This is a genomic window from Stenotrophomonas sp. YJH_SMC_106-19, assembly GCF_059368375.1.
Map to the genome: position 1 here is coordinate 1,544,114 of NZ_JCAFRQ010000001.1, position 55,922 is coordinate 1,600,035.

Genomic DNA, 55,922 nt, shown 5'->3' on the forward strand with positions numbered 1-55,922 from the left:
TCCTGGGCGAACTGGCGCGCGGCGGCCTGTTGGATACCACCGTGCCGACCGTGCACAGCCGCACCCTGGCCGATGCTCTCCAGCGCTGGGATGTGGCGGTCAGCAGCGAATCAAGCGTGCACGACTTCTTCCGTGCCGGCCCGGCCGGCATCCCCACCCAGGTGGCTTTCAGCCAGGCCACGCGCTGGCCCACGCTGGACGTGGACCGCGCCGAAGGCTGCATCCGCAGCGTCGCGCATGCCTACTCGGCAGAAGGCGGACTGGCCGTGCTGCGCGGCAATCTGGCCGAAGACGGTTGCGTGGTGAAGACCGCAGGCGTGGATGAATCCATCCACGTGTTCGAAGGCAGCGCGCGCGTGTTCGAGAGCCAGGACGCGGCCGTGGCCGGCATCCTCGCCGACGAAGTGAAGGCGGGCGACGTGGTGGTCATCCGCTACGAAGGCCCGAAAGGCGGTCCCGGCATGCAGGAAATGCTGTACCCCACCAGCTACCTGAAATCGAAGGGGCTGGGCAAGCAGTGCGCGCTGCTGACCGACGGGCGCTTCTCGGGCGGTACGTCCGGGTTGTCGATCGGGCATGCCTCGCCGGAGGCGGCAGCGGGCGGTGCGATCGGGCTGGTACGCGACGGCGACCGCATCCGCATTGATATTCCGGCGCGGCGGATTGATCTGCTGGTGGATGCGGCGACGTTGGATGCGCGCCGTGCCGAGCAGGATGCGTTGGGATGGAAGCCGCGTGAGGCGCGCCCGCGCAAGGTCACCAGCGCGTTGAAGGCCTACGCCCTGCTGGCCACCAGCGCCGACAAGGGCGCCGTACGCAACACCGCGCTGCTGGGCGATTAGGCGCCGCCGGACCGTGCGCGGCGGCATTCCCACCTGATCGGTCATTGCACCTGACACAAGCCGCGCTTCGCGCTCGCCGGGCATGGCCCGGCGCTACCTTCTGATCGTCAGCCGATCACACGCTTGAACGGCGGCAGCGCGGCGTTGCTCGGAGATCAGGTAGCGCCGGGCCATGCCCGGCGGCGTTCCGGTCGTCAGCCGATCACGCGCTTGAACGGCGGCAGCGCGTCGATGATGCGCTTGCCGTAACGGCGGGTCAGCAGCCGCGAATCGAGGATGACCACGCGCCCGGTATCGGTGGAGGTGCGGATCAGGCGGCCGGCGAACTGGGTCAGCGTGCGCAGCGCGTGTGGAATGGCGATCAGGTTGAACGCGTTGAGTCCACGCGCCTCGAACCACTCGCTCAGGGTAGCGGTCTGCGGATCGGTCGGCACCGCGAACGGTACCTGGGTGATCACCACCGTGGTGCAGGCTTCACCGGGCAGGTCGAGGCCCTCGCCGAACGAGTTCAGCCCGAACAGCACCGAGCCTTCGCCCGCCGCCACGCGCCGCAGGTGTTCGTCGATCAGCCGGGTCTTGGACATCTCGCCCTGTACCAGCACCTGCTTGCGGCGCGAAGCAGGCATCAGTCCGGCCACCTTCTCCATCTTCCAGCGCGAGGTGAACAACACCATCGAGCCCTTGGCCCAGTCCAGCTCCGTGTCGAGGTAGCGCGCCACCTCGCGGGGATGGCCTTCGCGGTCGTCGGGCGTGACCGGGAACTTCGGCACGATCAGCTCGGCCTGGTTCGGCAGGTCGAACGGCGAGGACAGCGAAACCATCTCGGCTTCCTCGGGAATGCCATTGTCGATCGCCAGCGACTGGAAATCGCCACCGCCGGTCAGCGTCGCCGAGGTCATCACCACCGAATCCACCTCGTCCCACAGCAGCTTGCGCAGCACATGCGCTGCCGAGACCGGTGAGCCATGCAGCACCAGATCGCCGTCGCGGGTGGCGGTGACCCAGCGCGCCATCGGCGGCGCACCGTCCTTGTCCTCGCGGCGCCAGGCCTGCCAGAGGTTGTACTGCTGCTCGATCATCTCCAGCGCCATGCCGAGGTTGCGCTGCAGGCGCTCACGCGCCGGGTCGTCCGGCTTGCCCTTGGCCACCTGCGCGGTGGCGGCATGCGCCCAGTTGTAGAGGCTGCGGGTATCGTCGGCCAGCGCTTCGATCGGCTCGCGCCACGCTTCCGGCAGGCGACCGTTGGCCGCGCGCCACATCGGTTCCTCGTCGGCCGGTGCCGGCATCCACACCGCTTCGACCTGGTCGCGGAATGCGCGCAGCTGCTTGGCCACGTTGCTGGCGACGTCGATGGCTTCGTTCGGCAGCAGGTTGCCGAGGCGGTCCTTGTCGACCGCGCGATACGCGCCGGCAATCAGGATCTGCAGGCGGCCGGTGCGTTTGGCCATCTCGTCCAGCGCCAGGCTGGCCGCGCCCTGGTCGATGGCGACGTTACCGATGTGATGGCCCTCGTCCAGCACCAGCAGCATCTCCGAGGGCGCGGCGATCAATGGCTGGCCATTGTCACTGTCGCCGATCGACAGCGCCGACAGCAGCAGCGCGTGATTGGTCACCACGATCTGCGCATCACGCACGGTGTTGCGCGAGCGCAGCACCGCGCACTGCGCCGAATACGCACAGCGCCGCCCGGCACAACCCGACGCCGGCGTGGTGATGCGGCTGCGCAGGCCGGGGCTGATGGTCTCCGGTGCGTTGTCAATGTCGCCATCCCAACTGCCACCGGTGAAGGCGTCGGTCAGGCGCTTGGCGATGTCCATCTCGATCGGCGCCAGCGGCCGGTCGAACAGGGGCGCGTCATCCTCGAACATGCCGCCCTGCGAGCCCTCGCCCTGGGCCTCGGCGGCATTGCGCGTGCACAGGTAGCGGGTGCGGCCCTTGGCCAGGGCCACGGTCGCTTCCAGTCCGGTGGCCTTGAGGAAGTTCGGGATGTCGCGCTCGACCAGCTGCGACTGCAGCGCCACGGTACCGGTACTGATCACCAGCTTCTTCTTGCTGGCCAGCGCGATCGGCACGCCGGCAGTCAGGTAGCCCAGGCTCTTGCCGACGCCGGTGGGCGCCTCGACCACGCCCACGCCACCGCTTTTCGACAACGCGCGCGACACCACGCCGATCATCTGGCTCTGCGAGCGGCGCGTGGAGAAGCCGGGAGTGTTGGCCTGCAGCGTCGTATAAGCCTTGCGGATCGCGTCCTTCAAGGGCTCATCGAGCGTGCGCGGAGCGGCGACGGTTTCGGTCACGCCGGGAACTACCGTGGCTGGATCAGGCCGGTCATTGTCGCATGGCCGGCGGCCGGGACCGAGGCGCGTGCGCTGAACAGGGTCAGCGGCGTCGGGCCTTGGCGGTCATGGGCTGGATGGCCGTACAGCGCCGGGGCAGATGCGGCGCTACCCGACCATCGACGGTCGCGCCGGGCCATGCCCGGCACGACCTTACCGGCCTACCACAGGCGGCCGCTGGCGCAGCAGGCGCACCAGCGCCCAGACCAGCAGCACCATGCCGATCGCTTCCACCATCGCCAGAGCGAAATGCAGCACGCCCAGGATGGCGCTCATGCTCGAAACCGCGCTGAAGTCACCGCTGCTGACCATCCACATCGGCAGGATGCCCGCTGCCATGCTGCCGAGGCTGGCCAGCAGCAACAGCAGCAGCCCGGCCAGCGCGCCGCTGCGGGTGGCATCGCGCGGCGCGCTCACCACCCACACCAGGCCCACGCACAGCGCGATCAGCACCGGCAGGCGCACGCCCACCATGCTCAGCACCGTCACCAGCAGGGTCATGTTGTCCATCGCTCAGTCCTCGCCGGCCAGCGCCAGGGCGCCCTGCCGCAGCTGCTGGTAGACCTCGTCGGTCTGCGGGCGCACACCATGCCACTGCAGGAAGCTCTCGGCGGCCTGCTCGACCAGCATGCCCAGGCCATCGACGGTATTGCGGCACTGCGCCGCACGCGCCCAGGCCAGGAACGCGATGGCCGCCTCGCCGTAGTTCAGGTCGACTGCGGTGGTCATCGAATTGACCAGCGACAGCGGCAGCTTGAACTCGACGTCGCGGTCACGGCCGGCAGAGGTGGCGTTGACGATCAGCTCGAAGTCACCCAGCTCGCGCAGGTCTTCCCAGTAGCGGCTGATGGCGCGGCCCGGCTCGCCCATCGCGTCGATCAGTTCATCGGCGCGTTCCGGCGTACGGTTGACCACCACCAGCTCGGTGATGCCGGCATCGAGCAGCGCCGGGGCGACGCTGCGGGCCGAGCCGCCGGCGCCGATCATCAGCACCCGGCGGCCGCGCAGGTCCAGGCCATGGCGGTCGGTCAGGTCGCGCACCAGGCCGATGCCGTCGGTGGTGTCACCATGCCAGCGCTCGCCCTTGCGCAGCAGCGTGTTGACCGAACCGGCGCGGCGCGCACGGGCCGTCAGCGTAGTGCAGACCGCAAACGCGGCTTCCTTGTGCGGCAGGGTGACGTTGGCACCGACACCACCTTCGGCGGCGAATGCTTCCAGGCCGGCGAGGAAGGCGTCGGGGGCAAGGTCGATCGTGCGGTAGTCGATGGCGATGCCTTCCTGGCGACCGAACGTCGCGTGGATCTGCGGCGACTTCGAGTGGGCGACGGGGTGTCCGAAGACGGCGTAACGGTCGGTCATGGATTCCTCAAGCTGGCTAGACTGATGCTCTTTCGTGCACGGACCCGGATGATGCGCATCACCCCGACCCTGCTGGTGCTTGCCGCCAGTCTACTCTCTGCCCCCGTGGCGATGGCGTTGAACGAGTACGGCATCGAAGGCATGGGCGTGGTCTCGACCCGTGCCGACGAGGCTCGCGGCACGATCAGTGCCGACGGCCAGCGCATCGTTTTCGCCCGCCGCGGCGAGGGCGGCTGGGGCCTGTGGCAGGCCCGCCTGATCGATGGCCGCTGGCAGCAGGCACAGGCCCTGGCAGTCGACGTCAGCGGTGAGGCCCGGGATCCCTACTTCAGCCGCGATGGCCGCTGGCTGCTGTTCGCGGCGGGTACCGGAGGCCAGCTGGCGCTGTACCGTGCCGCCGTGACCGGCGATGGCCGGCTTGGCAACGCACAGGCCCTGCGCGGCGAGCGTGGGCGGTACGAAGAGCGCGGTCCGACGCTGAGCATGGATGGCCGGCGGCTGCTGTTCGCGCGCCAGCAGGGCCGTGGCGCCGGTTGGGATCTGTTCGTGGCCACCCTCGATGCCGAGGGCGCGCGGGGCCCGGCCACCGCGCTGGCCGCATTGAACAGTGCCGATGACGAGACCGACGCTGACTGGCTGGGCAATGACGGCGCCGTGGTGTTCAGTCGTGGCAGCGGCACGAGCGCGCAGGTATGGAGCACCGGCTGCGCCTGGAGCGGCGTGGCGCTGCAGCCGCTGGGGCTGTCCTTCAACCAGGCAGGCGGCTGGACCGGTGCGCCGGTGATCGACAACGCCAAGCCGGGGGAAATGCTGGTCGCCAGCAGTGCGGCGAAGGCGCCGCGTGCCGGGGGCGTGGATCTCTACCGGTTGGCGGTACCGAAAGTGCCTGCCGTGGCCGGGTGCATGCGGTAGATCCCGGCGCGGGCACCGCAATCAGCGCGACAGCACCTTGGCGCGCTGCTGTTCGTAGTCCGCCTCGCTCAGCTGGCCCCTGTCCTTGCGCTGGTTGAGCGCGGCCAGTTCGGCCTGCACGCTGTCCGGCAGGGACTGTTCGCGGGCGACCCGACGGGCGGCGGAGAGCTGCTCGGGAGGGCGTTTGCCGGCCCGCCAGGCTGCGATGAACACGCAGACGATGACGGCACCGAACACCAGCGTGCCGACGCCCCAGATCAGCCATTGCATCCATCCCAGTTCGGGTCCCATCAGCCGTTCCTCCCTCCATCGATGCCGCTATTGTCAGCGCTCGCGCAGCCAGCGCGCCACCTGTGGCGCGAAATAGGTCAGCACGCCATCGGCGCCCGCGCGCTTGAAACCAAGCAGCGACTCCATCACGCAGGCGCGCTCGTCCAGCCAGCCATTGGCGAACGCCGCTTTCATCATCGCGTACTCGCCACTGACCTGGTAGGCGAAGGTGGGCACGCCGAACTGTTCCTTCACGCGACGCACCAGATCCAGATACGGCATGCCCGGCTTGACCATCACCATGTCAGCGCCCTCTTCCAGATCCAGCGCGATCTCGCGCATCGCCTCGTCGCCGTTGGCCGGGTCCATCTGGTAGGTCTTCTTGTCCGCCTTGCCGAGGCTGGCCGCGCTGCCCACCGCGTCGCGGAACGGGCCGTAGAAGGCCGAGGCGTACTTGGCCGAGTAGGCCATGATGCGCACATTGAGGTGATGGTCGGCATCGAGCGCACGGCGGATCGCGCCGATGCGGCCATCCATCATGTCCGACGGCGAGACGATGTCCGCGCCGGCTTCGGCATGCGACAACGACTGCTTGACCAGCGCTTCGACCGTGATGTCGTTGAGCACGTAGCCCTTGTCATCGATGATGCCGTCCTGGCCGTGGGTGGTGTAGGGGTCCAGCGCCACATCGGTCATCACGCCCAGCTCCGGGAAGCGCGACTTCAGGGCGCGGATCGCACGCTGCGCCAGTCCGTCCTCCGCCCATGCCGCCGAGGCATCCAGCGACTTCTGCGAGGCGTCGATCACCGGGAACAGATCGATCACCGGGATGCCCAGCTCCAGCGCCTCTTCGGCCACTTTCAGCAGTTCCTCGATGGACAACCGCTCCACACCGGGCATCGACGGCACAGCGGTGCGGCCGGCCGGTTCGTGCACGAACACCGGATAGATCAGATCGTCGGTGGTCAGCGTGTTCTCGCGCATGAGGCGGCGTGAGAACTCGTCATGGCGCATGCGCCGCGGGCGGTAGTGGGGATGAGGCATGGCAGGCTCCGAGGAGTGGCTAGTGCAACAGGTAGCCCTGCGGCAGCAGGGGTTCGGGCAGGGGGCGTTCACCGAGCGCGTCGAGCTGGTCGATCTCGATCGTGCGCACCAGCGCGTCCAGCGGCAGATCGTTCGGCTCCAGGCCGAACGGATCTTCCATTTCTTCGCCAAGCTGGTCCAGGCCGAAGAAGGCGTAGGCCAGCACCGCCGACAGCACCGGCGTGCCCCAGCCCAGCGAACTGGCCAGGCCGAACGGCAGCAGCACACAGAACATCCACGCGCAGCGGTGCAGCAGCAGGGTGTAGGCGAACGGCAGCGGCGTGGTCAGGATCCGCTCGCAGCCTGCCTGGATCGAGGACATCGCATGCAGGCGGTCTTCCAGCTGGGCGTACAGGATCGGATCGAGATCGCCGCTGCGCAGCGCCTGTGCCAGTTCGGCGGCGATCATCGCCAGCAATGCATCGGGTACGTTCTCGCGCTCGGCCAGCTGCGCACGCTGGCGCTTGTCCAGCCACGGCAGGGCCGCCAGCGGCACGATGCGGCCGCGCAGGCGGGCGGCCAGCGCATGGGCGAAGGCGGTGGCCAGATAGGCGATGCGACGGCGGCGGCCTGCGTCATCCACAAGCAGCAGGTTCACCTGCCGGGCCAGTGAGCGCGATTCGAACACCAGCTGCCCCCACAGCTTGCGGCCTTCCCACCAGCGCTCGTAGCAGGCGCTGTTGCGGAAGCTCAGGAAGATCGACAGGACCAGGCCCAGCAGGGTGAACGGCGTGACCGAGACGCGCTCGATGCCGATCGGCGGCGCCAGTTCCACCACCGCGGCGACGGCGATGGACAGGATCAGGATGGCCAGCACCTTCGGTGCGATCGCCGGAACGATCGATCCGCGCAGGATGTACAGCAGTTGCCAGCCGTGGGGACGAGGTCGGATGATCATGGGGCAGCCGCGCCGGGCGCGGATTCACAGGCACGCGCAGGCTCGCGCAGCCGTTCATTGTACGCCCCTGCCCGGCTGCGGGCCGCAGCCCTGCGACGCCCGGTCGCACCCGGCCGCAGGTTCAGATCACGCCACCGCCCAGGCCCAGGCGCAGGATGCCCACCACCACCACGATGCCGTTCAGGACCAGGCCGGCCCAGGCCCGGCCGCGCTTGCTCGGGTGGGTGAACAGGATGCCCAGCGCAGCGATCACCGCGCCGACCGCAGCGAACGGAATGAGGAACCAGTTGCCCCAGCCCAGCAGCGGTATCAGCGCCAGGATCATCCACAGCAGCGCCAGTACACCCCACAACAGACTGATCACACCCATCGCCGCTCTCCCGCAGTTGGTTCCCGGCCCCAACCATAGACGTTCCGGCCGCCGTCGCCTACTCCCGTTGGCGGGCCGCTCACCTCGGCCGTGCTAGCGTCCGGATGCCCAGCGCACAGGGCGTTGGCGCCGATTCAGAGTGGCCCACCGATGATCCCATCCAGTCCTGCAGGGGTATTGCCATGAACATCCGTTGGGCCGCACTGGCGGCCATGCTGCTGGCCGCCGCCGGTTGTGCCAGCACCTCCAAGGTCATGCTGGGCCGCGCGCGGGCGCCGATCGACCCGGCGCAGGTGCAGATCTATTCAACGCCGCCGGCCGGCTCGCAGGAGATCGCCCAGCTGGAATCCGCCTCGGCGGTGGGCTTCGGCACCCAGGGCCAGACCGACGCCGCCGTGGCGCGGCTGAAGCGCGAAGCCGCAGCGCTGGGCGCCAACGGCGTAGTGCTGATGGGCGTGGGCAGCAGCGGCTCGCCGGTGGGCATGTCCGTGGGCGCCGGCAGCTATGGTTCGCATGTGGGCGGCGGTCTCGGCATTGGCATTCCGACCACGCAGAAGCGCGCCGCAGGCGTGGCGATCTGGGTGCCGAACCCGGCGCCGCCGGCACGGTTGCCGACCCAGGTGATCACGCCGCAGCGGTGACGCAGCAGCGTCACCGCGGGTAGCGCCGGGCCGTGCCCGGCGGCATTTCGCTTTCCCGCTGCGCTCGCCGGGCATGGCCCGGCGCTACCGTTACTTCTTCCGGTACTTCGGCACGAACACCTGGTTCACTGCGTCGGCCAGCTGATCCGGCGGCAGCAGGCCCTGGTCGAGCAGGAAGTTGTTGAACGCCAGGCGGTCGAACTTCGCGCCCAGTGCCAGTTCGGTCTGCATGCGCAGCTCCAGGATGCGGGTGTAGCCATAGAAGTAGCTGCCCGCCTGGCCGGGCATGCGCACGGTGTAGCGGTCCAGCTCCTGGGTGGCCATGGCCTTGGACAGGCCGACCTGTTCGATCAGCACCCGTTCGCCGTTTGCACGGTCGGTCAGGCCGAGGTTGAGCATCGGATCAAGCATCGCGCGCGCGGCGCGCAGCAGGCGGAACTGCAGGGCGATCATCTGCCCGTCCAGAGGCTCGTAAGGCACCATCTCCGCTTCGGCGTACAGCGCCCAGCCTTCCACGTTCACCGAATTGAACGCGAACATGGTGCGCGCGAGCGAGACGCCGCGCTCGACCATCGCGGTGAACTGCAGCTCATGGCCGGGACGGCCCTCATGCGCGCTCAGGGTCCACGCGGCCGCACCGAAGTTGAAGTCGTCGTACTGGGCGCCGGCACCGGCCGCCGGGTTGCCCAATGGCAGCACGAAGGTGCCCTGCTGTCCGGTGTTGTTCACCAGCGGTGCCGGCAGGAAATGCGGTGCCGGGCTGGCGGCGCTCTCGGCAGCCGAACCCAGGCGCATCTGCATGGCGCGCTTGGGCACGTCGACAATGCCATGCTCGCGGATCAGTGGATCGATGGCGTCGATCACCTTGCGATAGTGGCCTTCGAGCTGGTCGTCGGCGATCTTGTCGGCCTTCAGTGCGCGGATCACGGCGACCGGATCGGTGGGATCGGCGACCTTCAGGCCCTTCTCCTTCACCACCAGCGGCGCCAGCTGCTGCATCGCCGAGCGGGTTTCCATGAACTCCAGCTGGGCACGCTGCATCAGCAGCTTCGGGTCGATGTCGATGCCGACCTGCTTGAGCTGGTACGCGTAGAGCGGCGCCGGCAGGCGCGTGTCGGTACGCGCCTTCGGCAGCACCTCCTTGCGCGTCCAGGCCGCGTACTCCTTCATCTGCCCCGCCAGGGCCTTCATCGCTTCATCGGCGCCGCTGATCTGGTACTTCTTCAGCAGCGACTCGATGCCGCTGATGTAGGTCTCGACATTGTCCAGCGACTGCTGCACTTCGATCTTCGTCGGCTGCAGCAGCGCGCTGTCCTTCAGGCGCTCTTCGTAGCGCTGGCGCGCCAGCGTGGTGAAGGCGGTGCCGCCCGGCGTCAGCCCGGCGTACGCCTTGAGGCGATCAAGCGCCTTGGCCCGGCGCTCGGCCGGCACCTGGTCGGACAGCAGAAGATTGAGGCCGCTGAACACCGTCTGCGGCGCATCGGTCCACGGCAGCAGGTACTTGTCGTTGAGCTCGCTGCCCTCGATGTTCTGGTTGGCGGCGTGGATCATGATCTGCAGGTCCTGGCGGACGTTGGGATCCTTCTCCGTAGCCAGCCGGGTCTGCAGCTCGTCGCGCGCCTTGGCTGTCGCGGCACGGTAGCGCGCGCCATTGTCCGGGCCGAGGTCGGCCACCTTGTCGTCATAGCCCGGCACGCCGAAGAAGCCGGTCTGCTCGGGCTGGAACGGTCCCTGCGCGTCGAGCAGGATCTGCGCCAGCGCATTGCTGCGCGCGACCCAGGCGGGGCTGGCAGGCGTGGTGGCCTTGGCGGCCGGTGCGGCCAGGGCCGGGGGGGCGGACAGCAGCGGTGCAGCGGTCAGGGCCAGGGCGACGGCCAGCGCGATCGGCTTCATGAAGCACTCCAGGACAGGGTTGCCCGCACCCTACGCGCTCATGGCGATGGCGACAATCGGTGGGAAGTCATGGCGCCGGTCAGAACGCGGCCGTCATCGGGCAGCCACCGCGCTCGCGGCAGGCCTGCAGTTCGCACTCCTGCGCAGCCTCCTCATCGTCCAGCGCGGTCAGATCGAAGGTCTGTTTGTCCGCACCCAGCACATACATCACCGGGTAGTCCCAGACATCGTCGCGGCGGATGCCCTGCACGAACAGGCGACCGTGCGCATGGGCCCCTTCCAGCGACACGGTCAGGCCCACATCGCGCTCACCGGTGATCGCGGTCTGCATGCTGCCCAATGGCAGCGAGCCGGCGCGCAGCGGTTCGCCGAAGGCCTCCACCAGCTCGATGCTGCATCCGGCGCGCCGCATCGCCTCACGCATCGGCGGACTCTCGCGTGCGGCTTCGCCCCAGCGCATCACACTCCATGCCGCGGAACCGCCCAGTACGCCCAGGAACACCACCACGGTCAGTGGCATCGCCCATCGCCAGTGACGGCGCCACCAGCCGGGGGGATGGGCGGGATGGCCAGGAACAGGGGGTGGCAGGTGGTTCATCGGCGGGCTCCTTCCCGGTTGTGACTCAGGGTTTCAGGCAACGTCCCAGGAACGCTTCCGCCACACGGTAGCGGTGCAGCGCATCGGCACCGGACAGGCCATGCTTGGCGCCCGGGTAGGTCATCAGTTCGAAGGGCTGGCCGCGCTTCTGCAGCGCACTCATCAGGCTGGTCGAATTGGTGAACAGCACGTTGTCATCGGCCATGCCGTGGATCAGCAGCAGGGGTGAGCGCAGTCCGTCGATGTGGGTCAGCACGCGCGCTTCGCGATAACCGGCCTCGTTGCGTGCCGGCAGATCCATGTAGCGTTCGGTGTAATGGCTGTCGTACAGCCCCCAGTCGGTGACCGGTGCACCGGCCACGCCGCAGGCATAGCTGTCGGACGCCTTGGCCAGCAGCATCAGGGTCATGTAACCGCCGTTGGACCAGCCCTGCACGCCGATGCGCGCGGGGTCGACCCAGGGCTGCTGCTTCAGCCATGCCACGCCGCGCAGCTGGTCGGTCACCTCCACCGTGCCCTGCCTGCCATAGAGCGCGCCGCCGAACTCACGGCCACGCCGTGGGGTGCCACGGTTGTCGAGCGAGAACACCACGTAGCCCTGCTGCGCCAGGTACTGGTTGAACAGATGATCGCCACGTCCGGGCCAGCTGTCGGTGACGGTCTGGCTGGCCGGGCCGCCATAGACGTACACCGCCACCGGATAGCGCTTGGAGGGATCGAAGCCGGCAGGCTTGATCAGGCTGTAGTTGAGCGGCGTCCGGCCATCGGCAGCGGTCAGGGTGCCGAATTCGACCGGTCGCTGCGCATCGCGATAGCGCGCGTAGGGATGCTTGGGATCGGCCAGATCATTGTCCACCAGCGTCGCGATCTTCTCACCGTTGGCGCGGTACAGCTCGATCTGCGGCGGTGTGGTGCTGTTGGACCAGCTGTCGACATAGACACTGGCGTTGCGCGCGAAGCTGGCGCTGTGCATGCCCGGCGCCTTGGACAGCCGCTGTGGCGCCTGTCCGCCCTGCAGCGGGACGGAGTAGATCTGGCTCTCGCGCGACGTCTCGATGCCGGCGCGGAAATAGGCCTTGCCGGCCGCTTCATCCACAGCCAGGAGTTCATCCACGGGCCAGTCACCGTGGGTCAGCGCGGTGGCCTTGCCCGTGCTGTCGATGCGGTACAGATGCTGGAAGCCGGTACGCTCGGACGACCACAGCATGCTGCCGTCCTGCAGGAAGCGCAGGCTGTTGTGCAGTGGCACCCAGGTGGGGCTGGTTTCATGGGCAAGCACGCGCTGACGGTTTGAGTCCAATGCCACTTCCACCAGATCCAGCTGCCTCTGGTCACGCGACTGGCGCTGGAACGTCAGGTGCTGGGCATCACGCCAATCCACGCGCGCCAGGTAGATGTCCTGTTCCTTGCCCAGGTCGATCCAGCGCGGTTGTGCCGCGGCGGCCGGCGCGATCACGCCCAGCTGCACGCGCACATTGGCATCGCCGGCGGCCGGGTAACGCTGTTCGATGACATCGGTGCGGTCTGCATAGACCTCGTAGCGCTTCTGTACCGGTACCGGTGCTTCGTCGATGCGGGCGAAGGCGATGGCCGAATCATCCGGCGCCCACCAGTAGCCGGTGTGGCGGTCCATTTCCTCGTCGGCCACGAACTCGGCCACACCGTTGCCGATGGTGGCGCTGCCATCGCCGGTCAGCTGCAGCTGGCTGCCATTGGCCAGATCGATCACCCACAGGTTGCGGCCGCGGATGAAGCTGACGAAGCCGCCTTTCGGCGACAGCTTGGCGTCGGTGGCAAAGCCTTCGCCGTGGGTCAGCTGGCGTACTGCTGCCGGACCCTGCTGCTTCAGGTCGTACAGGTAGAGCTCGCCGCCGAGCGGGAACAACAGGCGCTGTGCGTCCGGCGACCACTGGTAATCGACGATGCCGGTCATCGCCGCGATGCGCTGGCGTTCGCGGCGGGCCTTCTCCTCGTCGCTGAGGGTCTCGGTGCCCGGCAGCACCACCTTGGAGTCGACCAGCAGGCGGGTCTGGCCGCTGGCGATGTCGTAGGTCCACAGATCCAGCTGGTTGCGGTCGCTGTCCTTGCCGCGCAGGAAGCTGACCTGCGAACCGTCCGGAGCGACCTTGGGCTTCATCAGGGTCGGCCCGGACAGCGGCAATGGACCGGTGATGGCTTCCAGCGTCAGTTTTTCAGCGTGGGCGGCAGTACTGGTGGCGAGCATGAGGGCAAGCGAAGCGAACAGGTGGCGCATGGAGGATCCCGGCAAACGGCAGGTCCGCCACCGCAGCATGTGCGGTGGCGATCAGCCCCCATCCTAACCAAGCCCGTGCGGGAAGGCAGCATGACCTTCTGCCCATGGCAGGGACCGGGCACGGCACATCGGCCGTTGACGGGCAGGTAGCGCCGGGCCATGCCCGGCGAGCGCAGCGGCCTGCGCAGGACCCTCAGCGCTGGCCGAACAGATGCTTGCGCTCATCATCGCTGAGCGGCTTGCCGGCGTTCGGATTGACCTGCTGGCGCAGCGCATACGCCCGCTGGGTGGCCGGGCGCGCGGCGATGGCCTGATGCCAGCGCTTGAGGTTCGGGAAGGCATCGAAATCTGCCGGCAGCGCGTCGTAGGCACCGACCCACGGATAGCTGGCCATGTCGGCGATGGTGTACTCCTCGCCGGCCAGGAAGGCATGCCCGGCCAGCCGCTTGTCCATCACCCCATGCAGGCGCCGCACCTCGCTGTCGTAGCGCTCGATGGCGTAAGGAATCTTCTGCGGTGCGTAGACATTGAAATGCCCCATCTGGCCGCTCATCGGGCCCAGCCCGGCCATCTGCCAGAACAGCCATTCCAGCGTGGCGATGCGGCCACGCGCATCGCTGGGCAGGAAGCGACCGGTCTTCTCGGCCAGGTACAGCAGGATCGCACCGGATTCGAACACGCTCTGCGGCGCGCCGCCGTCAGCCGGCGCATGATCGACGATGGCCGGCATCTTGTTGTTGGGCGAGATCGCCAGGAAGTCCGGCTTGAACTGGTCGCCCGATCCGATGTTGACCGGGTGGATGCGGTACTCCAGCCCGCTTTCCTCCAGCATCAGGGTGACTTTATGGCCGTTCGGGGTAGGCCAGTAATACAGATCGATCATGGCAGCGGCTCGGGTGCGGTAAGGAACCTGAAGTCTAGTGCGGGAGTTGGCTTGGCACCGTCATGGCGGGCCGGTAACCTCGCTCCTCCCCCGCAACGCACTGTCCTGCATGTCCCCCCAACGCCCCCTCTCCCCGCTGTCCTCGCTGATCTTCGCCTCGCGCTGGCTGCAGCTGCCGTTGTACCTGGGCCTGATCGTCGCCCAGGGTGTCTACGTGTTCCTGTTCGGCAAGGAACTGTGGCACCTGATCTCCCACTCGGCCTCGATGGGCGAGCAGCAGATCATGCTGATCGTGCTGGGCCTGATCGACGTGGTGATGATTTCCAACCTGCTGGTGATGGTGATCGTCGGCGGTTATGAAACCTTCGTCTCGCGCCTGCGGCTGGAAGGCCATCCCGACCAGCCGGAATGGTTGAGCCACGTCAATGCCAGCGTCCTGAAGGTGAAGCTGGCGATGGCGATCATCGGCATTTCCTCGATCCACCTGCTCAAGACCTTCATCGCCAGCGGTTCGCTGGGCGGCCTGCCGCTGTGCGCGCCGGAACTGATGAACGTCGCCGCTGCCAACATCGGTGCCGCCAGGTGCTCGACCTTCACCGAGCAGGGCGTGCTCTGGCAGACCATCATCCACTGCGTGTTCATCCTCTCGGCGATCGGCATCGCCTGGACCGACAAGCTGATGTCCAACAGCCACGATAAGGCACAGGCGCATTGAGGCGCTGGCCGGTGGTGGCGCGGACGCCACCGCCGGTCGTCGCTGCCGCCCTTGTACGCAGCGCTGGCGGGGATGCTAGATTGCTTCCTCGCCGTTGCCGGCGGTGGCGTCGGGAAACGCCACCCTGCCGTGCTCGGACCCACGGTCCCGGCCATGCATATCAATGATTTACGTAACGTCGTCTTCTTAGAGGGGAGCAGGATGTCGCACGTCACAACGATCACCGCCGCGCGCCGGTGGCTGCCGGTTGCCTTGGTACTGGCCCTGGCCGCCTGCTCGGGCAAGGAAGAAACGCCTGCCCCTGCCCCGGCAGGATCGCCTGCCGCTGCGGCGCCGGCGACACCGGTAGTGGCCGCCAAGGTGCAGTCGATGGGCACCGAGCAGCTGCGCGAGTCGGCCAGCCAGGCGCTGCGCGAGAACCGCATGTATGCCCCGGCCGGCGACAACGCCATCGAGTACTACCTGGCCCTGCGCGACAAGACGCCGGACGATGCCGCGGTGAAAAGTGCGCTGACCGACCTGCTGCCCTACACCCTGATCGCGGCCGAGCAGCATCTGGGCCGCGAGGACTTCACCGAGGCGCAGCGCCTGGTCGCCCTGATCGAGAAGGTGGATGCCTCCGCACCGGCCCTGCCACGCCTGAAGGAAGGCCTGGCCAAGGGTGTGGAAAACGCGGCCAAGCGCACCGAATCGGAAGCGGAGCGGGCCAAGAAGGACGCCGAGGACCGTACCCGGCAGCAGGCCGAGCAGCAGCGCCTGGCCGAGCAGCGCGCCAAGGAAGCTGATGCGGCCCGGCAGATCGCCGCACAGCAGGATGCCGCCCGCCGTGACAGCGAGCGCGAGGAGGCCGAGCGCCAGGCCGCCGCACGGCGTGAAGCGGAGCAGAAGCAGCAACAGGCCGCTGCGCAGCAGGCCAGTGCCGCACGCCAGGCACCTGCCGCTGCGCCCAGCCTGCGTCCGGTCAGTACGCCGGCCCCCCGCTATCCGGCCGACGCCCTGCGCGCCGGCACCTCCGGCGAGGTGCTGGTGGAGATCACCGTGGGTACCGACGGCTCGGTGGTGAACGCCCGCGTGCTGCGTGCGACGCCCGCGCGCATCTTCGACCGCGAAGCCATGAACGCCGTGAAGCGCTGGCGTTTCGAGCCGGTCAGCGCACCGGTCACCACCCGCCGCACCCTGGTGTTCGCGCCGGGCGGCTGAGCCGGGACATCCCCGCCAACCATCACGACAAGGCCCGGTCTGTCCGGGCCTTGTTCGTATCAGCGCGCGCCGTCGATCAGGTGCTGCAGGACCGGATCGCGTGCCCTCAGGATCCGGAACAGGCCCAACGCATGCAGACCCGGCAGCAGCGCGCGCAGGTCGGCTTCCGCCGCTGCCCGGGACGCAGGGCTGCCGGCGGGATCCTGCCAGTCGCGGACGCTGGCAAGGAAAGCGCCCACGCTGCCCTTGCGCACGGTGACGCCGTTGGCCACCACGTCGTTCTGATGGTCAGGGAGGATGTCTTGAGGCTGCATGAGGAACTCCTTTCGGCGGGTGGAGTGCAGTGTGGACGCTCCTGTCTGCCGGATCTGCCGTATAACTGCCAGTTGATATGGCATATCAGACATCCCCCGCCCTGATTGACCCGCCCCTGGTCGACACCGCCCGAGGGCCGGTGCTGCTGACCGCGCAACTGGCCTTGGACCGTCCACGCCGGACCGCCCGGCACCAGCACGCCCGCGGGCAGCTGCTGGGGGCGCGACAGGGCCTGCTGCGGATCGAGGCAGGCGACCTGCACTGGCTGCTGCCAGCCGGCCATATGGCGTGGGTTCCTCCCGGACTGCCGCATGCGCTGGCCAGCATCGGCCCGTTCAATGGCTGGAGCCTGTACCTCGACGCAGCGACCTGCACGCGACTCCCGGCACGCCCACGCATCGTGCAACCGGGCGCCCTGCTGCAGGCGGCCGTGGATCGCGCGCTGCGCTGGGCGCCCGCACCGCTCGACGCGGTGCAGGAGCGTCTTGCCGGCGTCATTGCCGATGAGATCGACGCCAGCACACCGCTGCCGCTGGCCTTGCCGCAGCCACGCGATCGGCGCCTGCGGCGCGTTGCTGCGGCGTTGGCGCGTGCACCACAGGACACCCGCAGCGTCGAGGCCTGGTCCCTTGCCATGGGACTGTCCAGCCGCACCCTTGCGCGCCACTGGCGCGCCGAAACCGGCATGACACTCAGCCAATGGCGCCAGCGCCTGCGCGTCCTGCTGGCGCTGCCACGCCTGCTGGCCGGGGAACCGGTGATCAGCGTGGCGCTATCGCTCGGCTACGACACCCCCAGCGCCTTCATCGCCGTGTTCAAGCGCGAGATGGGGGTGACGCCTGCGCGGTATGCAGAGGGCTAACGTATTCAGCACTTCCTCTGCCTGCCTTCGCGCCCCAGACTGCCTGCTGGGGCCGATGTCCCGGATCTGTACCACGTCGCCGATACCTGGGAGAACTTTGACCGACTGGCCCCGGTGATCGCCCGGCGCTTCGCCGCTTGGCAGGCAAGGCGAACCTGAAAACAGCGAGGCCCGGAATGACCGGGCCTCGTTCCCTATCCGCCGGGTAGGGCCCGGCGCTTCCAGTGGCGGTCAGCCGGAAATCGCCAGGCGTTCGTTGTGGTAGCGGCGCACGGCGGCAAACCACAGCAGTGCGGCCAGACCGAGACTGGCGCCCAGATAGATCGCCCAGACGCTGGGACTGATCACTTCGTGGCGGATGACCTTCAGCAGCATCTGGTTCTGCGACAGGAACGGCACCGCGTACTGCCACAGCTCGCTCTTCAGCGGGTAGGCGACCAGCGCGTAGCCGGGCAGCATCGGCAGCAGCATCAGCCAGGTCATGTGGCTCTGCGCTTCCTTCATGCTCTTGGCCGCAGCCGACAGGAAGGTCAGCAGCGAGGTACCGATCAGCAGCATCGGCAGCATCACCAGCAGCATCTGCAGCATCGAGCCGACATTCATGTTGAACTGGCGGCCGATGTTGCCCGGGGCGATCTGCGCGCTGACCTTGAAAGCCACCAGGGTCAACAGCAGGGACGCGAAGCCGACCACGCAGGCGGCGGCGATCTTGCCACTGACGATCGCGCTGCGAGAGCCGGGCGTTGCCAGCAGTGGCTCGAGTGACTGCCGCTCACGTTCGCCAGCGGTGGCGTCCATCACCAGATAGGCGCCGCCGATGAACGAGGTCAGGGTCAACAGCACCGGCAGCAGCATCGACAGGATCATGCCCCGTTTCGCTTCGGCACTGGCCAGATCCTGGCTGCCCACGTCCAGCGGACGCGCGACCTGGGCATCCACGCCGCGTGCCATCAGCCGCAGTGCGCCCACCTGGCCGTTGTAGGTGGCCAGCGCCGCTTCCAGGCGTGCGCTGGGCACTTCGGCGGCACGCCGGGTGCTGTCCTTGATCACCTCCACCAGCGCCGGCCTGCCCGCGGCCCAGTCCTCGCCGAAGTCATCGCTGATGCGCAGCGCGACGTCGATGTCCTGGTTGCGGATGGCCGCAGCCAGGTCCTTGGGTGCTGCGCTGGCGTTGAGCCCCTGCGCGGCCAGGAAGCGGACCAGGTTCGGTGCGTTGTCCGCGCCGATGGTCGGAATCTGCAGCGGTTGCTCGATCTGCGTGCGCACGCGGCTCTCGGCCAGCTTGCCCATGCCCAGCAGCAGCACCGGGTACAGCAGCGGACCGAACAGCAGGGTCAGCATCAGCGTGCGGCGGTCGCGGGAGAGATCACGCAGCTCCTTGCGCATCACCGTCATCAGGGTCGACATCATGCTCATGCGTGCAGGCCCTCTTCGCTGCCGATCAGTTTCACGAACGCATCTTCCAGATTGGCTTCGCCGGACTGCGCGCGCAGCTCATCGGCACTGCCGGCGGCCATGACCGTGCCCTTGGCGATGATCACGATGTGGTCGCACAGTGCAGCCACCTCCTGCATGATGTGGCTGGACAGAATCACGCACCGCCCTTCCTCACGAAGTCCCAGCAGGAACCGGCGCAGTGCACGGGTGGTCATCACATCCAGGCCGTTGGTCGGCTCGTCGAGGATCACGTTGCGCGGATCGTGCACGAGTGCGCGCGCGATCGCGGTCTTGGTGCGCTGGCCCTGCGAGAAGCCATCGGTCTGGCGGTCGAGGATGTCGCCCATGTCCAGCGCCTGCGACAGCACGTCGATGCGCTCGCGGATGCGTGCTTCGGACAGGCCGTGCAGCCGGCCGAAATAGGCGATGTTCTCGCGCGCGGTCAACCGCTTGTAGACGCCCCGCGCATCGGGCAGCACGCCCAGGTGGCGACGGACCTCCACGGGATTGCGCGCGGCATCGATGCCATCGACGCTGATGCTGCCCTGGTCAGGCGTCATCAGGGTGTACAGCATGCGCATGGTGGTGGTCTTGCCGGCACCGTTCGGGCCAAGCAGACCGGTGATGCGACCGTCCTCGGCGCGGAAGCCGACATCGGCCACTGCCTGGATGCGGCCGGTGCGGGTATCGAAGGCCTTGTGCAGGTTGTCAGCGACGATCATGGTTCCCATCCGTTGAACGAGGTGAACGCCGGCACGTAGCTCAGCGTGTCCAGGCAGCTGGCATCCAGCGCCTTGGCATCGGTGCTGTCGATGAACTGGCCCAGCAGGCGGGGCATGCAGCCGGCGGAGAGCGTGCCGTGGCCCTGGCCGCGCGCGACCAGTGCGCGCCCCTGCGGCAGCCCCTTGAGCACCTGTGCGGCGTAGCGCGGTGGCGTGACCGGGTCCAGTTCACCGGACAGCAGCAGCGCCGGCACATCGCTGCGCAGCGGTGCGGCATCCGCGGCGGGGGCCGCGGTGTGCGGCCAGACAGCACACGGCGCGAAGAAGGCGCTGGCCACCTCGTTGCCGAACAGGCGCTCGGCATTGTCGGCTGGCGCGTGGTAGCGCGGAGCGTCCTCGCTGCAGATCACCGACCACTGCATGCCGCGGTTGATCTGGAAGCCCATGCTGCGGTTGGCACCGCGTGCCAGCGAGGCGAGCGGTGCGTAGCGGCCCTGCGCAGCCTCGTCCAGCACCAGCGGCAACAGCGAGGCGTACTGCGGAACATAGGAGAAGGCGAACGCCAGCCCCATCACGCTGTCCGGCGTCAGCACGTCGCGCCGCGGCGCGTTCGTGCCGGGGTCGCGGTAGTCAACGGTCACCGGCGCGGCGCGCAGCGTATCGAGCACGCCGCGCAGCTGCCTGCTGGTGTCGCTCGGAAAGCGCTTGCTGCACGCCGGGTCCTTGCGGCACTGGGCCGACTGCAGATTGATCGCGTCTTCGAAGGTATTGGCGAAGTCACCCCCGACCACCAGCTCGTTCGGAACGACGCCGTCGATGACGATGCTGCGGATGTGCTGCGGATAGGCCGCGGCATAACGCTGGGCCACGCGGGTTCCGTAGGAACCACCCACCAGGTTCAGCGCATCCACGCCCAGCGCCTGGCGCACGGCATCCAGATCGGCAACGGCGTCGCGGGTGGTGTAGAACCGCGCATCGGCGCGTCCCTGCAACGAGCTCGCGCAGCGCTGGGCGTAGTCGCGCAGCAGCGCCTCGCTGGGGGGCGCCTCCTCGTCGAACGCCAGTTCCTTGCCATCTGCGCCCAGGCAGGTGAGCGGGTTGGAACCACCGGTCCCGCGCTGGTCGATCAGGAAGATGTCGCGTTGCTTGCGGACCTGGCGCAGGGCGGTATCGACGATGACCGCCACCTCGCTGGCTGCCTGCCCGGGTCCGCCGGCGAGGAAGAACACCGGATCCGGTTGGCCGGAGCCACTGTTGCCCGATTCCAGCCAGGCAATACGGAGGTTGATCTTCCGTCCCTGCGGCTGCGCCCTGTCCTCGGCCACCTGCAGGGTGGCGCACTGTGCCTCGACGTTGGCGCTGGCGCCCATCGTGGTCAGTGTGCAGGGTTGGAAGTCGATCTGTCCGTAGCGGCGGCCGGGCGTTTCCGCCGCCGCATCGGCGCTGCCGGAAGGCGCTGCGCCGCAACCGGCAAGCAGCAGGCTGGCCAGCGCGCCGGCCAGTGCGAGGTGGTGTCTTTGCATCGTGCTCGTTTCCCCTGGAAGACGTTCCTGTCGACCACGACGGGCTGCCGCGGAAGATGTGACCCAACTTACACGGGCAGGAGGCTGGCGGCGATGGGCAATCGTCACTGGAAAGCCAGGCCCATGTCGGCCGGATCGAATGCGGCGTCGCATCATGGCGAGCAGCGCAGCCGTCGGCCACGCAGACTCATGGAGAACCCAGGAGATTCCCATGAACGCGTGGTACCTCAGCGGCCTCGATCACCGCCCCTTCCAGCACCTGTTCGAACAGAGCGACCGCGCGCTGGCCGCGCAGGGCATCCTGCGACGCTGGGCCGGGGATCGCGGCGGCCATCCGTGCCGGGTCAGCCTGTCCGACCCCCCAAGTGGCGCCGAACTGCTTCTGCTGCCCCATACCCACCTGGCCAGGCACTCGCCCTATCGCGCGTCCGGTCCGATCTTCGTGCAGCGCGGCGCTACGCGCTGCGTCCTGCCCGCCGGGGTCGTTCCGCCCTACGTCGAGCGACGGCTTATCTCACTGCGCGCCTACGACGAGGATGCACTGATGATCAGCGGGCAGGTCTGCCCCGGCAACGAGGTCGGGGTACAGCTCGATGTGCTGTTCGCCGATCCCGCGGTGGCCTTCGTGCAGTTGCACAACGCAGGCCACGGGTGTTTTTCGTGCCAGGCGGACCGGATGGATCAGGACGCGCTGACACACGGCGTCGCGTGATCGGCACCACGCACGACGCGTGACCTTCTGCGCATCCGTTCAGGCCTGCGTGAAGCCTGTGGGAAAGGCTTCACGCAGGCAGTCACGGAACGGCACTTCCAAGGTACCGCGCGATGCAGCGCACCTCGATACTCGCCGAGGTGCCGCCGACCGTCCGCTGCGCAGCGCAACGCCTGCGGTCACCGTTCCCATCGACGACCACAAGGATGCGCCATGTCATTCCGATCCACACGTGTTGTGCTGGCCAGCTCATTCGCAGCCGCCGGCCTGATCTGCCTGGCCAGCAGCGCATTCGCGCACGGCACCATGACCACGCCGGCCAGTCGCGTCTACGCCTGTTTCCAGGGCAATCCGGAGAATCCAACCAACCCGGCCTGCGCCGCCGCGAAAGCACTCGCCGGCTCGCAGGCGTTCTACGACTGGAACGGCATCAACCAGGCCAACGCCAATGGCAACCATCAGGCCGTCGTACCCGACGGCACGCTGTGCAGCGGCAACAACCCGACCTTCCGCGGCCTGGATCTGAACCGCAGTGATTGGCAGACCACGCCGATCCAACCCGATGCGAACGGCAGGTTCACCTTCGTGTTCAAGGCCACCGCACCGCATGCCACGCGTGACTGGCGATTCTTCGTTACCCGCGAAGGCTGGACACCGGGCAGTCCTCTGCGCTGGGCGGACCTGCAGGAGTTCTGCACACTGGGCAACACCCCGCTGTCCGCCGATGGCACGTACAGGCTGCAGTGCCCGCTGCCACAGCGCACGGGCCAGCACGTGATCTACAACACGTGGCAGCGCGCGGATTCGACCGAAGCGTTCTACACCTGCATGGATGTGCGTTTCGATGGCGGCAGCACTCCCCCGGCATCGCAGTGGCAGGATGCCGGCCCGCTCACCGCGCGTGGCGATCTGCCGGTCGGCACCGTCCTGGCGCTGCGCGTGTTCAACGCCAGCGGCAACGATGTGGAGCGGGTGGAGGCCACACTGGCCAGCGGCGAGACGGCGGCCGCGCAGTGGCCGCTGGTGCTGGCCCGCAAGGTCAATGGCGCCAGCCAGCACGCTCGGGTGGGCGTACTGTCCAACGGCACGATCACGCCGACGGCGTCGGCGACCGGCAACCGGGTCTATCTGAAGGAAGGCAACCGCTTCCAGCTGGACACCCGGGTACCCGATCCGGGCACGCCTTCGCCGGGCGGCGACTTCGACTACGTGTACCCGGCAGGCATCGGCAGCTATGTGCCCGGGCAGACCGTGGTGAAGGGCAGCGATGGCCGGCTGTACGCCTGCCGCCCGTTCCCTGAAGGCGCGTGGTGCAACGTCAACGCCGACGCGTACCGGCCGGGCGTGGGCGCAGCCTGGCGTGATGCCTGGGTGCCGTACTGAGACCGGCGCGGCCTGCGGGAGGCGGCTGGCGCCGCCTCTCCGCAGCGCACTCACTTGCTGCTGACGTACTTCTCGCGGCGGATCTGCGGGTTGCCCAGCCCGGCCGCCTTGAGCAGCTCGGCGCAGGCATCGACCATGTCCGGGTTGCCGCACAGGTAGGCGATATCGGTGGCCGGGTCCGGCGTGAAACCAGCCAGGGCCTGCTGCACGTAGCCATGATGGACGTCGGCGTGGGCCTGTTCCGGCAACTCCCGCGACAGGCACGGAACATAGCGGAATTTCGCGTGTTTTTCGGCGAAACTGTAGAAATCTTCGCTGTAAAGCAGTTCGCCCGGGCTGCGTGCACCCTGCAGCAGAACGACCTGCACGCCGCGTTCGGTCATGGCCCTTTCCAGCAGTGGCAGCATCGAGCGATAGGGGGTCACGCCGGTACCGGTGGCGATCAGCAGATAGCGCGCGTTGTGATCGCCGGGGTTCAGGCAGAACCGCCCGTACGGGCCGGACGCGCTGATCTGGCCGCCGGTTTCCAGCGCCTCGAACAGCGCTGTAGCGGCGCCGCCGGGCACGAAACTGACCGCGATATCCACGGCTTCGCCGGGCCCCAGTGCGTGATCATGCAGGGTGGCCAGGGAATAGCTGCGCTTGGTCTCGGTGCCATCGGCGTAGCTGAAATGGACCTGGATGAACTGGCCGGGCTGGAAATCCAGCGGCTGGCCATCGTCGCGCACGAACTGGTAGTGGCCGACGGTCGGGGCCAGCATGCGGCGGCCGACCAGCTTGAGGGGGAATTGAACAGGCACGACTTTTCGGGACAGTGTGTAGCCGGGGCAAGCCCTCGGGGTCTTCTATAATAGCCCTTCCCCGCCCCTCTCCAGCGCCAGCCCATAGGCGCGAAGGCTTCGAGCTTGGCATCCCTGAACGATACGGCGCCCGCCCTGCGCGTGCGCGACCTGCGCAAAACCTACGACAACGGAACCCAGGCCCTAAAGGGGGTCTCGCTGGAGGTCGCCCCGGGCGACTTCTTCGCCCTGCTGGGCCCCAACGGGGCTGGCAAGTCCACCCTGATCGGCATCATCAGCTCCCTGGTCAACCTCAGCGAGGGCCAGGTGGAGGTGTTCGGCAGCGACCTGGTGCGCAACCGCAGCGCGACCATGCGCCTGATCGGCCTGGTGCCGCAGGAGATCAACTTCAACCTGTTCGAAAAACCCTTCGACATTCTTGTGAACTACGCCGGCTTCTATGGCGTACCGCGCGAGGAAGCAGAGCAGCGCGCGGAAGAGGAACTCAAGCGTGCCCATCTGTGGGAGAAGGCGCAGGTGATGAGCCGCACCCTGTCCGGCGGCATGAAGCGCCGGCTGATGATCGCCCGCGCGATGATGACGCGTCCCCGCCTGCTGATCCTGGATGAGCCGACCGCGGGCGTGGACATCGAGATCCGCCGCGACATGTGGCGGGTGCTGAAGGAGATCAATGCCGCTGGCACGACGATCATCCTCACCACCCACTACCTGGAGGAGGCCGAGTACCTGTGCCGGCATCTGGCGATCATCAACCACGGCCGGATCGTCGAGCAGGGGCCGATGCGTGCGCTGCTGGCCAAGCTGGACGTGGAAGGCTTCCTGCTGGACATCGATGGCGATCTGCCGGTGCAGCTGCCGGCGATCGAGGGCGCAACCCTCAGCGCGCCCGACGCGCACACCCTGGACATCGACATGCCACGGGCGATGGATCTGAACCGCGTGTTCGCCGCGCTGAATGAAGCCGGCATCCGCGTGCGCTCGATGCGTACCAAGAGCAACCGCCTGGAGGAGCTGTTCGTGCGCCTCACCGGCAACCAGGAGAAATCCGCATGAGCACCACCGAGCTGACCGACGGCCAGCGCAACCGCGTCGCGCTGCTGACCATCGTGCGCCGCGAAGTGACCCGGATCATGCGCATCTGGGGCCAGACGCTGGTGCCGCCGGCGATCACCATGACCCTGTACTTCCTCATCTTCGGCGGCCTGATCGGCTCGCGCGTGGGCGAGATGGGCGGGTACAGCTACATGCAGTTCATCGTGCCCGGGCTGGTCATGATGAGCGTGATCCAGAACAGCTACGGCAACATCAGCTCGTCCTTCTTCGGCGCCAAGTTCGGCCGCCACGTGGAAGAGCTGCTGGTGAGCCCGATGCCGAACTGGGTGATCCTGTGGGGTTACGTGGCCGGTGCGGTATTGCGCGGCCTGATGGTCGGCGTGATCGTGCTGATCATCGCGATGTTCTTCACCCCCGTGCGCATCCCGCACCCGCTGGTGACACTGACCACGGTGCTGCTGGGCGCTACCATCTTCTCGCTGGCCGGCTTCATCAATGCCGTGTACGCGAAGAAGTTCGACGACGTGGCGATCGTTCCGACCTTCATCCTGACCCCGCTGACCTATCTGGGCGGCGTGTTCTATTCGGTGAAGCTGCTGCCGGCCTGGGCTGAAGCGGCGACCCATGCGAACCCGATCTTCTACATGGTCAACGCGTTCCGCTACGGCCTGCTGGGCAGCAGTGACGTGCCGCTGTGGGTCGCGTATGCGCTGATGATCGGCTTCGTGGTGGTGCTGACGGCGGTGGCGCTGTGGCTGCTGCGCCGCGGCGTGGGCATGCGCAGCTGAGCGCCGATCGCCGGGATCGCGATCCCCGGCACACCCGCAACATTGGTTCCGCAGACAACGGTGAACGTGCAATGCGCATCCTGATTCTCGGCGCCGGCGGTACCGGCGGTTACTTCGGCGGCCGTTTGGCCCAGGCCGGTGTGGACGTGACCTTCCTGGTCCGCCCTGCCCGCGCCGGGCAGCTTGCACGCGATGGACTGGTGATCCGCAGTCCAGTCGGCGATGCCGCATTCCCGGTGCAGCACGTGACAGCCGATGCGCTGCCCGCGCTGGCCCGGGAGAGGCCCTTCGACCTGGTCATCCTCAGCTGCAAGGCCTACGACCTGGACAGCTCGATCGAGGCCATCGCGCCGGCGGTGGGCCCCCTCACCACCGTGCTGCCGATCCTCAACGGGCTGCATCACTACAACGATCTGGATGCACGCTTCGGCCGCGAGGCGGTGCTGGGCGGGCTGTGCTTCATCAGTGCGACCAAGGCACCGGACGGTGCGGTGGTGCATCTGGGAAAACCCGCCAAGCTCACCTTCGGGGAACGCGACGGTGGCGCACTCTCGGCGCGCGTGCGTGCCTTCGCCGCCGCCTGCACGCAGGCCAACCTCGATCACCTGGACAGCGAACGCATCGGCCAGGAGCAGTGGATCAAGTACACCTTCCTCACCGCGCTTGCCGCGGCGACCTGCCTGTTGCGCGCGGACATCGGCACGATTGTCGCGACCGATGATGGCACGGCCATCGTGCAGGGCCTGTACGACGAGTGCCTGGCCGTGGCGGAGGCGGCCGGTGAGGCGGTGCCGGCGGCAGCGCAGGACACTGCGCGCGGCACCTTGACCCAGGCCGGCTCGGCATTGAAGGCCTCGATGTTGCGTGACCTGGAGGCCGGGCAGCAGGTGGAGGCCGGCCACATCGTCGGTGACATGCTGGCGCGTGCACGCAGCGCCGGCCAGCAGGGCGTGCTGCTGCAGGTCGCCTACAGCAGCCTGCAGGCCTACCAGGCGCAGCGCCGGGCGTGAGCCTGACGCTGCCGGCCGGTCCGTTGCCCGGACGGGTGCTGATCCTGGGCATGGGCTGGAGCGGGCGCGTACTGGCGGCTCGCCTGGAAGCGCTGGGCGTGCAGGTCGCCGGCACCGTACGCGATCCGGCCACGGCAGCCGTGGATGGCCTGCGCTGCCATCGACTCTGCGCTGGAACAGCACCTGCACCCGCGCTTCTGGATGACATCGCGCGCGCCGATGCGGTGCTGGGCAGCATACCGCCCGATGCCGACGGCGACCCGGCAGTGCGCATGCTGCGCACGGCACTGGAAGACAGTCCCGCATTGCAGTGGGTGGGCTATCTGTCGTCAACGTCGGTGTACGGCGACCGCCAGGGCGGCTGGATCGATGCGGACAGCGTGGCCGACGCCACCGGGCCTGCGGGCCTGCAGCGCCTGCGCGCGGAGTCGCAATGGCGCGCACTGGCCAGCCGGCGCGGCATCGCCTCGGCAGTGTTCCGGCTGCCCGGGCTGTATGGTCCCGGCCGCAACGCACTGGTGCAGCTCGCGCAGGGACGTGCCCGCCATGTGCTGAAGCCGGGCCTGTTGTTCAACCGCCTGCATGTGCAGGACCTGGTGGCGGTGATCATCGCGGCGATGCGGCGACCCGCCCTGCAGGCGCTGTACTTGCCAAGCGACGATGAGCCGGCACCGCCACAGGACGTGCTGGCCTTCGCCGCGCAGCTGGGAGGCTTTGCGATGCCACCGGCAATGGCGTGGGACGACCCGGCGCTGAGCCCGGCCCTGCGCCGCTTCTACGAAGGCAGCAAGCGCATCGACAGCCGCGGTACGCGCGAAGCGCTGGGGTGGGCGCCGCAGTTTCCGACGTATCGGGAAGGGCTGACGGATCTTGCCGCTTCGCTCGCCGGGCATGGCCGAGCGTTACCGGATCCGGGCATTCACGGCTGACGTGTCGTGTCGGCGTCGGGCAGCCGGAAGAAGGCACGGGCTGCCGCCGTGGCATGGGCTGCGGTCAGCACGACATCCTCGCCACGATCACGGGCCAACTCCTCGACGATGTGCGAAAGGAACATCGGTTCGTTGCGGCGATCCTTCGGCATCGGCTTGAGCGTGCGCGGCAGCAGATACGGCGCATCGGTCTCGATCATCAGGCGATCGGCTGGAATGCTCTTCACCAGCTCGCGCAGGTGCGCCCCGCGACGCTCGTCGCAGAGCCAGCCGGTGATGCCGATGTACCAGTCCTGGTCGAGGTAATCAAACAACTCCTCCCGTTCACCGGTGAAGCAGTGCACCACCGCCGGCCCGAGGCGACCCTCGAAGTTCTTCATCTGCGCCATGAAGTCGGCGTGCGCGTCGCGCTGGTGCAGGAACAGCGGCTTGCCGTTCTCCGCCGCCAGCTGCAGCTGGCGCTCGAACGCACGGTGCTGGGCAGGTCGCGGCGAGAAGTCACGGAAGTAGTCCAGTCCGCACTCGCCGACCGCCACCACTTCCGGGTGGGCATGCAGGGCGCGCATCTCTGCATCGCATTCTTCGGTGTACTCCACCGCATGATGCGGGTGTACGCCGGCCGTCGCATACAGGAATCCCGGATGCTGCTGGGCCAGCTGCAGCGCCAGCGGAGAGTGCTCGCGGCTGGCCCCCGTGACCACCATCTGCACCACCCCGGCCTGGCGGGCACGCTGCAGCACGGCGTCGCGGTCGCGGTCGAAGGAGTCGTGGGTCAGATTGGCGCCGATATCGATCAGGTGCATGGTCATCGCGGAGGAAATATGCCTGCGCATTGTACCCGCGCCCAGCGTGGCCCCTTATCCTTTGCGCATGAACGCCCCGCACTTCCCCATTTCTCCGCTGCTGCCGCAGATCCAGCAGCATCTGGCCGCACAGCCACGGCTCGTGCTGGAGGCACCACCGGGCGCCGGCAAGACCACCCAGGTACCGCTGGCGCTGCTCGATGCACCGTGGCTGCAGGGCCGCAGGATCATCCTGCTGGAGCCGCGCCGGGTGGCCGCGCGCAGCGCAGCGATGTTCATGGCAAGGCAGCTCGGCGAGGAGGTCGGTGATACGGTCGGCTACCGCATCCGCTTCGAGAACCGGGTGTCCGCGCGCACCCGCATCGAGGTGGTGACCGAAGGCATCCTGACCCGCATGCTGCAGGACGACCCGTTGCTGGAACAGGTGGGCGCGATCCTGTTCGACGAGTTCCATGAGCGCCACCTCAGCGGCGACCTGGGATTGGCACTGGCGCTGGACGTACAGGCACAGCTGCGCCACGACCTGCGGCTGGTGGTCATGTCGGCGACCCTGGATGGCGAGCGGCTGGCACGCTTCCTCGACGCACCCCGCTTGAGCAGCGAGGGCCGCAGCTACCCCGTGACCGTAAGCCACTTCCCGGCGCGTCGCGAAGAATCGCTGGAACTGCAGGTCCGCCGCGCAGTGCAGCAGGCGCTGGTCGAGCACCCGGGCGACGTGCTGGTGTTCCTGCCTGGCCAGCGGGAGATCGCCCGCGTGCAGGCCGGTCTGCAGGAATCGATCGGCGGCAACACCGAGGTCCTGGCACTGCATGGCGAACTGCCGGTGGAACAGCAGGCGCGCGTGCTGCAACCCGCAGATGAGGGCCGCCGCCGCGTGGTGCTGGCCACCAACGTGGCCGAATCCTCGGTGACCCTGCCCGGCGTGCGCGTGGTGATCGACAGCGGCCTGGCACGCGAGCCCCGCTATGACCCGAACAGCGGCTTCACCCGCCTGGACGTGGTGGCCATTGCGCAGGCCTCGGCCGACCAGCGTGCCGGTCGTGCCGGCCGCGTGGCCGAGGGCGTGGCCTGGCGCCTGTGGCCGCAGTCGCAGCGGCTGGAGCCTCAGCGGCGTGCCGAGATCGACCAGGTCGAACTGGCAGGACTGGCGCTGGAGCTGGCGGCGTGGGGCAGCAGCGACCTGCGCTTTCTCGATCCGCCCCCAAGCGGACCGATGGGTGCGGCGCGCGAGCTGCTGCACCGCCTGGGCGCGTTGTCGGAGTCGGGCGCGATCACCGCCTTGGGCCGACGCGTGCTGGCGCTGGGTACCCATCCACGCATGGCCGCGATGCTGCTCGCCGCCCCTGACCCGCACGCACAGGCGCTGGCGGCCGATCTGGCGGCGCTGCTGGAAGCACGCGACCCCCTGCGCCAGGGCGGCGATGCACTGGCGGCACGCTGGCGCGCGCTGGCCGCGTTCCGTGCTGGCCGCGCGCCGGCCGATGCCAGTCGTGGTGGACTGGCTGCCATTGATGCCGCCGCGCGCCAGTGGCGGCGTCGGCTGCGCTGCGATGCCGCGCCCCCTGCCAGCATCGAAGCGCACGCGCTGGGCGATCTGCTGGCGCACGCTTTTCCCGATCGCATCGGCTTCCAGCATCCGGGCGATCCGCTGCGCTACCTGCTCGCCAACGGGCGCAGCGCGCGCCTGCATGAACTGAGCGATCTGCGTGGCGAACCGTGGCTGGTCGCCAGCGAACTGCGTTTCGAGGCCCGCGATGCGCTTCTGCTGCGCGCCGCGCCGGTCGATGAGGACCATCTGCGCAGGATCTACCCGCAGCGCTTCGTCACCGCCGACACGGTGCGCTGGGACGGCGAACGGCGTGCGCTGGTCGCACTGCGCGAAACCCGCTTCGATCGCATCGTGCTGGACAGTCGCTCGGCGGGCCGGGTCGACCCGGAACACGCGGCCGGCGCCTTGACCGAGGCTGTTGCCGAGCTCGGCCTGCAGGCACTGCCGTGGACCGAGGCCCTGCGCCAATGGCAGGCACGGGTGGAGTCGCTGCGTCGCTGGATGCCCGAGCTGGAGCTGCCCGACTGCAGCGATGCCACGCTGCTCGCCACCCGCGCGCGGTGGCTGCAGCCTGCGTTTGCCGGCAAGAGCCGCCTCGATGCGCTGGACGAAGCCAGCTTCGCAGAAGCGCTGAAGTCGCCCCTGGCATGGTCACAGCGGCAGCTCGTGGAGCGGCATGCGCCAAGCCGCATCACTGTGCCCTCCGGGCTGGAGCGGCCCATCACCTATGCACTGGACAGCGAGTCCGGCGAACCGCTGCCACCGGTGCTGGCCGTGAAGCTGCAGGAGTTGTTCGGACTGGCAGACACTCCCCGCATCGCCGATGGGCGCGTGCCACTGACCCTGCACCTGCTGTCACCCGGCGGTCGTCCGCTGCAGGTCACCCAGGACCTGCGCAACTTCTGGGAAAACACCTATGCCGAGGTGAAGAAAGAGATGAAGGGCCGCTATCCCCGCCATCCCTGGCCGGACGACCCGTGGACGGCCACCGCCACCCACCGGGCCAAACCACGGGGAACATAGCAATCCTGCCTGATCCTGAATGGAGCGCGTAGAGTCACGCCGTGTGACTGCCCGACTGACATACCGTTTACGGGCAACGCGCCACACTGGACTTCGACCCGAGGCAAAGGACCCCCGCATGAGCAGACTGACCGTGATTACCGACCGCGCCCTGGAGCGCGCCCTGGACCTGGCCCACACCGCGGGCGACGGCCTGAAGAGTGCCGGCGGCAGCCTGCGCCATCTGGGTCCGCAGGCCAGCGACTGGATCAAGACGGGAGCCGCACTGGGCGCAGTGAAGACCGGTGGCAAGGTTGCCACCAAGTTCGCCCGCCGCAATCCGGCAGTGACCATCGCCGCCGCGGCAGTGGGTGTGGGTCTGCTCGGCTATGCCCTGTATCGCAAGCAGCAGAAGAAGAAGGCGGCCAATGGTCAGGTCGTTGATGGCCAGGCGCAGCGCATCAGTGCCCGCGACCGCCGCAACGACACCGTGGTCGACGAGCACAGCGATATCGGCAGCGACGCCTGAGGCAGGCGGCTGTATCCGGGCCGGAGATCGCCTGTGGGTGATCTCCGGCCCGTTTCGTTTCAGCCGATCTGCCGCCACTGTCCGGGGCGCAGATCATCCAGCCGGTAAGGACCCATTGCCACCCGCACCAGGCGCAGGGTGGGCAGGTTCACGGCGGCGGTCATCCGCCGTACCTGGCGGTTGCGCCCTTCGCGGATCGTGATCGCCAGCCAGGTATCGGCAACGGTCTTGCGGAAACGCACGGGCGGATCGCGCGTCCACAGCTCCGGCGCGGGATCGAGCCGTTCGACCTTCGCCGGCAGGGTCGGCCCATCATTGAGGATCACGCCGCTGCGCAGGCGCTGCAGCTGTTCCTCGCCAGGCGTGCCTTCCACCTGCACCCAGTAGGTCTTGTCGGCCTTGTGCTTCGGGTCGGTCAACCTGTGCGCCAGGGGACCGTTGTCGGTCAGCAGCAGCAGGCCTTCGCTGTCATGATCCAGCCGGCCGGCCGCATAGACACGCGGCGGCAGGCCGAACCCCGCCAGGGTCGGGCGCGGCGGGACGCTGCGATCGGTGAACTGGCACAGCACATTGAAAGGCTTGTTGAAGGCAATCAGCATCGCAGGCACGGCAGGCGGTGGATGCGGCATTGTCCCATCCCGGCGCTGCCATCGCGATCACGGGCGCCTCAGCCGAAGACTTTCCACTTCAGCAGGAACGAAACAAGCACCAGCGCAATGCCACAGGCCGATGCGATCGCCGCCCGCCGCCGCTGAGACGCCAATGGCGGGCTCGCACGGCGCGCGCGTCCATCCTGCAGGATGCCGATCAACAGCACCGCGAACCCCACCGCGCCCAGCAGGTCATAGGTATTGCCGCCATGGAAGGTGAAGTCGAACAGGCGTACCAGCACCAGTACTGCGATCACGATGTACAGGATCTTCTTCAACCGCTCACTCCTTTGACTGTCGCGCCGGGCCAGGCCCGGCGGATACACGTGTGCCCATTGCCGCTTGCGGCTGCGAGGCTTCGCCTCAGGGCTTGATGAAGCGCAGGGTCATGCGATCGCTTTCGCCGATGGCCTGGTACTTCGCGGCGTCGGCCTTGTCATGCTGGTTGGTCGGCGGCAGGGTCCACACGCCGTTGGGATGATCCTTGGTGTCGCGCGGGTTGGCATTGATCTCGCTGCGCGCATCCAACCTGAAGCCGGCGGCCTCGGCCAAGGCGATCACCTGCTGCTGGCCGACATAACCAGTGTCATCATCGTCGGCCACATCGGCCTTGGCGCGGTGCTCCACCACGCCCAGCACGCCGCCCGGCTTGAGCACGTTGAAGAAGCCCTGGAACATGCCCTGCGCCTGGCCGGCCTTGCGCCAGTTGTGCACGTTGCGGAAGGTCAGCACCACATCGGCCGAGTTGGCCGGTCCGAACACCGGCTTGGCCGGATCGTAGGCGACCACGACTGCTTTGCCGAACTGTGCCGGCGCACCGGCGAACTTCTTTTCCAGGCCATCGCGGCTGCGCTGCTGGTAGTCGCGGCCACGACCTTCTGCCACCGCCATCGGGTCGACCACGGCTGCCACGTACCGGCCCTTGTCATGCAGCAGCGGCGCGAGAATTTCCGAATACCAACCATTGCCCGGAGTGATTTCGATGACGGTCTTCTCCGGTGCCACCGAGAAGAAGGCCAGCGACTGTGCCGGATGACGGTAGCCATCACGCTTGACGTTGGCCGGATCACGGGTCGACGCCTTCACCGCAGCGTCGATGGCGGGCGATACCTGGATCTGCGCCGGCGCCACCAAGGTCGGCGCAGCGTACGCGGGCACGGCAGCAAGCAGGGCGGAAGCAAGCAACAGGCGGCAACCACGCAGGGACAAAGCAGGCATCATCGGGGCGACTCCAGCGGAATGATGCGGCGAGACTAGCAGTCACCGCGCGCCAGGTGTTCACAAATCGTTAGCCGCGCGCCCGTCGCGGAACACTGTTTTGTGGTCAGCGCCGCAGCGCGGTAACACAACGCGTTCTATTCTGGAGCACTTCCCCCAAGGAGACCGTGCCCATGACGGCAACCCGTGAACTGGGCCGTTCCGGCCTGCATGTACGTCCGCTCGCCTTCGGAGGCAATGTGTTCGGCTGGAGCGCCGACGAGAAGGCCAGCTTCGCCCTGCTTGATGCCTTCGTCGACGCCGGCTTCAACCTGGTCGACACCGCCGACGTGTACTCGGCCTGGGTGCCCGGCAATGTGGGCGGCGAATCGGAGACGCTGATCGGCAGGTGGTTCGCCCGCAGCGGCAAGCGCGAGAAGGTGGTGCTGGCGACCAAGGTCGGCAAATGGGCCGAACGCCCTGGGCTGACCCCGGACAACATCAATGCGGCGGTGGAAGACTCGCTGCGTCGCCTGCAGACCGATGTGATCGATCTGTACCAGGCCCACGAGGATGATGAGTCGACACCGCTGGAAGCCACGCTGGCCGCGTTCGGTCGCCTGATCGAAGCCGGCAAGGTGCGCGCCATCGGTGCCTCCAACTACAGCGCCACCCGCCTGGCCGATGCGCTGAAGGTATCCACCGATTACAAGCTGCCGCGTTACGAGACCCTGCAGCCGGAGTACAACCTCTACGACCGCGCCGGCTACGAGACCGCGCTGGAACCGCTGGTGCAGCGCGAGCAGATCGGCGTGATCGGCTATTACGCGCTGGCCAGCGGCTTCCTCAGCGGCAAGTACCGCACGGCAGCCGATGCGGGCAAAAGCCCGGCGCGGGGCGAGAACGTGGTGAAGCGTTATCTCAACCCGCGCGGCCTGCGCATCCTGGAAGCGCTGGATGACGTGGCCAGCAAGCACACTGCCAGCCCGGCACAGATCGCACTGGCATGGCAGATCGCACGGCCGTCGATCACCGCGCCGATCGTCAGCGCCACCAGCGTCGAACAGCTGCACGACCTGCTGGCCGCGGCGAATGTATCGCTGAGCGTGCAGGATGTCGCGCAGCTGGACGCGGCAAGCGCGGAAGGCTGAGATTGGCCGGGGCCGGTCGCCGGCCGGCTCCGGCATCGGGCAGAAGAAAATAATTCAACAAAATGGTTGCGCACGACTAAATCGTGGTTTATCGTGCGCACCTCGTTTCAACACCCGCCTGGATGTTTCCCTTGAACGCGCATTTCTCCGCCATCGCCACACTGCTGCCATGCCTGCGCATGGATGTGCTGGCGCGCGCGTCCGGCAAGGAAGCACTGCCCACAACGGCCTGATACCCGCCCTGCGGAGATCGGCCACCCCGATCTCCGAGGCTTGACGACGCCCTCGGAACGCATGTCCCGGGGGCGTTTTCGTTTGCGTCGGCACAAGGACCCGCGATGCCAGAACTGCACCCCGCGCGGCATTCCGCCGCACACTGATCGGCCATTACCTGCACGCCGGAGTTTATCTTCGCGCGCGCGGCCGTGCCCGGACATTATCTGCATTGCCTCACAACATTATCGCCCGCCGATAATGTCGATGGCCTGCACCCTCGATTTTCCAACGGTCCCGTTTCAATGGCGGGCTGGTGCGCGCGGCGCTGCCGTAGCGTATGCCGGAGGTCGCGGACATGCCCTCGCCTGGATCGCCTGCAGGTCGCAGGCGCCGGTTCGCCGGCACGCGGTTCGATTCCGCGCGATTCCCAACTGGATAGCTCAGCCTGGTCAGAGCAACGGATCCTGAGTCCGTCTGTCGTGGGTTCAATTCCCACTCCAAACCACATGACCTGTCACGTCATGACTTGAAGCAACACCCGGGACGCACGTCCCAGCGGCCATCGTCGCCATCCACGGACATCGCCTTCGGGCGGAGAAGTGGAAGCAACGGACCGCACGCCGGGCCCCGGTCCGCCGTCACTGCCCGCCCTGGTCCACCCCGGTGCTGCCTGCCGGCGGCGCCCATGGCGGTACTGCCGGCGCACCGAAGGCTCCGCGCGCGGACCGTCCACCGGTGGCCGCCCTCTTCCGCGGCCTGCACGGGTGTGCAGGCCGCCTCGCCACGACCTGATCGGCCCGGGTCACGGCGACGGATTTCCATCGGGTCGAACCACCAGAGCCATACAAGGAGAGACTCCCATGTTCTGGACCATCAAGGTCGTGATCGGCGACGGCGAGCGCGGCCTGGTGTATCGCAACCGTCGTTTCCAGCAGGTGCTGCTGCCGGGCGTGCACCGCCTGTCGCGGTTCGGCGGCTCGCCGCAGGTGACCGTGCACAACGCATCGAAGGGCAGCGCCTACAACGGCAGCGACCAGGACAGCCTGATCGACGCGCTGGGAGCACAGCTGCACGAACACTTCGTGCTGGCCGATATCGGCGCTGCACAGGTGGGTCTGCTGCTGCGCAATGGCCGTATCGACGATGTCCTGCCGCCCGGCAGCCGCCATCTTTACTGGCGGGGTTCGGTCGACACCGAGGTGCGCGTGATGGCCCTGGGTGACGAACCGCGCGTGCCGGCCGACGTGCAGCAGCGCCTGGGCCAGCTGGGCGTACTGCCGCGCGTGGCGGTGATCAGCACCGTGCCGAGCGAATCGGTCGGCCTGCTGTTCGTCGACGGTACGCTGCGACAGACCCTGGATGCCGGACTGCACGCGTTCTGGAATTTCAACGGCAACGTGTCGGTGGAGCGCGTCGAACTGCGCGCGCGTTCGCTCGACGTGTCCGGCCAGGAGCTGCTCAGCCGCGACAAGGTGACCCTGCGGGTGAACCTGGCCGCGACCGTGCAGGTGGTCGACCCGGTGCGTGCACACCGCACGCTCAGCAACGCCGACGAGTTCATCTACCGGCAGCTGCAGTTCGGCCTGCGCCAGGCGATCGCCACGCGCAGCCTGGATGAGCTGCTGGGCGAGAAGGCGGCGCTGGACGGTGAGATCGCCGCGCACGTGCGCGCCGCGATCGAGGGCCACGGTGTGCAGCTGCTGGGTGTCGGCATCAAGGACGTGATCCTGCCGGGCGAGATGAAGGAGATCCTCAACGGCGTGGTGCTGGCCGAGAAGCAGGCACAGGCCAGCGTGATCCGCCGCCGCGAGGAGGCCAACGCCACCCGCTCGCAGCTCAATACCGCCAGGCTGATCGAGGACAACCCGGTGCTGATGCGGTTGAAGGAGCTGGAGGCGCTGGAGAAGGTCACCGAGAAGATCGACAAGCTCACCGTGTTCGGCGGCCTGGATGGCGTGCTGAAGCAGCTGGTGACGATGAAGTAGGGGGCTGGGGCGGCGCAGGGACGCGCCGCCGGCCCATCATGGAGATGGATTGCAACATGGATACACAACACACCTATCAATGGCTGCATGCCGAGGGCACCACGCCGATCAAGGGCTGGGTGAACGGCGTGCCGCTGGAAGCGCAGGCCCATGAGCAGCTGCGCAACATCGCCGCCATTCCATTCGTCGGGCCCTGGGTGGCCGTGATGCCGGACGTGCACCTGGGAAAGGGCGCGACCGTCGGCTCGGTGATCCCGACCCGCGGGGCGATCATTCCGGCGGCGGTGGGCGTGGACATCGGCTGCGGCATGGCCGCGGTGCGCACGACGCTGCAGGCCAACGACCTGCCCGATGACCTGCGGCAGCTGCGCAACAGCATCGAGCGCAGCATCCCGGTCGGCAACGGTCGCGGTGGCGAGCATCAGCGCATGCCCGACAGCATCCACACGCGGCTGGTGCAGTCCGGCCTGGCCGCTGGCCTGGAGAAGATCAAGGACAGGCATCGCCGGATCCGCACCGACAAGCTCGATCGCCAGCTGGGCACGCTGGGAGGTGGCAACCACTTCATCGAGCTGTGCCTGGATGAAACGGATGCCGTGTGGGTAATGCTGCACAGCGGCTCGCGTGGCACCGGCAACCTGATCGGCACGTACTTCATCGAGCAGGCGCGTCGCGAGCTGGAGCGCCGCGTGCTCGGTTTCCATCTGCCTGACAAGGACCTGGCCTTCTTCATGGAAGGCGAGCCTCTGTTTGACGACTACGTGGAAGCGGTGTCCTGGGCGCAGGACTACGCGCGGCACAATCGCGAGGCGATGATGGCGCGCGTGCTGGCCGAGATGCGGCATCGGCTGCCGCCGTTCCGGCTGGCGGCGATGGCCGTCAACTGCCACCACAACTACGTGCAGAAGGAAACGCACGCCGGGCAGGAACTGCTGGTCACCCGCAAGGGTGCGGTCAGTGCACGCCAGGGCGAGCTGGGCATCATCCCCGGCAGCATGGGCACGCGCAGCTACATCGTGCGTGGCAAGGGCAATGCAGACAGTTTCCACAGTTGCAGTCACGGCGCAGGCCGGGTGATGAGCCGCGGCACGGCACGCGAGCGGATCACCCTGGCCCAGCACCGCGAGGCGACCGCGCATGTGGAATGCCGCAAGGACAGCGGCGTGCTGGATGAATCGCCGGCGGCGTACAAGTCGATCGAAGACGTGATGGCCGCCCAGCTCGACCTGGTGGACGTGGTCCACACACTGCGCCAGGTGCTGTGCGTCAAAGGCTGATGGGGCGGGCCGGGTGTCGTTCAAGAGAGCGGAATCCGGCCCTTTCCGTCACCCGCTGCTGTCTTCGCTGACCAGCGCGTGATGTACGCCGATCCCGGCACGCACCCCTTCGGCGGCGGCCAGGGTGATATTGCCAACCGTGGTCGCGTCGCCTGCGGCGTACACGTTCGGCACCGAGGTCTGCTTCATCGCGTCCACCTCGATCAGCACGCCGAGCGGGCTTTCGACCAGCGCGCAGCCCAGCTGCTGCACCAGCGGCGTGGCCATCGCCTGGGTGGCTGGAACGAACAGCGCGCGCTGGGCGATGCGGCGGCCATCGGCCAGTTCCACTTCCAGCCAGGTCGGCTGGTCGCCCTGCACGGCAATCACCGGCGAGATCTCGATCTGCACGCCACGCTGCTGCATGGCCACGCGTTCCTCCTCACTGATCTCCCCCGCCTGGCTGAAGAAGGTGACATTGCCCCAGTCGGCGAACAGCGGTGCCTTGCCGGCCGACATCGGATGGCCGCCGAGCACGCCGATCGCTCCGCCGCCGACTTCGTAGCCATGGCAGTAGGGACAATGCAGCACGGTGCTGCCCCAGCGCTCGGCCAGGCCGGGCAGGTCCGGCAGTTGGTCACTGATGCCACTGGCCAGCAGCAGCTTGCGTGCGGCCAGCACCTGGCCATCCGCGGTGCGGACCTCGACACCGTCGGGGCTGGCGGTGGCGTGCGCGGCCTCGGCATGGATCCAGCGCACGCTGGGATAGTCCAGCAGCTGCTGGCGCGCCGTCTTCAACAGCTCGGTACCACTGATGCCGTCCAGGCCGAGGACGCCATGCGAATGGCTGGCCGCACGGTTGCGGGGCAGGCCGGCGTCGATGACGGTGACCGCGCGGCGTGCGCGGGCCAGGATCAGGCCCGCGGCGATGCCGGCGTAACTGCCGCCGACGATGATCACTTCAGGATTCATGGTGTCCTTCCAGGGAGCGGTGATGGGCGAGGTGGCGCGCGAACTCCGCGCCGAGCTGGTCGAGCGTGGTGGACTGCAGCCGGTGTTCCAGCAATCGCTGCGCTTCGCGGGCACCATCGAGCAGCGCCGAATCGACCAGTTGCTGGATCGGGCAGCCACGACCTGCGCCGCGTGTGCCGATCTGCACCAGCGGCGGTGCGCCGACCGCCAGGTAGATGTCGTGCAGCGTGATGCGGGTCGCATCGCGCGCCAGCTGGCTGCCACCGCCGTGCCCGCGTGTGCTGCGCACCAACCCGGCCTTGTGCATCTGTGCCAGCAGCCGGCGGATCACCACCGGATGGGTCGGCAGGCACATGGCCAGCTGTTCGGAGGTGCGCGGCCCCTGCTGGCCCACGAGATGGGCCATCACGTGCAGCGCGTCGGAAAGCGGGTTCGAGGATTTCATGTAACAATCATAGTTACATTTATACCCCCCTGTCGAGCGTCCTGTTTCGTTCCATATGGACACATCTGTCCTATGAAACATTTCCTTCACCTCGTTGAACGAAACGATAATGTGATCCTTATCGCACTTCAGAGCACGCGAGATCAGGTCGATACCGCATCGCCCCCCTTCCGAGATCTCGCCCCATGAATGCCTCTCCCCATGCGCCGCGACTGCAGACGAAGCTGCTCGGCGCCGTATCCCTTGGCCTCGCCGTCATCCTGCTGTGTGCCTTGGCCGGCCTGGCGTCGGCCTGGCTGAAGCTGTCTGCCGAGGTGCCTGCCGAAGTCGCCCATGGCCGCGATGCCGAACGCCTGCAGCGCGAGTTCCGTGGCCAGGTGCAGGAATGGAAGAACGTGCTGCTGCGGGGCCACGATCCGGTCCTGCGCCAGCGTCATCTGGATGCATTCGACAGCGAAGGCAGAATCGTCGATGGACTGGCACGCGGGCTGGCCGGCAGCCCCGATACCCGTACGCGCGAGCTCGCCCTCGCCTTCGCTGGCCTGCATGCGCAGCTGCAGAAGGACTATCACGCTGCACTGCAGGCGTTTGCTGCTGCCGGCTACGATGCCACTGCCGGCGATACCCTGGTGCGGGGCAAGGACCGCGCGGTGGCCGCATCGCTGGACGCGCTGAGCACGCAGGCCACCCGGGTGGCCGAGGCCGCGGTGGCCACGCGCGCGCAGCAGGCAAGGCAGATGCTGCTGCTGTGCGCGGTGCTGACCGTGGTCGCCGCTGCGCTGCTGCTGATGGGCCTGGCCTGGTGGCTGCGCCGCGCGGTGGTGCAACCGGTGCTGGCGGTGGAGGCGGCTGCGCGCGCCGTGGCCGCTGGCGACCTGCAGCACGTCGTGCAGGTTCGCAGCCGCGATGAAGTGGGCCGGCTGGCGCAGGCCATGCAGGCCGTGCAGGCCACGGTGGGCGGCGTGCTCGAGGCGCAGGCGGCAATGGCGAAGGCGCATGACGCCGGCTCGATCAGCTATCGCATGGATGCCAGCGCCTTCCCTGGCGCATTCGGAACCATGGTGGCCGACAGCAACGCGCTGGTCGACGCGCACATCCGGGTGAAGATGCGCGCGATCACGATCATGGGCCGCTATGCGGTGGGCGATCTCAGCGAGGACATGGAGCGCCTGCCAGGCGAGAAGGCCGTCATCACCGAAGCGCTGGATACTGCCAAGGCCAACCTTGGCACCATCAACGGCGAGATCCGCCGCCTTGCCGCCGCCGCTGCGGCCGGCGATTTCAGCCAGCGCGGTGACAGCGCGCGCTTCGAGCATGACTTCCGCGCGATGGTGGAGGGCCTGAACCAGCTCATGCAGACCACCGAGCAGAATCTCGGCGAGGTCTCAACGATGCTGCGCGCGATTGCCGATGGCCGGCTTGGCGCGCGCATGCACGGCAGCTTCCAGGGCGTGTTCGCCCGCATCGCTGGCGATGCCAACACGACTGCGGCGCAGCTGGCCACCATCGTCACCGACATCAAGCACACTTCGGGCAGCATCCATGCCGCGGCCGCCGAGATCGCCGCCGGCAACAACGACCTGTCGCGCCGCACCGAGCAGCAGGCTGCCAACCTGGAGGAGACGGCAGCATCGATGGAGGAACTGACCTCCACCGTGCGCCAGAACGCCGAGCACGCACGCCAGGCCAACCAGCTTGCGATCGGCGCGCACGAGGTTGCCTCGCAGGGCGGCGAGGTGGTCACGCAGGTGGTGGCGACGATGGGGGCGATCGAGGCCTCTTCGCGGCAGATCGCCGACATCATCAGCGTGATCGATGGCATCGCCTTCCAGACCAATATCCTGGCGTTGAACGCAGCGGTGGAGGCTGCGCGTGCCGGTGAGCAGGGCCGGGGCTTCGCCGTGGTGGCCAGTGAGGTGCGTACGCTGGCGCAGCGTTCAGCCAATGCGGCCAAGGAGATCAAGACGCTGATCGATACCTCGGTGGACCAGGTAGCCGATGGCGCACAACGCGTGCGCCAGGCGGGCATGACCATGGCCGAGATCGTCGCCTCGGTGCAGCGCGTGACCGACATCATGGCCGAGATCTCCGCCGCGTCGCAGGAACAGAGTGCAGGCATCGAACAGGTCAACCAGACCGTGGTGCAGATGGACGGCGCGACCCAGCAGAATGCCGCGCTGGTGGAAGAGGCCAGCGCCGCCGCGCGCAGCCTGGAGCAGCAGGCGGACCGGTTGATGGACGCGGTGGATGTGTTCGATCTGTCGCCCCCCGCGGCGAGCGGCGATGCGCTGGCGCGCGCGGCCTGAAGGACTGCATGGACCCTGTGCAGCCGAGCATGGGTCCGGCTCTGCCGAACGCGCAGGTAACGCCGGGCCATGCCCGGCGAGCGCGGCATGCCTCAGCGCAGGTAATCCGACTGCACCATCGCGTCACCGAGATGGTCCAGGAACGAGCTGATCCGCGCCGAGACCGCCGTGTTGCGGTAGTACACGGCGTGGATCGGCTGGTAGACATCCAGCGTCTGTGCAGCCAGTACCGGCACCAGCGTGCCGGCAGCACGGTCGCGTTCGGTGACGAAGTCCGACAGGCAGGTGATGCCCACCCCTTCCACCGCCAACCGGCGCAGGGTCTCGCCGCTGGATACGGCGATGTCCGGCCGTACCAGCAGCTGGCCGTCGGCGTCGCCCGGCACGGGCCAGCGGTTCAGCGATTCGGGTTCATTGAATCCCAGCAGCGTGTGCTGACCCAGCGCCGCCACGCTGGCCGGTTCACCGTGCTCGGCCAGGTAGCCCGGGCTGGCCAGCAGCTGCAGCCGGCAGCGGCCCAGCGAGCGCGCGTGCAGCGTTGAGTCGGCCAGTGGGCCGATGCGGATGGCCACGTCGGTGCGTCGTTCCAGCAGGTCGATGTAGCGTTCGGAACTGTTCAACTCCAGCTGCACCTCCGGGTATCGCGCGCGGTAGCCCGCCACCAGGGGGACGATCACGTGCAGCACGAACGGCATGGCCGCATCCACCCGCAGGCGTCCAGCCGGGCGCTCGCGGCGCGCCGCCATCTGCTCTTCGGCCGACTCCACCGCGTCGATGATCGCCCGTGCATGGCGCAGGTAGGCCTCGCCTTCGGCGGTCAGGTGCAGCCGGCGCGTGGTACGGGTCAGCAGGGTGGTGCCCAGCTTGTCCTCCAGCCGCCCAAGCGCCCGGCTCACCCCGGAAGGGGTCTGACCCAGCTGCTCGGCGGCGGCACTGATCGAACCGCTGTCGATCACGGCCAGAAAGGCCTGCATTTCATCGAGGGTGGTCTTCATGGCGCTATTATTGACCACCAGGCAAGAGTGATTGGCGTGAAGACCGGTTTTTCGGCAAAGGTGGGCCGCGCACACTGCGCGCCTTCCTTCCTCCGGAGCCCGCCATGATCCGCGGCATTCCTCTCGCCCTGCTGGCGCTGACCCTGGGCGCCTTCGCCATCGGCACCACCGAATTCGTCATCGTCGGCCTGATTCCGACCATCGCCGCCGACCTGCAGGTCAGCCTGCCTTCGGCCGGCCTGCTGGTCTCGCTGTACGCCCTGGGCGTAGCCATCGGCGCGCCGGTGCTGACCGCGCTGACCGGCCGCGTGCCGCGCAAGACCCTGCTGGTGGCACTGATGGCGCTGTTCACGCTGGGCAACGTCATCGCCTGGATGGCACCGGGCTACGCCTCGCTGATTGTCGCCCGCATCCTGACCGGCCTCGCCCATGGCGTGTTCTTCTCGATCGGCTCGATCATCGCCACGGCGGTGGTGCCGAAAGAAAAGGCCGCCAGCGCGATCGCGATCATGTTCACCGGGCTGACCGTCGCACTGGTGACCGGCGTGCCGCTGGGCACCTTCATCGGCCAGCACCTGGGCTGGCGCGCGACCTTCCTGGCCGTGGCCGGCCTGGGTGTGATCGCCCTGGTCGGCGCGGCGCTGTTCGTGCCGCGCACTGTGCCGCAGAGCGCGCCCGCCCGCTTCCGCCAGCAGCTGGCCGTGCTGGCCCAGCCGCGCCTGCTGCTGGTCTACGCGATGACGGCACTGGGCTACGGCGGCACGTTCCTGGCCTTCACCTACCTGGCGCCCATCCTGCAGGACGTCACCGGCTTCTCGGCCAACGCGGTCAGCCTGGTACTGCTGGTGTATGGCGTGTCGGTGGCGATCGGCAATCTGTGGGGCGGCCGCATGGCCGACCGCATGGGTCCGGTTCCGGCGCTCAGGCGCATCTTCGCCCTGCTGGCCATGGTCCTGTTGGCGCTCACCTTCACCGCCCACAACACGGTGTTGATGTTGCTGACGGTGCTGGCCCTGGGTGCGGTGGCCTTCGGCAACGTGCCCGGACTGCAGGTCTATGTGGTCAAGCAGGCGCAGCGCTATGCGCCGCAGGCCACCGACGTGGCATCCGGACTGAACATCGCTGCATTCAACATCGGCATCGCCCTGGGCGCATCGCTGGGCGGCCTGGTGGTGGAGAACGTCGGCCTGATGCATACGCCGTGGCTGGGCGCGCTGGTGGTGGTGGGTGCCTATGCATTGACCGTGCTCAGCGGCCGCCTGGACCGTCGGGACGGCATCGACGACCGCGCCGAGGGCACCGCGATCACCGCACACTGATACGACGCCGCTCACTACCGACGCATCTCCACGCCTGCGCAATGCACCGTTGCCGGCATGCATGCAGGCCCTGCCCTACCCTTGTGCGGATCTACCGCGCCCTTCCCCCCATTAGCTGGAGTTCCCCCATGACTGTCCCCGCTTTCGGTCTCGGCACCTTCCGCCTGAAAGGCCAGACTGTGATCGACTCGGTACGCAACGCACTGGACGTCGGTTACCGCGCCATCGATACCGCGCAGATCTACGACAACGAGGCCGAGGTCGGCCAGGCCATCGCCGAATCCGGCGTGCCGCGTGACGAGATCTACCTGACCACCAAGGTCTGGATCACCGAGTTCAAGCGCGATGCGCTGCTGGCCAGCCTGCACGACAGCCTGAAGAAGCTGCGCACCGACCATGTCGACCTGGCGCTGATCCACTGGCCCTCACCGAACGACAAGGTCGACGTGCCGATGGAGGAGTACCTGCCGGCGCTGGCCGAAGCCAGGGCGCAGGGCCTCACCAGGGAGATCGGCATCTCCAACTTCACCATCGCGCAGACGCGCAAGGCAATCGGCATCCTCGGCGCCGACGCCATCGCCACCAATCAGGTCGAGATCCATCCCTACCTGCAGAATCGCCTGCTGGTGAAGTTCCTGCAGGAAAACGGCATCCCTGTCACCGCCTACATGAGCCTGGCCTATGGCGAAGTCATCAAGGACCCGGTGATCCAGGCCATCGCCGGCCGCCACCAGGCCACGCCGGCACAGATCGCACTGGCATGGGCACTGCAGCAGGGCTTTGCGGTGATTCCGTCCTCGACCCGGCGCGAGAACCTGGCCTCCAATCTGGAAGCGGCGGCCATCCGTTTGACCGAGGAGGACATGGCACAGATTGCCAGGCTCGACCGCGGGCATCGGCTGGCCAATCCGGAAGGCATCGCGCCGGCCTGGGACTGAGCCGAAGCCGCCGGGCACGGCCCGGCGCTACCGGACGATGACGATGGGGGCCGCCGGGCGCGCTCCGGCGCTACCGGATCGCCACAGGTAGCGCCGGGCCATGCCCGGCGGGCCCTTCAGTCCTGCAGCAGCCACCCGCGCATCGCCGCACTGACCTCATCCGGCTTCTCCATCGGCGCCAGGTGCCCGCAGTCGGGCACCACCACCAGCTGCGAGTGCGGTACCAGCGCGTGCATCTCCTCGCTCACCGCCAATGGCGTGATGCGGTCGTTGGCACCGCACACGATCAGCAGCGGATCACGATATCCGGCCAGCACATCGTGGCCGTCACGACGTTCCAGCGCGCTCTGTCGCAGGAACACCTCCGCGCCAAGACGCGCCGTCATGTCGCGCACGCGCTGCACCAGTACATAGTCGTCCAGCCGCGAGGCATCGATGTAGCTGCGCATCAGGACGTCACCGAATCCATGGAACTTCCCGGGCAGGCGCACGCTGGCGCGCTGGCTGCGACGCTGCTCGGCACGCTCCGGCGAATCGGCGTGGATCGAGGTGTCGATCAGCGCCAGCCGCAGCACCCGCTCCGGTGCGACGCGCAGGATCTGCTGGGCAACGAAGCCTCCCAGCGAGAACCCGGCCAGCGCGAAGCGCGCAGGTGCCTGCGCCAGCACATCCTCGGCCACCGCCTGCAGGGTCGCGCCGCGGGTCTGGTCGCCCACGCTGCACTCGGCGATATCGGCCAGGTCGGCCAGCTGCGCGCGCCACAGCTCGGCATCGTTGAGCAGGCCGGGGAGCAGCAGCAAGGGGATGCGGTCAGTCATGGCCCGCATTGTCGCAACCGCACGGACGGTATGCCACGATCACTTCGGCGTTACGACGCCGCCGATGGGATGACCGGCGTGACCGGAGTGCCGTGCTACTGCAGGGCGGTGGTTGAGCGATTGCGATGGGGACCGCCGGGCACGGCCCGGCGCTGCCGATGAGGAACCCTCACGCCACCGGCGGCACCTCGGGAACGTCCACCTGCTGCACCGGCAGGGTCACCATCATCACCGTCGGGTCGTCCGGGTCCAGCCGGGTCTTGAAGCCCAGGCTCTGGCACATCGCCAGCATGGTGCTGTTCTCGCGCAGCACCTGTCCCTCGACCACGTGCAGCCCCAGCCACTTCGCATACTCGATCATGATCGCCATCAGTCGCCAGCCAATGCCATGGCCCTTCAGGTCGGAGCGGATCAGGATGCCGTACTCGCCGCGGTGATAATCCGCATCCGCGTGCAGGCGCACGGCGCCGAGCATCTCGCCGCTGCGCGGTTCGATGGCCACCAGCGCGATTGAGCGCGCATAGTCGAGCTGGGTCAGACGGGCGATGAACTCGTGGCTGAAGTGCTTCACCGACTGGAAGAAGCGCAGGCGCAGATCCTCGTCGCTGACCCGGGCAAAGAACGCGCGGAACAGCGCGTCGTCCTCGGGGCGCACCGGGCGCACGAAGGCGTGACCGCCATCGGACAGCTCGATGGTGCGCTCCCACTCCTTCGGATACGGGAACACCGAGAAGCGCGGATGGCCGCGACCCTTGTGCAGGATGCGCGAAGGCGCGATGGCGACGCGTGCATCGAGAGCGAGAATGCCCTTGCCATCGACCAGCAGCGGATTGATATCCAGCGTGCGCACTTCCGGAATGTCGGCGGCCAGCTGCGCCAGTTTCACCAGCGCCAGGGCCAGTGCGCGCTCATCGGCAGCGGGAACATCGCCATAGGCCTTGAGGATCCGCGACGCACGGGTACGCCCGATCAGCTCGTGGGCCAGGCGCAGATCCAGCGGCGGCAAGGCCAGTGCCTTGTCGTTGATCACCTCCACCGCCGTGCCGCCGCGACCGACCACGATCACCGGGCCGAAGGTCGCGTCATCGGCGATGCCCACGATCAGTTCACGCGCTTTCGGGCGGACGATGGTCGGCTGCACCAGCAGACCGTCGATGCGTGCATCCGGGCGCAGCTGGCGTGCACGCGACAGGATCGCCTTGGCCGCAGCCTGCACCGCCGGCAGCGTCGACAGGTTCAGGCGCACGCCGTCCACTTCGGACTTGTGCGGGATGTCCGGTGACAGGATCTTCAAGGCGACGGTCGCACCCCGCTCCAGCAGCGGCTGCGCCAGATCCATGGCCTCGTGCGCGTCGCGCGCATGCATCACCGGCGCGGAGGGAATGCCATAGGCCTTCAGCAGCTCGTGCGTGGCCAACGGGTCCAGCCACTGCTGGCCGTTGGCCAGCGCGGCCTCGACCAGCGTGCGCGCCGCGGCCGCATCCACGCTGAAGTCCTGCGGCAGGCTCGGCGGGGTTTCCATCAGTGCGTTCTGCGCTTCCCGATAGCGCACCAGATGCTGGAAGCCACGTACCGCTTCGGCTTCGGTGGGATAGGTCGGCACGCGCGCCGCATTGAGCGTGGCGGTGGCCTGGTCGTCGTTGCCCAGCCACACGGCGAACACCGGCTTGTCGCGATGGTGGCGCGGGCGCAGGCCGAGCGTGCGGGTCAGCGCCTGCGCGGCGTCGGCCGACGAGGTGAACGCCGTCGGTACGTTGACCACCATCACCGCATCGTTCTCGTTGTCGGCCAGCAGGGCCTCGATGGCCGCGGCATAGCGATCACCATCGGCATCCACCACGATGTCCACCGGATTGCTGCGCGACCAGCCCTGCGGCAGCACCGCATCGAGCTTTTCGACCGTGCTGTCGGACAGGTTCGCCAGGGTTCCGCGCAGCGCGGCCAGCTGGTCCACGGCCAGCCGGCCGACGCCCCCCCCATTGCTGAGGATGGCCAGCCGACGGCCCGGGAAGGTACCCAGCCGGCCCAGGGTCTCTGCGGCGGTGAACAGCTCGTCCAGCGCACCCACGCGCAGCAGGCCGGCGCGGTTGAACGCAGCGCCGTAGACATCATCGGCTCGTGCAAGCGCCTGCACATGGGTATCGCGGCTGCCAGGCTGCACGCGCTCGCTGCGGCCGGACTTCACCACCACCACGGGCTTGGCGCGCGCGGCCGCACGCGCCGCCGACATGAATTTGCGCGCGTCCTTGATCTGTTCGACGTAGAGCAGGATGGCGCGCGTGCGGTAATCGGTGGCGAAATAGTCCAGCAGATCGCCGAAGTCGACGTCCAGCGTATCGCCCAGCGAGACCACGGCGGAGAAACCCACCGAACGCGCCACGCCCCATTCCACCAGCGCCGCGGCAATCGCCGAGGATTCGGATATCAACGCAAGATCGCCAGCCTGCGGGAAGTGTGCGGCGATGCTGGCGTTGAGCCGTGCGTGCGGCGCGATCACACCCAGGCAATGCGGGCCCAGGATGCGCAGACCGTGCCGGCGGGCCACGGCCTCCACCTGCGCCGACAGTGAACCCGGGCCATCCCCCAGATGCGCGGTGAGGATGATCGCCGCCTGCACACCCCGCTCGGCCGCGGTACGCACCACCTGCGGCACGATGGCGGCCGGCGCGGTGATCACCACGAGATCCGGCACCCAGTCCAGATCCTTCAGCCGCTTCACCGTGCGGATGCCATCGATTTCGGCGTGGCGCGGATTGATCCACGCCACCTTGCCGGGGAAGCCCGTACCGCGCAGGTTGCGCATCACCGCGCGGCCGGCCGAGCGCTCGCGCGGACTGCCGCCGATCACTGCGACCGACTGCGGACGGAACACTGACTGCAGGTGGTAGGTACTCATGCGCCTACGGTACACGCACCCGCGCAACAGGCGCATGATCCAGCGCAACAAAGCAGGCGGGGGATGCGGCGCCCCGCCGCATGCGGGGCGACAGGGCCCTACAGCAGCGTGCCGCGCAGGATCATCGCGGCGATGCTGAAATAGATCACCAGCCCGGTCACGTCGACCAGCGTGGCCACGAACGGGGCGGATGCGCTGGCCGGGTCGAATCCCAGCCGCTTGAGCACGAACGGCAGCATCGAACCCGACAATGACCCGAAGGTGACGATGCCCACCAGCGCCGCACCGATCGTGATCGCCAGCAGCACCCAGTGCTCGCCGTAGTCGTGCAGGCCACCCAGCTGCCAGATGACGATGCGGACGATCGCCAGGGCACCGAGAATGGCACCCAGCACCATGCCGGTCGGAATCTCGCGCAGGGCCACCTTCCACCAGTCGCGCAGGCGCAGCTCGCGCAGCGCCAGGCTGCGGATCAGCAGCGAGGTGGCCTGCGAGCCGGAGTTGCCGCCGGAACTCATGATCAACGGGATGAACAACGTCAGCACCACCGCACGTGCCAGTTCGTCCTCGTAGTGCTGCATGGCGCTGGCCGTCAGCATCTCGCCCAGGAACAGCACGCTCAGCCAGCCGGCGCGCTTGCGCAGCATCTCCAGGAAGCCGATCTGCATGTACGGCTTGTCCAGCGCTTCCATGCCGCCGAACTTGTGCGCGTCTTCGGTGGATTCCTCGATCAGCGCATCAAGCACGTCGTCCACGGTGACGATGCCCAGCATCCGCTGGCTGGCATCGACCACCGGAATGGCCAGCAGGTCGTGGCGACGGATCAGCCGCGCCACCTCTTCCTGGTCCATCAACGCGTCCACGGTTACTGGCGGATTGACCTGGGCCACCTCGAGGATCGACTCCTCGGGCAGGCCGGTGATCAGGCGGCGCATGGTCACCACCTGCTGCAGACGCTGGCTGACCGGGTCCAGGACGTAGATCGCGTACACGGTCTCGCGCGTGCGCTCGACCTGGCGGATGTGCTGCAGCGTCTGCGCCACCGTCCAGCTGGCCGGCACGGCGACGTACTCGGTGGTCATCAGCGCACCGGCCGTGTTTGGCGGGTAGCCGAGCAGCGTCTGGATGGCCTGGCGGGCATCGGCGCCCAGCAACGGGATCAGCCGCGCGCGCTCGTCCTCATCCAGTTCGTGAACGATGTCGGTGGCGCGGTCGTCGGCCATCAGCCCGAGCAGCGCAGCGGCCCGCGCCGGTGGCAGCGCGGCCACCAGCTCGCCGCTGCGATGCAGTTCGGGGGCTTCCAGCATCTTCACTGCACGCGGCAGCGGCAGCGCCGCCAGCGTGTCGGCAGCGCGCTGCAGCTCCAGCGTGTTGAGGAACTCCACCGCGTCGGCGGTGTTGTAGTCCGCCAGCGGTGCCGCCAATGCAGCGGCATCGGCCACTGGACGCAGCAATTGCTTCTGGTTCATCGGTTTGCCTTGTGGGGTGCGACCTCGCGCAACGCCAACGCAGGCGAACCGTCCCGATGTCAGGCGGTGGCCATCGCTGGCGTCGAACGAGGTCGACTTCTACTGTCGCTGGACATGGGTCGGGAACTCCGGGATGCGTGTGCCGGCGGCGGGCCGCCAGCGGCGGGCAGTCTGGACCTGCCGGCCGCGCAGGTCAACCCGCAGCGGCCATTGCCGCGCGTGCACGATGCGGCGCGCATAATGTCGCAGCGGCGTCCGCCGCCCCTCTCCTCCCCGCACCCACGTACGGCAGGCCTCTGCGATGACCAGGTATTCCCATGCATAGCGGCGGTCTGGAACTGGCCCTGGTCCTGCTGCTGGCCGCCGTCATCGCGGTGCCGGTGTTCAAGCGCTTCGGCTTCGGCGCGGTACTGGGCTACCTGGCCGCGGGGGTGGTGCTGGGGCCGGATGGGCTGGGCTTCGTGCAGGACGCCGATCGCATTCTCGGTGCGGCCGAGATCGGCGTGGTGATGCTGCTGTTCGTGATCGGGCTGGAACTGTCGCCGGCCCGCCTGAAGGTGATGCGGCGCTCGGTGTTCGGCGCCGGTGCCGCGCAGGTAGCGCTGTCCGGCCTGGTACTGGGCGGCCTGCTGCTGCTCGATCACTTCCAGTGGAAGAGCGCGCTGGTGGTGGGCGTGGCGCTGGCGCTGTCCTCCACGGCCGTGGGCCTGCAGCTGCTGTCCGAGCACAAGGCGATCAACAGCGACCACGGCCGGCTCGGCTTTGCCATCCTGCTGTTCCAGGACCTGATCGCGATCCCGCTGCTGGCGGCCATCCCGCTGCTGGGCGGCGTCAAGAACCAGACGCTGCGTTGGGAGGATGCCGCAGTGGCGCTGGGCGCGCTGGCCGTGGTGATCCTGTGCGGGCGGCCGGTCCTGCGCCGGCTGTTCGGTGTCATCGCCCGTACCCGCAGCCCGGAGGTGTTCACCGCCACCGCCCTGCTGGTCGTGCTGGGCACGGCGTGGTTCATGCAGGAGGCCGGCCTGAGCCCCAGCCTGGGTGCGTTCCTGGCCGGCGTGCTGCTGTCCGATTCCGAGTTCCGGCACGAGCTGGAAGCGCAGATCGAGCCGTTCAAGGGCCTGCTGCTGGGCCTGTTCTTCATCGCCGTCGGCATGGGCATCGATCTCGACCGCATCGCCGCCGAGCCGTGGCTGATCGCCGCCGGCGTGGCCATCCTGCTGGTGGTCAAGTTCAGTCTGCTGTATGCCATCGGCCGCATCGCCCGGCTGGGTTCGCGGCAATCGCTGCTGCTGGGCAGCGTGCTGTGGCTGGGCGGCGAGTTCGCCTTCGTGGTGTTCAACGAGGCGCAGCGCGCGCATCTGCTGGGCAACGCCAACCACGACCGGCTGGTGGCCATTGTCGGCCTGTCGATGGCGATCACGCCGCTGCTGATGATCGCCCTGATGCGGCTGCTCGGGCAGGAGAAGGTGGCCCCGCGCGCCGCGGCCGACGCCGACAAGGTCGCGCCGGACAACCGGCCGAAAGTCCTGATTGCCGGCATGGGCCGCGTCGGCCAGGTCATCGCGCGCCTGCTGACCGCACAGAAGGTGCCGTTCGTGGCACTGGAAGCGAACCCGGACACGGTGGCCGACCTGCGTCGCTTCGGCAACCAGCTCTACTATGGCGATCCGACGCGCCCGGAGATGCTGCGCGCCGCCGGTGGTGAACATATCGATGTGTTCGTGATCACCGTGGACGACCCGGAGACCAATCTGCGTGCGGTACGGATGGTGCGGCGCCTGTATCCGGAGGCGAAGGTGCTGGCACGTGCGCGCAACCGCCAGCATGCATGGCGACTGATGGACATGTCGGCCGAACCGTTCCGCGAAGTGTTCGCTACCAGCCTGGAAATGAGCGGTCGCGTGCTGACCGCGCTGGGGGTGGCACCCGATGTTGCCCAACGCCATGTGCAGCGCTTCCGCGAACACGACGAACAGCTGCTGCGCGACCAGTACCTGGTGTACGACGACGAGGCGGCCGTGATCCAGACCTCGCGCGATGCCCGCAACGACCTGATGCATCTGTTCGAGGCCGACGCGGAAAGCGACGGCGACGCGCAGCGCTGACGGCGAAAGGGCTGCCGAGCATCGTCGGCATTCCGCATGATCGGGGTCAGAGCCCTTTCCAACGGAAAGGGTTCTGACCCCCGATTCTCAGCCGTTGTCGCGCAGGAACCGGGCCATCGAGGACACGCCCGGTACGCGCGGCTCGAACTCGCCGGCAACGTCGATGAAGCCACGCATCACGGCGATCTCGCGCGGACTGCGGTTCAGGCTGTCCCGCACGTCTGGGTCGGCGCCGGCACGCAGCAGGCGCTGTACCAGCAGCGGCAGGCCGTGCAGCGCCGCCAGGTGCAGCGGGCCGAAACCACGCGGATCGCGCACGTCCAGGCTGACATCCTCTTCCAGCAGACGCTCCACCGCGGCCATCACCACCTGCTCGTCGCAGGCCGTACCCGGCTCGGCGCGCGCTCCCAGCAGCAGCAGCAGCGGTGTGACCGAACCGGCGGCGGCCTGTTCCGGTTCGGCACCGGCCAGCAGCAGCGTGTCCAGCAACGCCAGCAACCGCGGGCGGTCACGTGCGCTGAAGCCGTACAGGGCCGCGCAGTGCAGCGGGCCCAGTTGCTGCGCGTCTCCGGCGTGTACATCGGCACCTGCGGTCAGCAGGCGCGCGACGATGTCCGGCAGGCCCAGCGCGGAGGCCAGCATCAGCACGGTCACTCCCCCCGGCAGCCGGTGTTCAAGCTTGGCACCGGCATCGAGCAGGGCCGACACGATCTCGACCTGGCGCATGCTGACCGCGGCCGACAACGGCGTTGCGCCGCTGGCCGCTGCGTGCTGCGGATCGGCGCCCCGTGCCAGCAGCAGGTCGGTCACCGCCAGATGGCCGCCGCCGGCGGCACGCAGCAGCGCCGTGCAGCCCTGCGCATCCACGGCATCAACGGCGAACCCCAGATCGATCAGGCGACGCACCGCATCGACATCGCCGGCCATCGCCGCAGAGGGCAGGTCGGCATCGCGCAGGGTACGGCGTGGCAGTGGCCACACCCGCCAGTCCAGCCAGTCGGCCAGATCACGACGACCACTCGACAGCGCCACACCCAGGGGGGTCTGGCCATCGGCGGCGCGTGCCTCCGGCGAGGCGCCGTGCTGTACCAGCAGCTTCAGCGCACCTTCCCGGGCCAGCGCGGTCGCCAGGTGCAGGGCGGTCATGCCATGGCTGTCGCGCGCCTCACGGTCGACACCAGTCTTGAGCAGGGCCTGCTGCAGGCGCAGCCAGCCCAGGCGCACCGCCAACGACAGCGGCGGATCGCCTGCCGGCGATGCGGCGAACGGATCAGCACCCCGCTCCAGCAGTTCCAGCGCCAGCTGTTCCAGTCCGCGGGCCGCCTGATCGTGCTGCGCGCAGGCGGCCAGGAAACGGGCCAGGCCGCCGCGGCCGGCCGGCGACAGGCCATGCTGCAGCATGACCTGCAGCGCCGGCACCGCATCGACGCCGCGCGACAGCAGCGCGAACATCGGCGTGTCGGCGCAGGCATCACGCACATAGGGGTCGGCACCATGGGCCAGCAGCCAATCCACGGCACGCGGCTCCAGGGCCAGCTCCGGATCCAGCAGCAGGCTGCCCAGCTCCTGCGGCTGGCACAGCTTGGCCAGGGCGGCCATGCCATCGGTGTTGCCGAAGCCCAGTGCTTCGCGCAGCAGGGTCAGCGGCGGCCGATCAGGCAGCAGGCCACTGGCGCTGGCGGCCTCACCGCGCTCGGCCAGGCCATCGCTGACCGCCGCAGGCAGCGGATAGGACGGATCAAGCAGCGCGACGATGGCCCAGCGACCGGCTTCGGCCGCGTAGTCGACCGCACGCCGACCGACCGGATCGGCCGCATCGGCGGTGATGCCCAGTTCGACCAGGCGCTTGACCAGCAGGGGCGAAACCGTATCGGCCATGGCCGCCAGCTGCACCGCGTTGCGGCCCTCGCCATCGACAGCCACCAGGTCAGGCTTGTGCGGCAGGAGGTGTTCGATGACGGCGGCGCGACCGGCACGCGCGGCCTCCAGCCACGGCGTGCGACCGAGCGCGTCGCGTGCTTCCAGGTTTGCACCGGCAGCGAGCAGCACGCCGATGATTTCAACGTGGCCGGCCAGGGCCGCTTCGTGCAGTGCGCTGCGACGTTGGCGGTCGCGCGCATCCGCACGCGCCTTGTGCTTGAGCAGCAGCTGCACGCCGGCCGGATCATCGTCTTCGGTGGCGGCTGCGGCGAGCAGGACCGGCGTGCCGTCCGCCGGCTCGGTGCGGGCACCGCGTTCGAGCAGGAAGCGGGCCAGGCGCCAGTTGCCTACCTGGCAGGCCACGGCCAGCGGGGACCAGCCCTCGTGGTTGAGTGCATCCACTTCGGCCGCGGCATCGCGCAGCAGCGCGGCAACGCCGGGGTCGGAGCTTCGAGCCGCGTGGTGCAACGGCGTGTTGCCCTCGCTGTCGGTAGCGCGAGAATCGGCGCCATTGGCCAGCAGGGTCATCACGGCTTCGGGGCGACCATGCCAGCTGTCGCGGGTGGCCGCCAGCAGCGGCGTCATGCCCCGGTGCGGCGCGTTCACATCGACCCCGCGGGCAATCAGTTCACGCAGCAGGCGCAGGTCCGGCAACACCGCCGCCAGTACCGCCAGGCTGCGCTGATCACGCCAGTTCGGGTCCGGCAACGCGTGCGGGTCCGCGCCGGCCTGCAGCAGCTGCAGCGCCCGGTCGATGCGACCGTGGCGCGCCGCTTCATGCAGCGCAGGCGTCAGTTCCTGCGGGGCCATCGCCTCCAGCGGCGTGGTCTCGCTGGCAGCGGGGAGCAGCGGCGCGTGTGTCGCACCGGCATCGGCCAGCGGGCCCGGGTTCACGCGCAGCGACACCAGTGGCGCCGGTGCGACCCGCTGCAGCAGCAGATGCAGCAACGGCGACCCCAGCAGCACGGTCAACGTGGCGGGCCAGCGCGCGCTTTCCGGCAGCAGCCCTGGCCATGCCGGCAACACCACCAGTGCGGCCAGCGCGATCACCAGCGCGGCCACGACAAGGCCACGCCAGGCAGTGAGGTCACGGCCGGCCAACGCTTGCCAGTGCTGCGCCAGGCTGCCATCCAGCCGCTCGACATCATTCCACAGCGGCCACGTACGCCAGGCCGCCAGCAAACCGGCACTGACCAGCACGCTCAGCCCGAGCACCGCCGCCAGGCTGCCGCTGTCGCGCAGTGCCGCCAGCGGCCAGGCCAGCAGCAGGGCCAGCAGTACCGGCGCGGCGGTCCACAGCGCCAGCAGGGCCGGCAGGTCCTGCTGCGCGATCAACTTCGGCGGCAGTACCGCACGGCTGCGCCGCCACCACGAAATGCCCAGGGCATACGCCGGCTGCGCCAGCGCAGCAAGCACCGCCCCCGGCAGGCCGCCGACGGCGGCACCCAGCGCCAGCAGGGCACCCAGGACGAAGGCGATCGACAGGGCGCGCGGACGGGAAAGCTCAGTCATTGTGGCGCGGCATCATGCTGGTCACCGACGGCGGCACCTGCAGGTAGAACCCGCGTTCGCTCATTTCGCTGCGCACCTTGGCCGGATCGGCCTGGGCGAGG

The 55,922-nt window shown here is 68.3% G+C and carries 49 protein-coding genes and 1 tRNA gene (2 of these 50 running past the window's edge); 22 read left to right on the forward strand and 28 right to left on the reverse strand.

Translation table 11 applies throughout. The features are described from left to right. Positions 1 to 842, forward strand: partial view of a dihydroxy-acid dehydratase gene (gene ilvD / locus AC5P5M_RS06905; protein WP_346475368.1) — the 3' portion only. 997 nt of this gene lie to the left of the window's left edge; the window shows 842 of its 1,839 coding nt (coding positions 998-1,839); its start codon lies beyond the left edge, outside the window; it ends in the stop codon at positions 840 to 842. Positions 843 to 1,036: 194 nt separating this feature from the next. Here ilvD and dinG read toward each other — a convergent pair whose 3' ends face one another. From dinG to aroE, 3 genes are all read right to left on the reverse strand, one after another. Continuing rightward, positions 1,037 to 3,139 carry an ATP-dependent DNA helicase DinG gene (gene dinG, locus AC5P5M_RS06910; protein WP_495205687.1) on the reverse strand — a complete coding sequence of 701 codons (2,103 nt, stop codon included), beginning with the start codon at positions 3,137 to 3,139 and terminating at the stop codon, positions 1,037 to 1,039. A 192-nt stretch (positions 3,140 to 3,331) separates the two neighbouring features. Further along, complete coding sequence (locus AC5P5M_RS06915; protein WP_495205688.1) at positions 3,332 to 3,688, reverse strand: hypothetical protein; 357 nt, start codon at positions 3,686 to 3,688, stop codon at positions 3,332 to 3,334. Between the two features lie 3 nt (positions 3,689 to 3,691). Then, positions 3,692 to 4,537 (reverse strand): shikimate dehydrogenase, encoded by an 846-nt coding sequence (gene aroE, locus AC5P5M_RS06920; protein WP_065174307.1) that lies wholly within the window; start codon positions 4,535 to 4,537, stop codon positions 3,692 to 3,694. Positions 4,538 to 4,585: 48 nt separating this feature from the next. Here aroE and AC5P5M_RS06925 point away from each other — a divergent pair, with 48 nt between their 5' ends. Continuing rightward, positions 4,586 to 5,449, forward strand: a complete 864-nt coding sequence (locus AC5P5M_RS06925; protein ID WP_495205689.1) for a TolB family protein — start codon at positions 4,586 to 4,588, stop codon at positions 5,447 to 5,449. Positions 5,450 to 5,470: 21 nt separating this feature from the next. Here the strand turns inward: AC5P5M_RS06925 and AC5P5M_RS06930 are convergent, their stop codons facing one another. From AC5P5M_RS06930 to AC5P5M_RS06945, 4 genes are all read right to left on the reverse strand, one after another. Next, entirely contained in the window at positions 5,471 to 5,740 is a 270-nt protein-coding gene (locus AC5P5M_RS06930) for an SHOCT domain-containing protein (protein WP_495205690.1), read from the reverse strand. A 33-nt stretch (positions 5,741 to 5,773) separates the two neighbouring features. After that, a complete protein-coding gene (gene hemB, locus AC5P5M_RS06935; protein WP_053517964.1) occupies positions 5,774 to 6,763 on the reverse strand; it encodes a porphobilinogen synthase in 990 nt (329 codons plus the stop codon). A 19-nt stretch (positions 6,764 to 6,782) separates the two neighbouring features. Further along, positions 6,783 to 7,700, reverse strand: a complete 918-nt coding sequence (locus AC5P5M_RS06940) for a bestrophin family protein (RefSeq protein WP_495205691.1) — start codon at positions 7,698 to 7,700, stop codon at positions 6,783 to 6,785. Between the two features lie 121 nt (positions 7,701 to 7,821). Further along, positions 7,822 to 8,070 carry a hypothetical protein gene (locus tag AC5P5M_RS06945; protein ID WP_006475755.1) on the reverse strand — a complete coding sequence of 83 codons (249 nt, stop codon included), beginning with the start codon at positions 8,068 to 8,070 and terminating at the stop codon, positions 7,822 to 7,824. Positions 8,071 to 8,252: 182 nt separating this feature from the next. Here AC5P5M_RS06945 and AC5P5M_RS06950 point away from each other — a divergent pair, with 182 nt between their 5' ends. Then, positions 8,253 to 8,711 carry a hypothetical protein gene (locus tag AC5P5M_RS06950; RefSeq protein WP_053517962.1) on the forward strand — a complete coding sequence of 153 codons (459 nt, stop codon included), beginning with the start codon at positions 8,253 to 8,255 and terminating at the stop codon, positions 8,709 to 8,711. Positions 8,712 to 8,801: 90 nt separating this feature from the next. Here the strand turns inward: AC5P5M_RS06950 and AC5P5M_RS06955 are convergent, their stop codons facing one another. The 4 genes from AC5P5M_RS06955 to AC5P5M_RS06970 all read right to left on the reverse strand — a co-directional run bounded on the left by AC5P5M_RS06955 (position 8,802) and on the right by AC5P5M_RS06970 (position 14,339). Next, a complete protein-coding gene (locus AC5P5M_RS06955) occupies positions 8,802 to 10,604 on the reverse strand; it encodes a DUF885 domain-containing protein (RefSeq protein WP_065174304.1) in 1,803 nt (600 codons plus the stop codon). A gap of 79 nt (positions 10,605 to 10,683) precedes the next feature. Continuing rightward, positions 10,684 to 11,202: a Coa1/Tim21 domain-containing protein gene (locus AC5P5M_RS06960; RefSeq protein WP_053519580.1), complete on the reverse strand. Its 519-nt coding sequence runs from the start codon at positions 11,200 to 11,202 to the stop codon at positions 10,684 to 10,686. Between the two features lie 25 nt (positions 11,203 to 11,227). Beyond that, positions 11,228 to 13,456, reverse strand: coding sequence for a S9 family peptidase (locus AC5P5M_RS06965; protein WP_164150492.1), 2,229 nt, complete (start codon positions 13,454 to 13,456; stop codon positions 11,228 to 11,230). Between the two features lie 193 nt (positions 13,457 to 13,649). Next, entirely contained in the window at positions 13,650 to 14,339 is a 690-nt protein-coding gene (locus AC5P5M_RS06970) for a glutathione binding-like protein (protein ID WP_065181452.1), read from the reverse strand. A 109-nt stretch (positions 14,340 to 14,448) separates the two neighbouring features. Here AC5P5M_RS06970 and AC5P5M_RS06975 point away from each other — a divergent pair, with 109 nt between their 5' ends. After that, complete coding sequence (locus AC5P5M_RS06975) at positions 14,449 to 15,054, forward strand: TIGR00645 family protein (RefSeq protein ID WP_053519577.1); 606 nt, start codon at positions 14,449 to 14,451, stop codon at positions 15,052 to 15,054. Positions 15,055 to 15,255: 201 nt separating this feature from the next. After that, positions 15,256 to 16,254: an energy transducer TonB gene (locus AC5P5M_RS06980; protein ID WP_074900126.1), complete on the forward strand. Its 999-nt coding sequence runs from the start codon at positions 15,256 to 15,258 to the stop codon at positions 16,252 to 16,254. 59 nt (positions 16,255 to 16,313) lie between these two features. On the opposite strand, the gene AC5P5M_RS06985 is transcribed toward AC5P5M_RS06980, so the two are convergent. After that, the gene (locus tag AC5P5M_RS06985) at positions 16,314 to 16,568 is read right to left on the reverse strand and encodes a hypothetical protein (RefSeq protein WP_180876503.1); all 255 of its coding nucleotides are present in this window, start codon (positions 16,566 to 16,568) and stop codon (positions 16,314 to 16,316) included. A 77-nt stretch (positions 16,569 to 16,645) separates the two neighbouring features. Between AC5P5M_RS06985 and AC5P5M_RS06990 the strand changes: the two genes are divergently transcribed. After that, positions 16,646 to 17,431, forward strand: a complete 786-nt coding sequence (locus AC5P5M_RS06990; RefSeq protein ID WP_180876502.1) for an AraC family transcriptional regulator — start codon at positions 16,646 to 16,648, stop codon at positions 17,429 to 17,431. A 231-nt stretch (positions 17,432 to 17,662) separates the two neighbouring features. Here the strand turns inward: AC5P5M_RS06990 and AC5P5M_RS06995 are convergent, their stop codons facing one another. From AC5P5M_RS06995 to AC5P5M_RS07005, 3 genes are read right to left on the reverse strand one after another with little or no spacing between them, the layout of a single operon-like run. After that, a complete protein-coding gene (locus AC5P5M_RS06995) occupies positions 17,663 to 18,847 on the reverse strand; it encodes an ABC transporter permease (protein ID WP_065174299.1) in 1,185 nt (394 codons plus the stop codon). Further along, positions 18,844 to 19,590, reverse strand: a complete 747-nt coding sequence (locus AC5P5M_RS07000) for an ABC transporter ATP-binding protein (RefSeq protein ID WP_065174298.1) — start codon at positions 19,588 to 19,590, stop codon at positions 18,844 to 18,846. The genes AC5P5M_RS06995 and AC5P5M_RS07000 overlap by 4 nt, the downstream gene beginning before the upstream one ends. Further along, on the reverse strand, positions 19,587 to 21,113 hold the full coding sequence (locus AC5P5M_RS07005; protein ID WP_495205692.1) for an alpha/beta fold hydrolase: 1,527 nt from the start codon (positions 21,111 to 21,113) through the stop codon (positions 19,587 to 19,589). Before AC5P5M_RS07005 ends, AC5P5M_RS07000 begins: the two co-directional genes overlap by 4 nt. 211 nt (positions 21,114 to 21,324) lie before the next feature. Between AC5P5M_RS07005 and AC5P5M_RS07010 the strand changes: the two genes are divergently transcribed. Together AC5P5M_RS07010 and AC5P5M_RS07015 are read left to right on the forward strand one after the other, a co-directional pair. Beyond that, positions 21,325 to 21,825, forward strand: a complete 501-nt coding sequence (locus AC5P5M_RS07010; protein WP_253119131.1) for a DUF1203 domain-containing protein — start codon at positions 21,325 to 21,327, stop codon at positions 21,823 to 21,825. A 213-nt stretch (positions 21,826 to 22,038) separates the two neighbouring features. Further along, entirely contained in the window at positions 22,039 to 23,208 is a 1,170-nt protein-coding gene (locus AC5P5M_RS07015) for a lytic polysaccharide monooxygenase (RefSeq protein ID WP_495205693.1), read from the forward strand. A gap of 50 nt (positions 23,209 to 23,258) precedes the next feature. On the opposite strand, the gene AC5P5M_RS07020 is transcribed toward AC5P5M_RS07015, so the two are convergent. Further along, entirely contained in the window at positions 23,259 to 24,008 is a 750-nt protein-coding gene (locus tag AC5P5M_RS07020; protein WP_460256106.1) for a ferredoxin--NADP reductase, read from the reverse strand. Between the two features lie 84 nt (positions 24,009 to 24,092). Between AC5P5M_RS07020 and AC5P5M_RS07025 the strand changes: the two genes are divergently transcribed. The 4 genes from AC5P5M_RS07025 to AC5P5M_RS07040 all read left to right on the forward strand — a co-directional run bounded on the left by AC5P5M_RS07025 (position 24,093) and on the right by AC5P5M_RS07040 (position 27,788). After that, positions 24,093 to 25,061 (forward strand): ABC transporter ATP-binding protein, encoded by a 969-nt coding sequence (locus AC5P5M_RS07025; RefSeq protein ID WP_164150561.1) that lies wholly within the window; start codon positions 24,093 to 24,095, stop codon positions 25,059 to 25,061. Next, on the forward strand, positions 25,058 to 25,849 hold the full coding sequence (locus AC5P5M_RS07030; RefSeq protein ID WP_053519566.1) for an ABC transporter permease: 792 nt from the start codon (positions 25,058 to 25,060) through the stop codon (positions 25,847 to 25,849). Before AC5P5M_RS07025 ends, AC5P5M_RS07030 begins: the two co-directional genes overlap by 4 nt. A 71-nt stretch (positions 25,850 to 25,920) precedes the next feature. Next, on the forward strand, positions 25,921 to 26,859 hold the full coding sequence (gene panE / locus AC5P5M_RS07035; RefSeq protein WP_495205694.1) for a 2-dehydropantoate 2-reductase: 939 nt from the start codon (positions 25,921 to 25,923) through the stop codon (positions 26,857 to 26,859). Beyond that, positions 26,856 to 27,788: a Rossmann-fold NAD(P)-binding domain-containing protein gene (locus AC5P5M_RS07040; RefSeq protein WP_065174293.1), complete on the forward strand. Its 933-nt coding sequence runs from the start codon at positions 26,856 to 26,858 to the stop codon at positions 27,786 to 27,788. Before panE ends, AC5P5M_RS07040 begins: the two co-directional genes overlap by 4 nt. Here the strand turns inward: AC5P5M_RS07040 and AC5P5M_RS07045 are convergent. Beyond that, entirely contained in the window at positions 27,779 to 28,591 is an 813-nt protein-coding gene (locus tag AC5P5M_RS07045; protein WP_065174512.1) for a TatD family hydrolase, read from the reverse strand. The two genes, AC5P5M_RS07040 and AC5P5M_RS07045, sit on opposite strands and share 10 nt — an antisense overlap. A gap of 67 nt (positions 28,592 to 28,658) precedes the next feature. Between AC5P5M_RS07045 and hrpB the strand changes: the two genes are divergently transcribed. Next, the gene (hrpB, locus tag AC5P5M_RS07050) at positions 28,659 to 31,163 is read left to right on the forward strand and encodes an ATP-dependent helicase HrpB (RefSeq protein WP_279942685.1); all 2,505 of its coding nucleotides are present in this window, start codon (positions 28,659 to 28,661) and stop codon (positions 31,161 to 31,163) included. 118 nt (positions 31,164 to 31,281) lie between these two features. Next, entirely contained in the window at positions 31,282 to 31,671 is a 390-nt protein-coding gene (locus tag AC5P5M_RS07055; RefSeq protein ID WP_065174291.1) for a hypothetical protein, read from the forward strand. A gap of 59 nt (positions 31,672 to 31,730) precedes the next feature. Here AC5P5M_RS07055 and AC5P5M_RS07060 read toward each other — a convergent pair whose 3' ends face one another. The 3 genes from AC5P5M_RS07060 to AC5P5M_RS07070 all read right to left on the reverse strand — a co-directional run bounded on the left by AC5P5M_RS07060 (position 31,731) and on the right by AC5P5M_RS07070 (position 33,542). Next, positions 31,731 to 32,270: a pseudouridine synthase gene (locus tag AC5P5M_RS07060; RefSeq protein WP_065174511.1), complete on the reverse strand. Its 540-nt coding sequence runs from the start codon at positions 32,268 to 32,270 to the stop codon at positions 31,731 to 31,733. 68 nt (positions 32,271 to 32,338) lie between these two features. Beyond that, positions 32,339 to 32,599: a hypothetical protein gene (locus tag AC5P5M_RS07065; RefSeq protein ID WP_495205695.1), complete on the reverse strand. Its 261-nt coding sequence runs from the start codon at positions 32,597 to 32,599 to the stop codon at positions 32,339 to 32,341. Between the two features lie 85 nt (positions 32,600 to 32,684). Beyond that, positions 32,685 to 33,542, reverse strand: a complete 858-nt coding sequence (locus tag AC5P5M_RS07070) for a class I SAM-dependent methyltransferase (protein ID WP_495205696.1) — start codon at positions 33,540 to 33,542, stop codon at positions 32,685 to 32,687. A gap of 170 nt (positions 33,543 to 33,712) precedes the next feature. Here AC5P5M_RS07070 and AC5P5M_RS07075 point away from each other — a divergent pair, with 170 nt between their 5' ends. The 4 genes from AC5P5M_RS07075 (at position 33,713) to AC5P5M_RS07090 (ending at position 38,147) form a co-directional block, all read left to right on the forward strand. Further along, positions 33,713 to 34,669 (forward strand): aldo/keto reductase, encoded by a 957-nt coding sequence (locus AC5P5M_RS07075; protein WP_053518125.1) that lies wholly within the window; start codon positions 33,713 to 33,715, stop codon positions 34,667 to 34,669. Between the two features lie 647 nt (positions 34,670 to 35,316). Further along, positions 35,317 to 35,390, forward strand: a tRNA-Gln gene (locus tag AC5P5M_RS07080). Between the two features lie 355 nt (positions 35,391 to 35,745). Then, positions 35,746 to 36,870, forward strand: coding sequence for a slipin family protein (locus tag AC5P5M_RS07085; RefSeq protein ID WP_065174288.1), 1,125 nt, complete (start codon positions 35,746 to 35,748; stop codon positions 36,868 to 36,870). 56 nt (positions 36,871 to 36,926) lie between these two features. Further along, a complete protein-coding gene (locus tag AC5P5M_RS07090; protein ID WP_164150472.1) occupies positions 36,927 to 38,147 on the forward strand; it encodes an RtcB family protein in 1,221 nt (406 codons plus the stop codon). 48 nt (positions 38,148 to 38,195) lie between these two features. Here AC5P5M_RS07090 and AC5P5M_RS07095 read toward each other — a convergent pair whose 3' ends face one another. Further along, complete coding sequence (locus AC5P5M_RS07095) at positions 38,196 to 39,098, reverse strand: NAD(P)/FAD-dependent oxidoreductase (RefSeq protein ID WP_495205697.1); 903 nt, start codon at positions 39,096 to 39,098, stop codon at positions 38,196 to 38,198. After that, positions 39,088 to 39,543, reverse strand: coding sequence for an Rrf2 family transcriptional regulator (locus AC5P5M_RS07100; RefSeq protein ID WP_053518119.1), 456 nt, complete (start codon positions 39,541 to 39,543; stop codon positions 39,088 to 39,090). The genes AC5P5M_RS07095 and AC5P5M_RS07100 overlap by 11 nt, the downstream gene beginning before the upstream one ends. A 185-nt stretch (positions 39,544 to 39,728) precedes the next feature. Between AC5P5M_RS07100 and AC5P5M_RS07105 the strand changes: the two genes are divergently transcribed. Beyond that, positions 39,729 to 41,849 carry a methyl-accepting chemotaxis protein gene (locus tag AC5P5M_RS07105; RefSeq protein WP_279942680.1) on the forward strand — a complete coding sequence of 707 codons (2,121 nt, stop codon included), beginning with the start codon at positions 39,729 to 39,731 and terminating at the stop codon, positions 41,847 to 41,849. A gap of 92 nt (positions 41,850 to 41,941) precedes the next feature. On the opposite strand, the gene AC5P5M_RS07110 is transcribed toward AC5P5M_RS07105, so the two are convergent. Next, positions 41,942 to 42,844, reverse strand: coding sequence for a LysR family transcriptional regulator (locus AC5P5M_RS07110; RefSeq protein WP_053518115.1), 903 nt, complete (start codon positions 42,842 to 42,844; stop codon positions 41,942 to 41,944). Positions 42,845 to 42,948: 104 nt separating this feature from the next. On the opposite strand from AC5P5M_RS07110, the gene AC5P5M_RS07115 reads away from it, so the two are divergent. Continuing rightward, positions 42,949 to 44,163, forward strand: a complete 1,215-nt coding sequence (locus AC5P5M_RS07115) for an MFS transporter (RefSeq protein WP_495205698.1) — start codon at positions 42,949 to 42,951, stop codon at positions 44,161 to 44,163. Between the two features lie 128 nt (positions 44,164 to 44,291). Further along, positions 44,292 to 45,101 (forward strand): 2,5-didehydrogluconate reductase DkgB, encoded by an 810-nt coding sequence (gene dkgB / locus AC5P5M_RS07120; RefSeq protein ID WP_128989949.1) that lies wholly within the window; start codon positions 44,292 to 44,294, stop codon positions 45,099 to 45,101. Positions 45,102 to 45,217: 116 nt separating this feature from the next. Here the strand turns inward: dkgB and AC5P5M_RS07125 are convergent, their stop codons facing one another. The 3 genes from AC5P5M_RS07125 to mgtE all read right to left on the reverse strand — a co-directional run bounded on the left by AC5P5M_RS07125 (position 45,218) and on the right by mgtE (position 50,284). Continuing rightward, positions 45,218 to 45,919 (reverse strand): alpha/beta fold hydrolase, encoded by a 702-nt coding sequence (locus AC5P5M_RS07125; protein ID WP_322523115.1) that lies wholly within the window; start codon positions 45,917 to 45,919, stop codon positions 45,218 to 45,220. Positions 45,920 to 46,088: 169 nt separating this feature from the next. Beyond that, positions 46,089 to 48,815, reverse strand: a complete 2,727-nt coding sequence (locus AC5P5M_RS07130; protein ID WP_111187192.1) for a bifunctional acetate--CoA ligase family protein/GNAT family N-acetyltransferase — start codon at positions 48,813 to 48,815, stop codon at positions 46,089 to 46,091. A gap of 98 nt (positions 48,816 to 48,913) precedes the next feature. Then, positions 48,914 to 50,284, reverse strand: a complete 1,371-nt coding sequence (mgtE, locus tag AC5P5M_RS07135; RefSeq protein ID WP_128989953.1) for a magnesium transporter — start codon at positions 50,282 to 50,284, stop codon at positions 48,914 to 48,916. Between the two features lie 317 nt (positions 50,285 to 50,601). Here mgtE and AC5P5M_RS07140 point away from each other — a divergent pair, with 317 nt between their 5' ends. Then, complete coding sequence (locus tag AC5P5M_RS07140; RefSeq protein ID WP_481505288.1) at positions 50,602 to 52,389, forward strand: monovalent cation:proton antiporter-2 (CPA2) family protein; 1,788 nt, start codon at positions 50,602 to 50,604, stop codon at positions 52,387 to 52,389. 87 nt (positions 52,390 to 52,476) lie between these two features. On the opposite strand, the gene AC5P5M_RS07145 is transcribed toward AC5P5M_RS07140, so the two are convergent. Beyond that, on the reverse strand, positions 52,477 to 55,821 hold the full coding sequence (locus tag AC5P5M_RS07145) for an ankyrin repeat domain-containing protein (protein ID WP_495205699.1): 3,345 nt from the start codon (positions 55,819 to 55,821) through the stop codon (positions 52,477 to 52,479). Next, positions 55,814 to 55,922, reverse strand: partial view of a YcgL domain-containing protein gene (locus AC5P5M_RS07150; RefSeq protein ID WP_053518100.1) — the end only. Its footprint extends 152 nt past the window's final position; the window shows 109 of its 261 coding nt (coding positions 153-261); its start codon lies beyond the right edge, outside the window; its stop codon occupies positions 55,814 to 55,816. Before AC5P5M_RS07150 ends, AC5P5M_RS07145 begins: the two co-directional genes overlap by 8 nt.

Bases quoted from the DNA above. Each gene is read 5' to 3' on its own strand.
- AC5P5M_RS06965 (WP_164150492.1), bottom strand. From the start codon at position 13,456: ATGCGCCACCTGTTCGCTTCGCTTGCCCTCATGCTCGCCACCAGTACT.
- AC5P5M_RS06940 (WP_495205691.1), bottom strand. From the start codon at position 7,700: ATGATCATCCGACCTCGTCCCCACGGCTGGCAACTGCTGTACATCCTG.
- hemB (WP_053517964.1), bottom strand. From the start codon at position 6,763: ATGCCTCATCCCCACTACCGCCCGCGGCGCATGCGCCATGACGAGTTC.
- AC5P5M_RS06985 (WP_180876503.1), bottom strand. From the start codon at position 16,568: ATGCAGCCTCAAGACATCCTCCCTGACCATCAGAACGACGTGGTGGCC.
- aroE (WP_065174307.1), bottom strand. From the start codon at position 4,537: ATGACCGACCGTTACGCCGTCTTCGGACACCCCGTCGCCCACTCGAAG.
- AC5P5M_RS07060 (WP_065174511.1), bottom strand. From the start codon at position 32,270: ATGCTGATTGCCTTCAACAAGCCTTTCAATGTGCTGTGCCAGTTCACC.
- AC5P5M_RS07075 (WP_053518125.1), top strand. From the start codon at position 33,713: ATGACGGCAACCCGTGAACTGGGCCGTTCCGGCCTGCATGTACGTCCG.
- AC5P5M_RS07005 (WP_495205692.1), bottom strand. From the start codon at position 21,113: ATGCAAAGACACCACCTCGCACTGGCCGGCGCGCTGGCCAGCCTGCTG.
- AC5P5M_RS06970 (WP_065181452.1), bottom strand. From the start codon at position 14,339: ATGATCGATCTGTATTACTGGCCTACCCCGAACGGCCATAAAGTCACC.
- AC5P5M_RS07055 (WP_065174291.1), top strand. From the start codon at position 31,282: ATGAGCAGACTGACCGTGATTACCGACCGCGCCCTGGAGCGCGCCCTG.
- AC5P5M_RS07000 (WP_065174298.1), bottom strand. From the start codon at position 19,590: ATGATCGTCGCTGACAACCTGCACAAGGCCTTCGATACCCGCACCGGC.
- AC5P5M_RS07085 (WP_065174288.1), top strand. From the start codon at position 35,746: ATGTTCTGGACCATCAAGGTCGTGATCGGCGACGGCGAGCGCGGCCTG.
- AC5P5M_RS06915 (WP_495205688.1), bottom strand. From the start codon at position 3,688: ATGGACAACATGACCCTGCTGGTGACGGTGCTGAGCATGGTGGGCGTG.
- AC5P5M_RS06925 (WP_495205689.1), top strand. From the start codon at position 4,586: ATGATGCGCATCACCCCGACCCTGCTGGTGCTTGCCGCCAGTCTACTC.
- AC5P5M_RS07045 (WP_065174512.1), bottom strand. From the start codon at position 28,591: ATGCACCTGATCGATATCGGCGCCAATCTGACCCACGACTCCTTCGAC.
- AC5P5M_RS06990 (WP_180876502.1), top strand. From the start codon at position 16,646: ATGGCATATCAGACATCCCCCGCCCTGATTGACCCGCCCCTGGTCGAC.
- AC5P5M_RS07010 (WP_253119131.1), top strand. From the start codon at position 21,325: ATGAACGCGTGGTACCTCAGCGGCCTCGATCACCGCCCCTTCCAGCAC.
- dkgB (WP_128989949.1), top strand. From the start codon at position 44,292: ATGACTGTCCCCGCTTTCGGTCTCGGCACCTTCCGCCTGAAAGGCCAG.
- AC5P5M_RS07070 (WP_495205696.1), bottom strand. From the start codon at position 33,542: ATGATGCCTGCTTTGTCCCTGCGTGGTTGCCGCCTGTTGCTTGCTTCC.
- AC5P5M_RS07145 (WP_495205699.1), bottom strand. From the start codon at position 55,821: ATGACTGAGCTTTCCCGTCCGCGCGCCCTGTCGATCGCCTTCGTCCTG.
- AC5P5M_RS06955 (WP_065174304.1), bottom strand. From the start codon at position 10,604: ATGAAGCCGATCGCGCTGGCCGTCGCCCTGGCCCTGACCGCTGCACCG.
- AC5P5M_RS07115 (WP_495205698.1), top strand. From the start codon at position 42,949: ATGATCCGCGGCATTCCTCTCGCCCTGCTGGCGCTGACCCTGGGCGCC.
- AC5P5M_RS07140 (WP_481505288.1), top strand. From the start codon at position 50,602: ATGCATAGCGGCGGTCTGGAACTGGCCCTGGTCCTGCTGCTGGCCGCC.
- AC5P5M_RS06930 (WP_495205690.1), bottom strand. From the start codon at position 5,740: ATGGGACCCGAACTGGGATGGATGCAATGGCTGATCTGGGGCGTCGGC.
- panE (WP_495205694.1), top strand. From the start codon at position 25,921: ATGCGCATCCTGATTCTCGGCGCCGGCGGTACCGGCGGTTACTTCGGC.
- AC5P5M_RS06945 (WP_006475755.1), bottom strand. From the start codon at position 8,070: ATGGGTGTGATCAGTCTGTTGTGGGGTGTACTGGCGCTGCTGTGGATG.
- AC5P5M_RS07090 (WP_164150472.1), top strand. From the start codon at position 36,927: ATGGATACACAACACACCTATCAATGGCTGCATGCCGAGGGCACCACG.
- AC5P5M_RS07130 (WP_111187192.1), bottom strand. From the start codon at position 48,815: ATGAGTACCTACCACCTGCAGTCAGTGTTCCGTCCGCAGTCGGTCGCA.
- AC5P5M_RS07110 (WP_053518115.1), bottom strand. From the start codon at position 42,844: ATGAAGACCACCCTCGATGAAATGCAGGCCTTTCTGGCCGTGATCGAC.
- AC5P5M_RS06975 (WP_053519577.1), top strand. From the start codon at position 14,449: ATGTCCCCCCAACGCCCCCTCTCCCCGCTGTCCTCGCTGATCTTCGCC.
- AC5P5M_RS07100 (WP_053518119.1), bottom strand. From the start codon at position 39,543: ATGAAATCCTCGAACCCGCTTTCCGACGCGCTGCACGTGATGGCCCAT.
- AC5P5M_RS07015 (WP_495205693.1), top strand. From the start codon at position 22,039: ATGTCATTCCGATCCACACGTGTTGTGCTGGCCAGCTCATTCGCAGCC.
- AC5P5M_RS07125 (WP_322523115.1), bottom strand. From the start codon at position 45,919: ATGACTGACCGCATCCCCTTGCTGCTGCTCCCCGGCCTGCTCAACGAT.
- AC5P5M_RS07095 (WP_495205697.1), bottom strand. From the start codon at position 39,098: ATGAATCCTGAAGTGATCATCGTCGGCGGCAGTTACGCCGGCATCGCC.
- AC5P5M_RS07030 (WP_053519566.1), top strand. From the start codon at position 25,058: ATGAGCACCACCGAGCTGACCGACGGCCAGCGCAACCGCGTCGCGCTG.
- mgtE (WP_128989953.1), bottom strand. From the start codon at position 50,284: ATGAACCAGAAGCAATTGCTGCGTCCAGTGGCCGATGCCGCTGCATTG.
- AC5P5M_RS06995 (WP_065174299.1), bottom strand. From the start codon at position 18,847: ATGAGCATGATGTCGACCCTGATGACGGTGATGCGCAAGGAGCTGCGT.
- AC5P5M_RS06960 (WP_053519580.1), bottom strand. From the start codon at position 11,202: ATGAACCACCTGCCACCCCCTGTTCCTGGCCATCCCGCCCATCCCCCC.
- hrpB (WP_279942685.1), top strand. From the start codon at position 28,659: ATGAACGCCCCGCACTTCCCCATTTCTCCGCTGCTGCCGCAGATCCAG.
- AC5P5M_RS07105 (WP_279942680.1), top strand. From the start codon at position 39,729: ATGAATGCCTCTCCCCATGCGCCGCGACTGCAGACGAAGCTGCTCGGC.
- AC5P5M_RS06950 (WP_053517962.1), top strand. From the start codon at position 8,253: ATGAACATCCGTTGGGCCGCACTGGCGGCCATGCTGCTGGCCGCCGCC.
- AC5P5M_RS06980 (WP_074900126.1), top strand. From the start codon at position 15,256: ATGTCGCACGTCACAACGATCACCGCCGCGCGCCGGTGGCTGCCGGTT.